Source organism: Allobosea psychrotolerans, assembly GCF_002917105.1.
GTDB lineage: Bacteria > Pseudomonadota > Alphaproteobacteria > Rhizobiales > Beijerinckiaceae > Allobosea > Allobosea psychrotolerans.
This window is the reverse complement of the sequence record NZ_PQFZ01000004.1, coordinates 1-54,583: the sequence shown is the minus strand read 5'-3', so window position 1 is coordinate 54,583 and position 54,583 is coordinate 1. Positions and strand designations below refer to the sequence as shown.

General features: G+C 66.5%; 56 protein-coding genes and 1 pseudogene (1 of these 57 cut by a window edge). 39 read left to right on the top strand and 18 right to left on the bottom strand.

Going from position 1 to position 54,583, the window contains the following annotated elements; translation table 11 throughout:
* Positions 1–276, top strand: partial view of a TIGR00645 family protein gene (locus tag CYD53_RS08330; RefSeq protein ID WP_103717619.1) — the end only. 291 nt of this gene lie to the left of the window's left edge; 276 of the gene's 567 nt are visible here — the last part of the coding sequence; its start codon lies beyond the left edge, outside the window; the stop codon is at positions 274–276.
* 82 nt (positions 277–358) lie between these two features.
* Here the strand turns inward: CYD53_RS08330 and CYD53_RS08325 are convergent, their stop codons facing one another.
* On the bottom strand, positions 359–868 hold the full coding sequence (locus CYD53_RS08325; protein ID WP_103717618.1) for a GNAT family N-acetyltransferase: 510 nt from the start codon (positions 866–868) through the stop codon (positions 359–361).
* A gap of 311 nt (positions 869–1,179) precedes the next feature.
* On the opposite strand from CYD53_RS08325, the gene CYD53_RS08320 reads away from it, so the two are divergent.
* From CYD53_RS08320 to olsB, 3 genes are all read left to right on the top strand, one after another.
* On the top strand, positions 1,180–2,718 hold the full coding sequence (locus tag CYD53_RS08320; protein WP_103717617.1) for a YifB family Mg chelatase-like AAA ATPase: 1,539 nt from the start codon (positions 1,180–1,182) through the stop codon (positions 2,716–2,718).
* Between the two features lie 188 nt (positions 2,719–2,906).
* Positions 2,907–4,997, top strand: a complete 2,091-nt coding sequence (locus tag CYD53_RS08315) for an ATP-binding protein (RefSeq protein ID WP_103717616.1) — start codon at positions 2,907–2,909, stop codon at positions 4,995–4,997.
* A 102-nt stretch (positions 4,998–5,099) separates the two neighbouring features.
* Entirely contained in the window at positions 5,100–6,026 is a 927-nt protein-coding gene (gene olsB, locus CYD53_RS08310; RefSeq protein WP_103717615.1) for a l-ornithine N(alpha)-acyltransferase, read from the top strand.
* 80 nt (positions 6,027–6,106) lie between these two features.
* On the opposite strand, the gene CYD53_RS08305 is transcribed toward olsB, so the two are convergent.
* Genes CYD53_RS08305 through CYD53_RS08295 form a run of 3 tightly spaced genes read right to left on the bottom strand, consistent with a single transcriptional unit; the run spans position 6,107 to position 8,798 of the window.
* A complete protein-coding gene (locus CYD53_RS08305; protein ID WP_103717930.1) occupies positions 6,107–6,973 on the bottom strand; it encodes an SDR family oxidoreductase in 867 nt (288 codons plus the stop codon).
* Positions 6,970–8,208 carry a tRNA epoxyqueuosine(34) reductase QueG gene (gene queG / locus CYD53_RS08300; RefSeq protein ID WP_103717614.1) on the bottom strand — a complete coding sequence of 413 codons (1,239 nt, stop codon included), beginning with the start codon at positions 8,206–8,208 and terminating at the stop codon, positions 6,970–6,972. Before queG ends, CYD53_RS08305 begins: the two co-directional genes overlap by 4 nt.
* Positions 8,106–8,798: a glutathione S-transferase family protein gene (locus CYD53_RS08295; protein ID WP_103717613.1), complete on the bottom strand. Its 693-nt coding sequence runs from the start codon at positions 8,796–8,798 to the stop codon at positions 8,106–8,108. Before CYD53_RS08295 ends, queG begins: the two co-directional genes overlap by 103 nt.
* A gap of 243 nt (positions 8,799–9,041) precedes the next feature.
* Between CYD53_RS08295 and CYD53_RS08290 the strand changes: the two genes are divergently transcribed.
* Positions 9,042–9,839 (top strand): undecaprenyl-diphosphate phosphatase, encoded by a 798-nt coding sequence (locus CYD53_RS08290; RefSeq protein ID WP_103717612.1) that lies wholly within the window; start codon positions 9,042–9,044, stop codon positions 9,837–9,839.
* A gap of 70 nt (positions 9,840–9,909) precedes the next feature.
* Here the strand turns inward: CYD53_RS08290 and CYD53_RS08285 are convergent, their stop codons facing one another.
* Positions 9,910–11,547, bottom strand: coding sequence for an MFS transporter (locus CYD53_RS08285; protein ID WP_103717929.1), 1,638 nt, complete (start codon positions 11,545–11,547; stop codon positions 9,910–9,912).
* Between the two features lie 144 nt (positions 11,548–11,691).
* Positions 11,692–12,582, bottom strand: a complete 891-nt coding sequence (locus CYD53_RS08280) for a protein-methionine-sulfoxide reductase heme-binding subunit MsrQ (protein WP_245928144.1) — start codon at positions 12,580–12,582, stop codon at positions 11,692–11,694.
* Between the two features lie 147 nt (positions 12,583–12,729).
* Here CYD53_RS08280 and CYD53_RS08275 point away from each other — a divergent pair.
* The 5 genes and pseudogenes from CYD53_RS08275 to CYD53_RS08255 form a co-directional block, all read left to right on the top strand.
* Positions 12,730–12,978 (top strand): annotated as a pseudogene (locus tag CYD53_RS08275) (BrnT family toxin); the annotation flags it as partial.
* Positions 12,962–13,228, top strand: a complete 267-nt coding sequence (locus CYD53_RS08270) for a BrnA antitoxin family protein (protein ID WP_103717610.1) — start codon at positions 12,962–12,964, stop codon at positions 13,226–13,228. The pseudogene CYD53_RS08275 and the gene CYD53_RS08270, both read left to right, overlap by 17 nt.
* Entirely contained in the window at positions 13,228–13,845 is a 618-nt protein-coding gene (locus CYD53_RS08265) for an HAD family hydrolase (RefSeq protein WP_103717928.1), read from the top strand. The genes CYD53_RS08270 and CYD53_RS08265 overlap by 1 nt, the downstream gene beginning before the upstream one ends.
* A 157-nt stretch (positions 13,846–14,002) precedes the next feature.
* Entirely contained in the window at positions 14,003–14,380 is a 378-nt protein-coding gene (locus CYD53_RS08260) for a hypothetical protein (protein WP_103717609.1), read from the top strand.
* A 40-nt stretch (positions 14,381–14,420) separates the two neighbouring features.
* Entirely contained in the window at positions 14,421–15,308 is an 888-nt protein-coding gene (locus CYD53_RS08255) for a hypothetical protein (RefSeq protein ID WP_103717608.1), read from the top strand.
* 42 nt (positions 15,309–15,350) lie between these two features.
* Here the strand turns inward: CYD53_RS08255 and lepA are convergent, their stop codons facing one another.
* Together lepA and CYD53_RS08245 are read right to left on the bottom strand one after the other, a co-directional pair.
* Positions 15,351–17,156: a translation elongation factor 4 gene (gene lepA / locus CYD53_RS08250; protein WP_092170789.1), complete on the bottom strand. Its 1,806-nt coding sequence runs from the start codon at positions 17,154–17,156 to the stop codon at positions 15,351–15,353.
* Between the two features lie 87 nt (positions 17,157–17,243).
* The gene (locus tag CYD53_RS08245) at positions 17,244–18,011 is read right to left on the bottom strand and encodes a YiiX/YebB-like N1pC/P60 family cysteine hydrolase (RefSeq protein ID WP_103717607.1); all 768 of its coding nucleotides are present in this window, start codon (positions 18,009–18,011) and stop codon (positions 17,244–17,246) included.
* A 235-nt stretch (positions 18,012–18,246) separates the two neighbouring features.
* Between CYD53_RS08245 and CYD53_RS08240 the strand changes: the two genes are divergently transcribed.
* Positions 18,247–18,813, top strand: coding sequence for a helix-turn-helix domain-containing protein (locus tag CYD53_RS08240; RefSeq protein ID WP_181011764.1), 567 nt, complete (start codon positions 18,247–18,249; stop codon positions 18,811–18,813).
* A gap of 23 nt (positions 18,814–18,836) precedes the next feature.
* Entirely contained in the window at positions 18,837–19,367 is a 531-nt protein-coding gene (locus CYD53_RS08235) for a GNAT family N-acetyltransferase (protein ID WP_103717926.1), read from the top strand.
* A 5-nt stretch (positions 19,368–19,372) separates the two neighbouring features.
* Here the strand turns inward: CYD53_RS08235 and CYD53_RS08230 are convergent, their stop codons facing one another.
* The 3 genes from CYD53_RS08230 to hrcA all read right to left on the bottom strand — a co-directional run bounded on the left by CYD53_RS08230 (position 19,373) and on the right by hrcA (position 21,441).
* Positions 19,373–19,624: a DUF3297 family protein gene (locus CYD53_RS08230; RefSeq protein ID WP_103717606.1), complete on the bottom strand. Its 252-nt coding sequence runs from the start codon at positions 19,622–19,624 to the stop codon at positions 19,373–19,375.
* Positions 19,625–19,717: 93 nt separating this feature from the next.
* Positions 19,718–20,326 carry an ankyrin repeat domain-containing protein gene (locus CYD53_RS08225; RefSeq protein WP_245928143.1) on the bottom strand — a complete coding sequence of 203 codons (609 nt, stop codon included), beginning with the start codon at positions 20,324–20,326 and terminating at the stop codon, positions 19,718–19,720.
* Positions 20,327–20,370: 44 nt separating this feature from the next.
* A complete protein-coding gene (gene hrcA, locus CYD53_RS08220) occupies positions 20,371–21,441 on the bottom strand; it encodes a heat-inducible transcriptional repressor HrcA (RefSeq protein WP_245928142.1) in 1,071 nt (356 codons plus the stop codon).
* A gap of 199 nt (positions 21,442–21,640) precedes the next feature.
* Between hrcA and rph the strand changes: the two genes are divergently transcribed.
* From rph to hemW, 3 genes are all read left to right on the top strand, one after another.
* Positions 21,641–22,357 carry a ribonuclease PH gene (gene rph, locus CYD53_RS08215; RefSeq protein ID WP_103717604.1) on the top strand — a complete coding sequence of 239 codons (717 nt, stop codon included), beginning with the start codon at positions 21,641–21,643 and terminating at the stop codon, positions 22,355–22,357.
* Positions 22,358–22,574: 217 nt separating this feature from the next.
* Positions 22,575–23,222, top strand: coding sequence for a non-canonical purine NTP pyrophosphatase (locus tag CYD53_RS08210; protein ID WP_103717603.1), 648 nt, complete (start codon positions 22,575–22,577; stop codon positions 23,220–23,222).
* Positions 23,219–24,421, top strand: a complete 1,203-nt coding sequence (gene hemW, locus CYD53_RS08205; RefSeq protein ID WP_103717602.1) for a radical SAM family heme chaperone HemW — start codon at positions 23,219–23,221, stop codon at positions 24,419–24,421. Before CYD53_RS08210 ends, hemW begins: the two co-directional genes overlap by 4 nt.
* 143 nt (positions 24,422–24,564) lie before the next feature.
* Here hemW and CYD53_RS08200 read toward each other — a convergent pair whose 3' ends face one another.
* The gene (locus tag CYD53_RS08200) at positions 24,565–25,797 is read right to left on the bottom strand and encodes a penicillin-binding protein activator (protein WP_103717601.1); all 1,233 of its coding nucleotides are present in this window, start codon (positions 25,795–25,797) and stop codon (positions 24,565–24,567) included.
* 199 nt (positions 25,798–25,996) lie between these two features.
* On the opposite strand from CYD53_RS08200, the gene rsmI reads away from it, so the two are divergent.
* From rsmI to gshB, 3 genes are all read left to right on the top strand, one after another.
* Positions 25,997–26,908 (top strand): 16S rRNA (cytidine(1402)-2'-O)-methyltransferase, encoded by a 912-nt coding sequence (gene rsmI / locus CYD53_RS08195; protein WP_103717600.1) that lies wholly within the window; start codon positions 25,997–25,999, stop codon positions 26,906–26,908.
* Positions 26,905–27,297: a YraN family protein gene (locus CYD53_RS08190; protein ID WP_425428273.1), complete on the top strand. Its 393-nt coding sequence runs from the start codon at positions 26,905–26,907 to the stop codon at positions 27,295–27,297. Before rsmI ends, CYD53_RS08190 begins: the two co-directional genes overlap by 4 nt.
* A 74-nt stretch (positions 27,298–27,371) precedes the next feature.
* A complete protein-coding gene (gshB, locus tag CYD53_RS08185) occupies positions 27,372–28,310 on the top strand; it encodes a glutathione synthase (RefSeq protein WP_103717599.1) in 939 nt (312 codons plus the stop codon).
* 52 nt (positions 28,311–28,362) lie between these two features.
* On the opposite strand, the gene CYD53_RS08180 is transcribed toward gshB, so the two are convergent.
* Positions 28,363–29,148 (bottom strand): HesA/MoeB/ThiF family protein, encoded by a 786-nt coding sequence (locus CYD53_RS08180; RefSeq protein WP_103717598.1) that lies wholly within the window; start codon positions 29,146–29,148, stop codon positions 28,363–28,365.
* 219 nt (positions 29,149–29,367) lie between these two features.
* Here CYD53_RS08180 and CYD53_RS08175 point away from each other — a divergent pair, with 219 nt between their 5' ends.
* The 12 genes from CYD53_RS08175 (at position 29,368) to CYD53_RS08120 (ending at position 41,158) form a co-directional block, all read left to right on the top strand.
* Entirely contained in the window at positions 29,368–30,309 is a 942-nt protein-coding gene (locus tag CYD53_RS08175; RefSeq protein ID WP_245928167.1) for a BMP family lipoprotein, read from the top strand.
* 82 nt (positions 30,310–30,391) lie between these two features.
* Positions 30,392–31,129 (top strand): MBL fold metallo-hydrolase, encoded by a 738-nt coding sequence (locus tag CYD53_RS08170; RefSeq protein ID WP_103717596.1) that lies wholly within the window; start codon positions 30,392–30,394, stop codon positions 31,127–31,129.
* Between the two features lie 20 nt (positions 31,130–31,149).
* Positions 31,150–32,676 (top strand): ABC transporter ATP-binding protein, encoded by a 1,527-nt coding sequence (locus CYD53_RS08165; RefSeq protein WP_103717595.1) that lies wholly within the window; start codon positions 31,150–31,152, stop codon positions 32,674–32,676.
* Positions 32,673–33,773 carry an ABC transporter permease gene (locus CYD53_RS08160; protein WP_103717594.1) on the top strand — a complete coding sequence of 367 codons (1,101 nt, stop codon included), beginning with the start codon at positions 32,673–32,675 and terminating at the stop codon, positions 33,771–33,773. Before CYD53_RS08165 ends, CYD53_RS08160 begins: the two co-directional genes overlap by 4 nt.
* 2 nt (positions 33,774–33,775) lie before the next feature.
* A complete protein-coding gene (locus CYD53_RS08155; RefSeq protein WP_103717593.1) occupies positions 33,776–34,750 on the top strand; it encodes an ABC transporter permease in 975 nt (324 codons plus the stop codon).
* Between the two features lie 6 nt (positions 34,751–34,756).
* Complete coding sequence (locus CYD53_RS08150) at positions 34,757–35,167, top strand: cytidine deaminase (RefSeq protein WP_103717592.1); 411 nt, start codon at positions 34,757–34,759, stop codon at positions 35,165–35,167.
* A gap of 60 nt (positions 35,168–35,227) precedes the next feature.
* On the top strand, positions 35,228–36,040 hold the full coding sequence (locus CYD53_RS08145) for a purine-nucleoside phosphorylase (RefSeq protein WP_103717591.1): 813 nt from the start codon (positions 35,228–35,230) through the stop codon (positions 36,038–36,040).
* Between the two features lie 4 nt (positions 36,041–36,044).
* Positions 36,045–36,803, top strand: a complete 759-nt coding sequence (gene deoC, locus CYD53_RS08140; RefSeq protein WP_103717590.1) for a deoxyribose-phosphate aldolase — start codon at positions 36,045–36,047, stop codon at positions 36,801–36,803.
* 1 nt (position 36,804) lies between these two features.
* The gene (deoA, locus tag CYD53_RS08135) at positions 36,805–38,133 is read left to right on the top strand and encodes a thymidine phosphorylase (protein WP_103717589.1); all 1,329 of its coding nucleotides are present in this window, start codon (positions 36,805–36,807) and stop codon (positions 38,131–38,133) included.
* Positions 38,130–39,074 (top strand): 2-hydroxyacid dehydrogenase, encoded by a 945-nt coding sequence (locus tag CYD53_RS08130; RefSeq protein ID WP_103717588.1) that lies wholly within the window; start codon positions 38,130–38,132, stop codon positions 39,072–39,074. Before deoA ends, CYD53_RS08130 begins: the two co-directional genes overlap by 4 nt.
* A gap of 152 nt (positions 39,075–39,226) precedes the next feature.
* Positions 39,227–40,585 carry an esterase-like activity of phytase family protein gene (locus CYD53_RS08125; protein WP_103717587.1) on the top strand — a complete coding sequence of 453 codons (1,359 nt, stop codon included), beginning with the start codon at positions 39,227–39,229 and terminating at the stop codon, positions 40,583–40,585.
* A gap of 210 nt (positions 40,586–40,795) precedes the next feature.
* Positions 40,796–41,158, top strand: coding sequence for an SPW repeat protein (locus CYD53_RS08120; RefSeq protein ID WP_103717923.1), 363 nt, complete (start codon positions 40,796–40,798; stop codon positions 41,156–41,158).
* 66 nt (positions 41,159–41,224) lie between these two features.
* Here CYD53_RS08120 and nth read toward each other — a convergent pair whose 3' ends face one another.
* Positions 41,225–41,926 (bottom strand): endonuclease III, encoded by a 702-nt coding sequence (gene nth, locus CYD53_RS08115; RefSeq protein ID WP_103717586.1) that lies wholly within the window; start codon positions 41,924–41,926, stop codon positions 41,225–41,227.
* 20 nt (positions 41,927–41,946) lie between these two features.
* On the opposite strand from nth, the gene CYD53_RS08110 reads away from it, so the two are divergent.
* Together CYD53_RS08110 and CYD53_RS08105 are read left to right on the top strand one after the other, a co-directional pair.
* Positions 41,947–42,486 carry a DUF2244 domain-containing protein gene (locus CYD53_RS08110; protein ID WP_181011763.1) on the top strand — a complete coding sequence of 180 codons (540 nt, stop codon included), beginning with the start codon at positions 41,947–41,949 and terminating at the stop codon, positions 42,484–42,486.
* A gap of 47 nt (positions 42,487–42,533) precedes the next feature.
* Complete coding sequence (locus tag CYD53_RS08105; RefSeq protein WP_103717585.1) at positions 42,534–43,070, top strand: hypothetical protein; 537 nt, start codon at positions 42,534–42,536, stop codon at positions 43,068–43,070.
* Positions 43,071–43,143: 73 nt separating this feature from the next.
* Here the strand turns inward: CYD53_RS08105 and CYD53_RS08100 are convergent, their stop codons facing one another.
* Complete coding sequence (locus CYD53_RS08100) at positions 43,144–44,076, bottom strand: alpha/beta fold hydrolase (protein WP_103717584.1); 933 nt, start codon at positions 44,074–44,076, stop codon at positions 43,144–43,146.
* A gap of 494 nt (positions 44,077–44,570) precedes the next feature.
* Here CYD53_RS08100 and CYD53_RS08095 point away from each other — a divergent pair, with 494 nt between their 5' ends.
* A complete protein-coding gene (locus CYD53_RS08095) occupies positions 44,571–45,473 on the top strand; it encodes a methylated-DNA--[protein]-cysteine S-methyltransferase (protein WP_245928166.1) in 903 nt (300 codons plus the stop codon).
* A gap of 95 nt (positions 45,474–45,568) precedes the next feature.
* Here the strand turns inward: CYD53_RS08095 and CYD53_RS08090 are convergent, their stop codons facing one another.
* The 3 genes from CYD53_RS08090 to CYD53_RS08080 form a co-directional block, all read right to left on the bottom strand.
* On the bottom strand, positions 45,569–46,579 hold the full coding sequence (locus tag CYD53_RS08090) for a proline racemase family protein (protein ID WP_103717583.1): 1,011 nt from the start codon (positions 46,577–46,579) through the stop codon (positions 45,569–45,571).
* A gap of 103 nt (positions 46,580–46,682) precedes the next feature.
* The gene (locus tag CYD53_RS08085) at positions 46,683–47,618 is read right to left on the bottom strand and encodes a carbohydrate kinase family protein (protein ID WP_181011762.1); all 936 of its coding nucleotides are present in this window, start codon (positions 47,616–47,618) and stop codon (positions 46,683–46,685) included.
* Positions 47,615–48,790: a fumarylacetoacetate hydrolase family protein gene (locus CYD53_RS08080; protein WP_103717582.1), complete on the bottom strand. Its 1,176-nt coding sequence runs from the start codon at positions 48,788–48,790 to the stop codon at positions 47,615–47,617. Before CYD53_RS08080 ends, CYD53_RS08085 begins: the two co-directional genes overlap by 4 nt.
* Before the next feature lie 269 nt (positions 48,791–49,059).
* Between CYD53_RS08080 and ugpB the strand changes: the two genes are divergently transcribed.
* The 6 genes from ugpB to CYD53_RS08050 form a co-directional block, all read left to right on the top strand.
* On the top strand, positions 49,060–50,382 hold the full coding sequence (ugpB, locus tag CYD53_RS08075) for a sn-glycerol-3-phosphate ABC transporter substrate-binding protein UgpB (protein ID WP_103717581.1): 1,323 nt from the start codon (positions 49,060–49,062) through the stop codon (positions 50,380–50,382).
* A 169-nt stretch (positions 50,383–50,551) separates the two neighbouring features.
* Positions 50,552–51,433 carry a sn-glycerol-3-phosphate ABC transporter permease UgpA gene (gene ugpA / locus CYD53_RS08070; protein WP_103717580.1) on the top strand — a complete coding sequence of 294 codons (882 nt, stop codon included), beginning with the start codon at positions 50,552–50,554 and terminating at the stop codon, positions 51,431–51,433.
* Positions 51,434–51,546: 113 nt separating this feature from the next.
* Positions 51,547–51,990 (top strand): hypothetical protein, encoded by a 444-nt coding sequence (locus tag CYD53_RS08065; RefSeq protein WP_146055855.1) that lies wholly within the window; start codon positions 51,547–51,549, stop codon positions 51,988–51,990.
* A gap of 96 nt (positions 51,991–52,086) precedes the next feature.
* Positions 52,087–52,935, top strand: coding sequence for a sn-glycerol-3-phosphate ABC transporter permease UgpE (gene ugpE, locus CYD53_RS08060; RefSeq protein WP_103717919.1), 849 nt, complete (start codon positions 52,087–52,089; stop codon positions 52,933–52,935).
* Between the two features lie 95 nt (positions 52,936–53,030).
* Complete coding sequence (locus CYD53_RS08055; protein WP_103717578.1) at positions 53,031–54,110, top strand: sn-glycerol-3-phosphate import ATP-binding protein UgpC; 1,080 nt, start codon at positions 53,031–53,033, stop codon at positions 54,108–54,110.
* Between the two features lie 205 nt (positions 54,111–54,315).
* A partial coding sequence (locus CYD53_RS08050) for a helix-turn-helix domain-containing protein (protein WP_181011761.1) occupies positions 54,316–54,583 on the top strand: 268 nt, incomplete at its 3' end.

Here is a 54,583-nt window from a genome sequence, read left to right as displayed (position 1 = left end):
AACTTCGTCTCGAAGATCGATCCGAAGGCGCATCGCGACTGGCCGGAATGGATGTCGCAGATCGACTTCTCCGGCCTCAAGCTGAAGCTGATCTCCTCGATCGTCGCGATCTCGGCGATCCAGGTGCTGAAGGCCTTCATGAATGTGAAGGCTTCCTCCGACCGCGACCTGATGTGGCTCGTCGCGATCCATGTCGTCTTCGTGGTCTCGGGGCTGGTCATGGCCTGGACCGACAAGATCTCCGGCGAGGGACATGGCGGCTCGGGCGGGCATTAAAGCCGGATCAATCCGAAAAACCGGCCCCCACTTTTTCGCATCCGGCTCCGACGCGACAGGCAAACCCCCGTCGCCTGTACGCTCAGGGCCGGATGCGCTCGAACATGGTGACATCAGCGCTTTTGTAGGACGCCTGCCCGAACGGCACGTAGCCCAGCTTTCCGGCCAGCCGGACCGAGGCCGTATTGTCGGGATTGATGATGCAGACGGTGCGGGTCTGCGGCCGATTGGCGTCGAACCAGGCATGGGCCGCGCCCACGGCCTCCGCCGCGATGCCACGGCCATGCGCGACTGTCGCCGTGATCCAGGCGGCTTCCGGATAGGGATCGAACGTCTCGCCGAGGCCGCGATGAAAATCGGCGAGCCCGGTCTGGCCGAGGAGGCGGCCGCTCTCCTTCTCGATGATGACGAAAAGCCCGTATCCAAGGAGCGACCAGTGCCCGGCATAGCGCAGCAGACGGTGCCAACTCTCCTCCCGCGACATCGGCCCGCCGATGAAGCTCATGACCGCAGGGTCGGAGAGCAGCGCGTAGCTCGCCTCGAAATCATCCAGGACAGGCGGGCGGAGCAGCAGGCGTTCGGTCTCGATCATGATGCTCTTGAACCATTTTCAGCGGGTGTCGCCTATGGCGGCGATGCGCGCTCCCGGTTGCGCGCCGGGCACATCGCCAGCGAAGATCCCGCGCCGCATAAGTGTGAAGCAGCCGCCATAAGTTCCCGATATGTTCTTGCGTGCAACCTGAAGCTCGATTAGCCTCACGCAAGGGCAGGATGCAAAAAGGTGGGAACCGGTTTTTCGCATCGATCCTGCCTAACTCTCAGTTGAGAGCCGGATGATGTCAGATGGGATCACTGTGTGAGCCCATCTGACATCATCCGGTTCTCGGGCAAGAGGTGGCGCTGATGGTGACGCGGGTCGCGACGGTGGCGTTCGAAGGAATCGAGGCGCGCGCCGTCGATGTGCAGGTGCAGGTGACGCCGGGCGGCGTCGCCTTCATCCTGGTCGGCCTGCCCGACAAGGCCGTGGCCGAAAGCCGCGAGCGGGTGCGCGCCGCGCTGATCGCCTCGGGACTGGCGCTGCCGGCCAAGCGCATCACCGTCAATCTCGCGCCGGCCGACCTTCCCAAGGAGGGCAGCCATTACGACCTGCCGATCGCGCTCGGCGTGATGGCGGCGATCGGGGCGATCCCGGCGGATGCACTGGCGGGCTACACGGTCCTGGGCGAGCTCGCGCTCGACGGCTCGATCACGGCGGTGGCCGGCGTGCTGCCGGCCGCGATCGCCGCCTATGGCCGAGGCCAGGGACTGATCTGCCCGGCGGCGTCCGGCCCCGAAGCGGCCTGGGCCGCCGCCGATATCGACATCCTCAGCCCGCGCTCGCTGATCCAGCTCGCCAATCATTTCAAGGGCACGCAGGTGATGGCACGGCCGGAGCCCGCCGTGGCCCGGCAATCGGGCGCGCTGCCCGACCTCGCCGACATCAAGGGCCAGGAGAGCGCCAAGCGCGTCCTCGAAATCGCTGCGGCCGGCGGCCATAACCTCCTGATGAACGGACCGCCCGGCGCCGGCAAATCGATGCTGGCGAGCCGGCTGCCCTCGATCCTGCCGCCGCTGAACCCGCGCGAATTGCTGGAGGTCTCGATGGTGCTCTCGGTCGCAGGCCATCTCGCCGACGGCGCCCTGACCGACCGGCGGCCTTTCCGCGCGCCGCATCACTCGGCCTCGATGGCAGCCCTCGTCGGCGGCGGCTTGCAGGCCAAGCCCGGCGAGGTCTCGCTCGCCCATCACGGCGTGCTCTTCCTCGACGAGTTGCCGGAGTTCCAGGCGCAGGCGCTCGACGCATTGCGCCAGCCGATGGAGACCGGCGACGTGCTGATCTCGCGGGCCAATCACCGCGCCGTCTACCCGGCCCGCTTCCAGCTCGTCGCGGCGATGAATCCATGCCGCTGCGGCAAGGCGACGGAGCCGGGCTTCGCCTGCCGCCGCCAGCAGAACGAGCGCTGCATGGCGCAGTATCAGAGCCGCATCTCGGGGCCGATGCTCGACCGCATCGACATCACCATCGACGTGCCGGCGGTCACCGCGTCCGACCTGATCCTGCCCAGCCCGAGCGAGGGCTCGGCCGAGGTCGCCGCCCGCGTCGCCGCGGCAAGGCGGCTCCAGACGGCACGGTTCGAAGCGCTCGGTCTCGGCGGCATCTCGACCAACGCTGCCTGCCCGGCGACGGTGCTGGACGAGATCGCGCGACCCGACAATGCCGGCATCAAGCTGCTCAAGGATGCCGCCGACGCGATGCGCCTGACGGCGCGGGCCTATCACCGTGTCCTGAAGGTGGCCCGGACGCTGGCCGATCTCGACGGCGAGCCAAAGGTCGGGCGCATCCATCTGGCCGAGGCCCTGTCCTATCGCTCGCGCATCGACCAGGTCGCGCAGGCGGCGTGAGGCTTTGTCTTCCAGAAAGCCTTGGCCTCCTCGAAAACCTTGGCCTTCCACGGACAGCGCCCAGTTGCGAGGCTGCGGGTTGTGCGGTCACCGGCACGCCCGCAAGGTTAACGCTTCATGCCGTTCGATCGCTAAACTTCGACGGTCCAACCAACTCTTTCTCAACAGGGCGATGATAAGCAGGGGACATGGCTTTCCCTTCGTCATCGCTGGCATTCTGGATTGCGGTCGCAACGGCGATCCTTGCAATCCTGTTCGCACTCAAGCTGGCGCGGCAGCGCGACCGCATCGTGCGCCAGGCCACCGAACTCGCCCATGACATCGAGACGCTGAACGACCGGCTCTGGGCGCTGGCCGACAGCGAAGAGCGCTATCGCAGCCTGATCGAGGCGCAGGGCGACCTGATCGTACGCCGCGACGGCGAGCGAATCGTCTACGCCAATGCCGGTTACGCCTCCCTGCTCGGCTTGAGCGAGGCCGAGGTCATCGGCAGCCAGGCGCAACCGAGGCGCATCGCCTGCCGGCCGGCGCTCGCGCTGGGCGACGGCGCCCGCGTCTTCGACGAAAGCCTGGCGACGCCCGAGGGCGACCGCTGGATCTCCTGGGTCGAGACCGTCGTGCCGGTCGCGCTCGGCAAGACCGTGCTGCAGCGCGTCGGCCGCGACATCACCGCCCGCATCGCCGGCGAGCAGGAACTGGTCGAGGCCCGCGCCCGGGCCGAGAGCGCCAGCGAGGCGAAATCACGCTTCCTTGCCACGGTCAGCCACGAATTCCGCACGCCGCTCAACGGCATCCTCGGCATGGCCGATCTGCTCGGCGACACGCGCCTCGACCCGGAGCAGACCACCTATGTCGGCGCGCTGCGGACCTCGGGCGAGGCACTGCTCTCGCTCGTCGACGACATCCTCGATGTCGCCAAGGTCGAGGCCGGCAAGCTCGAACTGTCAGTGGCGCCCTTCGATCTCGGCCCGCTGGTCGAGACCGTCGGCGAATTGATGGCGCCGCGCGCCCAGGCGAAAGGCCTGGACATCGCGACCTATCTCGCCCCCGATCTGCCCAGCCGCCTGGTCGGCGACCGCGATCGGCTGCGCCAGATCCTGCTCAACCTCGTCGGCAACGCCATCAAGTTCACCGAGCGCGGCGGCGTCGGCATCCGCCTCGTTCGCGCCGGGGAGATGATCGAGATCACCGTCTCCGACACCGGACCGGGTATCCCGGAAGACCGGCTGCAGGCGATTTTCGACGAGTTCGAGCAGGCCGACAACACCGCCACGCGCAGCCATGAAGGCACAGGCCTCGGCCTTGCTATCGTGCGTCGTCTGGTCGCTTTGATGGGCGGCGAGGTCGGCGTCGAGAGCCGGCCCGGCGAAGGCGCGCTCTTCCGCGTCCGCCTGCCGCTCGCGGCGGCCGAGGCCGGCACCATCCTGACCCCGCCGGACTGGCACGGGCGGCGCGTGCTGGTCGTCTCTGCCGCCCCCTTCGCCGGGCGCTTCCTGGCGGACACGATCGCGACCACGGGCGCTACGGCCATGCTGGCAACCGGATCCGACGGAGCGCTCGCCCTGCTGCGGCAGGATGCGGCCCCCGACGCCATCCTGATCGACCAGTCGATCGGCCCGGACGCGGCGCGCGCACTGGCGGAAGCGGCGCGCGAGGCCGGGCCGGGCGAACGGTTGATCATGCTCTCCCCGACCGAGCGCCGGCAATTCGGCGTGCCGCGCGAGCAGGGCTTCACCGGTTTCCTGGTGAAGCCGGTGCGGGCGCGCTCGCTCTATGAGCGCCTCTCGCCGCAGCCGGACCCCGCCCTGCTCCTGCCCGATTCGCGTCAGGACGCGCCCGCTCCCACACTCCCCGTCGCGCCACGGCTCACCGTGCTCGTCGCCGAGGACAACGAGATCAATGCCTTGCTGGCGACACGGACGCTGGAGCGGCTCGGCTGCGCCGCGATCTGGGCCCGCAACGGGCGCGAGGCCATCAGCCATATCGCGGCCAGCCTGAAGGGCGAGGCGGCGGCGCTTGACCTTGTCCTGTTGGATATCCGCATGCCGGAGCTCGACGGGCTTTCGGCCGCGCGCATCATCCGCACCCTGGAGGGCGAGGCGGAGACCGGCGCAAAGCTGCCGCTGATCGCCGTCTCCGCCAACGTCTCCGCCGCAGATCGCAGCGCCGCGCGGGCCGCCGGCATGGATGATTGCCTGGCTAAGCCTCTCGACCGCGCCGCGCTGAAACGCTGGCTCGACCATGTCCAAGGCCGCCTGATGTTGACTTTGAGCGCTTGAGACGACGTCATAGCGCTGACGCAGTTCTGTCGCGATCCTGTTAAATCGCCAGCGCTAGCGTTCCCATCGCCAGCATCGGCGGCGCAGGGGGCAAGACGAGCCATGGCATTTGAGGTCTTTCGCGGCCACGATCAGCCGGCAAATCAATTACCGGCCGGACATCCGTTCCTGGCGCGGCTGCGCAAGCTCAGCGGCCGCCCGGGCGAGTTCGACCCCCTTTCAGGCACGCTCGGCCGTTCCGGCTCGCTCGAGGTCAGGCTGGCGCGGGGCCCGCGCGAGATCTGGCGGGCACAACGGCTGCGCTACCGCGTCTTCTATCAGGAAATGTCGGCCAAGCCCGATGTCGTGTCACGGATGTTCCGCCGCGACGCCGACCGCTTCGATGGGGCTTGCGATCATCTCCTGGTCATCGACCATGCCGCGCGCGGGCGCTTCGGCGGCATCAGGCCCAAGGTCGTCGGCACCTATCGCCTGATGCGGCAAGGCACGGCGACGCGCTTCGGCGGCTTCTACACGCAAGGGGAGTTCGACCTGCAGCCGCTGCTCGCGCGCCACCCATCCGCGCGCTTCCTCGAGCTCGGCCGCTCCTGCGTGCTCAAGCCCTACCGCACCAAGAAGACGGTCGAACTGCTCTGGCACGGCATCTGGGCCTATGTCCGCCACCATCGGATCGATGCGATGTTCGGCTGCGCCAGCTTCGACAGCACCGATCCCGAGGCATTGGCGCTGCCGCTGAGCTTCCTGCACCACCATGCCCGCTCCGAAGGCGAATGGGGCGCCGCTGCCCGGTCCGACCGCAGCGTGGCGATGGACCGACTGCCAGCGGAGATGCTCGACGCCAAGCAGGCGCTGAAACAGATGCCGCCATTGATCAAGGCCTATCTTCGGCTGGGCGCCCGTTTCGGCACGGGCGCGGTGGTCGACCGGCAATTCGGCACCACCGACGTGCTGGTGATCCTGCCCGTGGCCGCGATCGACCGGCGCTATCTCGATTATTACGGTGACGAGGGCCAGCGCTACGCGGCGTGAGGGCCTTCTGGATCGCGCACGAAGCGCTGCCCCGTTTGGGGGCGAGCCATCCCCCGGCATGACGGCGAAGGTATTCAGGCCTATTCCCCGGCCTCCGCCAGCGCCCGCAGGGCCTCGCGATAGGTGGGATAGCGGAGCGCGTAACCGAGTTCCCGCTTCATCAGCGCGTTCGAGACGCGCTTGTTCTCGCCATAGAAACTCGCCGCCATCGGCGTCAGCTGCGCCGGATCGAACGGGATCTCGGGCGGCGGCTCGATGCCGATCAGCCCGGCGGCGAAGCTCACCACATCCTGCGGCGGGGCGGGCTCGTCATCGGTAACGTTGTAGACGGCCCCGTTGCGCGGCTTTTCGAGCGAGGCCAGCAGCACGCCGGCGATATCCTGCGCATGGATGCGGTTGAAGACCTGGCCTGGCTTGACCAGGCGCCGCGCCGTGCCCGCGCGCAGATTGACGATGCCGTTGCGGCCGGGGCCGTAAATGCCGGCGAGGCGGAAAATCTGCACAGGCTTGCCGGTCTTCTCCCCAAAGGCGAGCCAGGCCTTGTCGATCGCGAGCCGCAACGTCGAGCGCGCATTGGACGGCCAGCATTCGGCCGTCTCGTCGATCCAGGCGCCGTCATGATTGCCGTAGACGCCGATGGTCGAGAGATAGCCGATCCACCGTAGATCGGGCGCCGCCGCAAGCTGACTGGAGAGGCAGGCGAGCGCCGGATCGCCGTCCTCGCCGGGCTGTGCCGAGACCAGCACGGCATCGGCCTCGATGACGGCCTTGGCCAACCGCGACGACACCGCGAAACCGTCGAAGACCAGCGTCGGAATGCCGGCGCGGCTGAGCGCTCCCGCCTTGTCGGCCGAGCGCACCGTGCCGGTGACCTCGAAGCCCTTGGCCAAAGCGGCACGCGCGAAGAAGCCGGCGGTATAGCCGAGGCCGATGATGACGAGCTTCATGCGATGCATTCCGGCTGGGATGGAAGGGCGAGCCATTCCTTGCGGACATCCGCATCGGCTTCGCCGGCGAGGGCATGAGCGGCGAGGTGCCCGGCTCGCTCCGGCGCGAGCCTGATCAGCGCCCAGGCGGCCATGGCACGCACCAAAGGCGACGCATCCACGACCAGGGCCTCGGCGCTGGCGGCGAGCTCGGGCCGGTTGCTGTTGCCGATCGCGATCAGGACGTTGCGGATGAAGCGGTCGCGCCCCGTGCGCTTCACCGGCGTGCCGGCGAAAAGCGTGCGGAAGGCAGCGTCGTCCAGCGCCGCGAGATCGGCCAAGGATGGCGCCTCGAGACTGTCCTTGAGTGCGAGCCGGGTTTCCTGCGCGGCAGCGGCGAATTTGTTCCAGGGGCAGACGGCGAGGCAATCATCGCAGCCGAAGACGCGGTTGCCGATGCCGGGGCGCAGCGCCGCATCGATATGGCCCTGATGCTCGATGGTGAGATAGGCGATGCAGCGGCGCGCATCGAGCTGATAGGGCGCGGGGAAGGCGTCGGTCGGGCAAATGTCGAGGCAGCGCCGGCAGGAACCGCAATGGTCGCTCTCGGGCGCATCCTCCGGCAATTCGGCCGTGGTGTAGATCGCCCCGAGGAAGAGCCAGGAACCGTGCTCGCGCGAGACCAATACGGTGTGCTTGCCCTGCCAGCCGAGGCCGGCGGCCTCGGCGAGCGGCTTTTCCATCACCGGGGCGGTGTCGACGAAGACCTTGACGTCCGCCCCACCCTTCGCAGCGAGCAGCCCGGCGACGCTTTTCAGCTTGCCCTTGATGACGTCGTGATAGTCGCGCCGCCGCGCATAGAGCGAGATCGCGGCCTTGTCGGGTTGACCGAGCATGGCGAGCGGGTCGCTATCGGGCGCGTAGCTCATGCCGAGCATCACGACGCGACGCGCTTGGCTCCAGAGCTTTCGCGGTGCGGCGCGCTCAGTGGCGCGCTCCGCCATCCAGCCCATCTCGCCATGATGGCCGGCCTCGAGCCAGGCCTGGAGGCGTTCGGGGACCTGCGGGATGGCCTCCGTCGAGGCGATGCGGATGACGGCGAAGCCCTCGGCCCGGGCGCGTTCGACGACCGCCCGCTTCAGGCGCTCGCCTTTCAAAAATCCAGGTTGTCGTAATGCGCGCTCGGAGCCATGCCCGGAATCCGGTCGGCCAGCAGCGGCCGGAAGCTCGGGCGGGACTTGATCCTCGCATACCATGCGCGCGCGGCCTCATCCTCTTCCCAGGGCACGTCGCCGAGATAGTCGACGCAGGAGAGATGCGCCGCCGCGGCGAGATCGGCATAGCTCAGTTCGGCCCCGGCAAGCCAGTTCCGCTTGGCGGTGAGCCAGGCGATGTAGCGCAGATGATAGCGCACATTGGCGCGCGCCGCGCGGATCGCGCTCATCTCTGGCGGCCCGCCGCCCTCGTCGCGGCTCATGAAGCGCTTCATCACCTTTTCCAGCACGAGCGGAGCGGTGATTTCGGCATCGAACTTCAGATTGAACCAGTCGAGCAGCCGGCGCACCTCGACACGCTCGCCCGGCCCTTCCGGCAGGAGGCGGCGTTCGGCGAGCGCCAGGCCACGCGTCTCGTCCAGATATTCGGCAATAACGCCGGCGCCGGGAACGGCAAGCCCGTTCTCCTCGCGGAAGACCGGCGTGGTGCCGGCGGTGTTCAGTTCAAGGAATTCACGCCGCCGCTCCCAGACGCGCTCCTCGACCAGGTCGGCCTCCATGCCGAACTCGCCGAGAACCAGCCGGATGAAGCGCGAATGCGGACATAGCGGATAATGAAAAAGGGTCGCCATGGCACTCATGAAACAGTGAGATGCGGCCGAAGCAGGGCCAGCGGAAAGGCGGGACGCAGCCATGCGCCAGGCGCTTGCTATAGTCCCAGGCCACGAAGGTCACAACCCGGGGGGTGTGCAGTGCCTCGATTTGCGGCGGTCGCATTGGCGAATTGGTAACCGAATTGCAAAGAGCTTGGCCCATGGAAGGGTGCGGTTTACCAAGCGCCGCGGCGCGCGATTCGCTTCAAAGGACAGCCTCTCATGCAAAACCTGATCGAAGCAGTCGTGCTCGGCATCGTCGAGGGGCTGACCGAGTTCCTGCCGGTCTCGTCGACCGGCCATCTCCTGCTGCTCGGGCATTTCCTCGGCTTCGAATCCAACGGCAAGACCTTCGAGGTGCTGGTCCAGCTCGGCGCGATCCTGGCGATCATGCTGGTCTATTTCCGGCGCCTGCTCGATATCGCGCTGCGCCTGGGCAGCGACCCCGCCGCCCGGCGCTTCGTCATCGGCGTGCTTGTTGCCTTCCTGCCGGCAGCCCTGATCGGCGCGGTGCTGCACGGCTTCATCAAGAGCGTGCTGTTCAACCCGTTCCTGGTCTGCTGCGCGCTCATCGCAGGCGGGCTCGTACTGCTGGTCGTCGACGAGCTCGAACTCGAGGTGAAGCACACCGACGCCACCACCTTCCCCCTGCCGATGTACCTCAAGATCGGCTTCATCCAGTGCCTGGCGATGATCCCCGGCGTCTCGCGCTCGGGCTCGACCATCGTCGGCGCGATGCTGCTGGGCGCCAGCAAGCGCGCGGCGGCCGAGTTCTCCTTTTTCCTCGCCATGCCGACCATGGCGGGCGCCTTCGCCTACGACCTGCTCAAGAGCTACAAGACGCTGACCTTCGACGATTCCCTGCTGATCGTGGTCGGCTTCGTGGCAGCCTTCTTTTCGGCCCTGATCGTGGTGCGCAGCTTCCTCGACTACGTCTCCAGGCGCGGGTTCGCGATCTTCGCCTGGTGGCGGATCATCGTGGGGCTGTTCGGCCTGGCGGGCCTGTGGATCGTCGGCTGATCTCGATCGCTTGCTAGAGCGTTTCCGCGTTTCTTCACGCGAACCGGTGTCCACTACGCTCGAAAACGCGCTAGGAGCGCGGATCGCTTAGCGCCTCCGTGATCATCTGAGCCTGCACAGCCGCCGCGCGCGGCAGCGAACCGGTCTGGCGCTCGATCATGCGGTGGACGACAGGCGGGTTCTCGCCCTTGTGCAAGGCCCGGACGCGATCGCCGATCTCGGCGTCGGCCTGGGTGACGCGCTGGTTCTGGCGGATGTACTCGACCCAGGTCGGGCTGTCGTAGCGCTCGACCCAGAGTTCCGCATTGGTCAAATCGCGCAGCAAAGTCCAGTGGCGCGCGCCGTCGCGGCGGCGAATGCGGCGGCGTTCGGCCATGACGTTGAGGAAGACGACGACGTCCTCCTCGCGGATCAGGTATTCGATCGTGACGATGACCGGCCCGCTGCGCGGCTCGATATCGACTGCGACCTTGGGCTCGCGCCAGCGGCTCAGCGGATCGAGGTTGAGCGCCTCCAGCGGCGGCAGCGCGTAGCGCAGGCCGAGCGCCGCGCCGACCAGGAGGATGACGGCCGCCATCAGCAGCGCCTGCTCGGTGCCGAAATGCAGGACCGCCCGGCCCCAGGCCCAGCTGCCGATCGCCATGCCGCCGAAAGCGCCCATCTGATAGAGTGCCAAGGCGCGGCCAACGACCCAGCGCGGTGCCGAGAGCTGCACCGTGGCGTTGAAGGTCGAGAGCGTCAAAACCCAGCAGGCGCCGCCGATGCAGAGCGCCGGCATGGTCAGCCACAGGCTCGTGCTGACGGCGATCAGCGCAACGGAGACGGCGAAGGCGACGAAAGTCGCCCGCACCAACGCCTCGGTGGTGAGCAACCGGCGCAGCCTTGCGCTCATGAAGGCGCCGCCGACCGCGCCGACCCCGAAGGCTCCAAGCAGCACGCCGAAGATCAGCGGACCGCCCTGGATGAGGTCGCGCGCGATCAGCGGCAGCAAGGCGAGAGTGACGATGCCGCCGAAGCCGAAGGCGAAGGCGCGCAGGATGACGCTGCGGATGTTGGGCGACATCGCGACATAGCGCAGCCCCGCGCCCATTGCGATCCAGAGCGTTTCGCGCGGCAACAGGCGCTCGACCCTGGGCGGCTGCCAGCGCGCCAGCACCGTGATCAGTGCGATATAGCTCAGCGCATTGATGGCGAAGGCGGCGAAGGCTCCGGCCGCCGCGACGATTGCGCCGCCGATCGCTGGCCCGACGCTGCGGGCGATGTTGAAGGCGACGCTGTTCAGCGTCACCGCGGCGGGCACGTCCCGGCGCGGCACCATATCGCCGACGGAAGACTGCCAGGCCGGGTTGTTCAAGGCCGTGCCGCAGCCGATCAGGAAGGTGAAGGTCAGCAGCCACCAGGGCGTGATCAGCCCGGACCAGGAAAACGCCGCGAGCGCGATCGAGACCACGAACATGAAGCCCTGCGCGGTCAACATGATCTTGCGGCGGTCGTAATTGTCCGAGATCGCCCCCGCGGCCAGCGAGAACAGCATGACCGGCAGCGTCGTCGAGGCCTGTACCAGCGCGACCATGTCGGGCGAGGCCGCGATCGAGGTCATCATCCAGGAGGCGCCGACAGCCTGGATCAACCCGCCGAAATTCGAGGCGAGGCTGGCGAACCAGACTTTGCGGAATATCGGCTGCTGCAGCGGCACGAAGGGCGACATACGCTCCGAGGACGGCTCGATGCCCTCCGAGGCAAGATCGGCGGCGGCGACATCTTCGACAGGCTCAGCGTGAGGATCGACAGGCATGCCACAGGGTTAGAGCCTGCGACGCGGGCTGCCAACCATGAAAGATCGGCTCCGCCTTCAAGCGCCCGTCCGTGCCGGAACGCCATCGCTGCGGCGCGCCCGGCGCGGCTTGGCCGCTGGAGCCCGCCAGGCATGAACGGCCGCGACGCCGAGCCCGACCAGCGCCACCCAATGCCCCGGCCGCAGGAAGCCGAGATCCTGATAGACCAGCACATCGGCGTTGGCCTGGAAGACGTCCCAGGCCGAGACACCGCTGGTCAAGGCATACCAGGCCGTTTCGCAGAGCGCCGTGGCGAGCCCGGTCAGAAGCGCCGCTGCAATCAGCACCGGGGTGGTCATCGCGATCTTCCATCGGTTCAGCCCGCGATAGAGCAAGAGCAGCGCGAAGAGCCCGTTCAGCAGCGCCGGCTGGGTGACGTCGATCTTCGACTGCAGGGCGAAATGCAGCAGGCCCAGCCCGGTGATCAGGTAGACGAGATTGTGCAGCCGCTGCCAGCTCTTCGCGCCCATCCGGCGAATCATGCCGTCGGTCGAGGTGACGCCGAGCGCGGTCAGGCCGACGAGCGCGGTGAAGCCGATCGTCAGATAGAAGCGCTTGACGATCTCGGAGATGATCAGGCCCCAGTCGAAGGCGAGGTCGATGCAATAGAGCGTCAGATGCCCCGCTGCATAGGCCAGCACGGAGAGGCCGAGCATCCGGCGGATGCCCAGCAGCTTGCCCCAGTCGAGAATGCGCCGGAGCGGCGAGACCGCGAGCGTGACCAGGAGCAATCGGATCGCCCAGGTGCCGGTGTCATGCACCGCTCGCGTCCAGGGTTTCGAGCCGAGCTGGCCGGCCCAGGCCTCATAGGCCAGGATCAAGGCCGGCACGAGCACCAGCGCGAAAGCAAGCGCACGCAAGGCCGAGAACCGCCCCTGCCGATCCAGCCATGGCAGCCATCCGTCCACGCCATTCTCCCGTTTGCCGTTCACCCCATGGAGATACGCGACAGCTCTTGCCTCTGTCTTGCACGTCTGCACACAAGGGCGTGAGGATGAAACTGGAACGTAACTACAAATCGTAGTAGCACGCCTGAATTCGAATGGGATTCCGAGAAGGACGCTGCCAATGTCGCCAAGCATGGCCTCGCCTTCGAATTCGCGAAACGCATTTTCGAGGGACCGGCGCTGAGCTGGGTCGATGATCGCGTCGATTATGGCGAGGTTCGCGAGATCAGCATCGGCGTCATCGACGGGTTTGTCGTGCTCGTCGTCGTGCATACCGACCGTGATGGTCGCATCTGCATCATCTCGGCCCGACCGGCCTCTCAAAAGGAAAGGCAGCGCTATGAAACCTCCCTATGACAAACCGCTGTCGCCCGAGGCTCTCGCCGCGCTCAAGGACGACGAAATCGATTTCAGCGGCATCCCCGAGCTGGACGAGTCCTTCTGGAAAAACGCGAAGCTGGTCGAGCCCGACCGTACGCAACTGGTGACTCTGCGCGTCAAGAAATCGGTCCTGGAAGCCTATAAAGCCCAGGGCCGCGGCTATCAGACCCGCATGAACGCCGTTCTCGAAACCTATGCCCGTTCCCAACTCAAGCGGACTTCATGATGCCGACCCAAACCTCCCCCACCGTCGTCTTCGATGTCGGCAACGTCCTGCTCCGCTGGGATCCGCGCCTGCTCTATCGCGAATTGATTCCCGATCCCGCGAAGCTCGACTGGTTCATGCAGAATGTCTGCACCGCCGCCTGGAACATCGAGCAGGATCGCGGCCGCTCCTGGGAGGAGGCCGTGGCGCTCCTGGTCGCGTCCCACCCCGAATGGGAACGTGAGATCAAGGCCTTCGACGAACGCTGGCACGAGACGGTGCCCGGCGTGATCGAGGACAATGTCGCGCTGCTCGCCGAACTCAAGGCGAAGGGCGAGAAAGTCTATGCCATCACCAATTTCTCGCGCGAGAAATGGGCGGAATGCCTGATCCGCTTTCCCTTCCTGCAAAGCTTCGACGGCGCGATCGTCTCGGCGCATGAAGGCCTGATCAAGCCGGATATCGAAATCTACCGCACGCTGCTGGAACGCTATGCCCTGAACGCACCTGACTGCATCTTCATCGACGACAGCCGCAAGAATGTCGAAGCGGCGCGTGCGATCGGCATGCAGGCCGTGCACTTCGTCGAGCCGATCGATCTGCGGGCGGAGCTGCGGGGGTTGGGCGCGATGGTCTAAAGGCTCTTTGCTTCAACGCGTCTTCTTTACGCGAACGCGCCCGCTTCGCTCGAAAGCTTCAGCAGCGAAGTCGGTGAAGCCGAACTCGTCGCTTGACCGCGTGCGAGCTGCTCGTGATGGTAGATTTCCGTAACGGAAACGCCGCAGTGAGGCCGTCATGCTGAGAAGCCGACTGTTCTCCGGCAATGCGCGACTGAATGCGTGCTCGACGAGCAACTCAAGCCATGTCACGGCAGGCCAGAAGGGCGAATTCGTCGCCCTGCTCCAATACGCGCTGCTCGTTCTGGAAAACGCAGCGATCGCACAGTCCGAGATCGATGCCGAGACCTACGGCAAGACAACCGCCGCGGCCGTTTTGAACTACAAGACGAAACGGCAGATCATCAATCGCAGCTACCAGACCAAACCCGATGACATCGTCGGGATCATGACCATAACGGTGCTCGACGCCGAGATCTTCGCCTTGGAACGGGCCAATGCCATTGTGCCGTTCAGCCGCGCCAGCGCGGGCCGGCTGAAGCACTGGGCAGTTTGATGGTCTCCTCTCTCGCCACACCCGCTCGGAAGATCCAGCCATGGTTGCCAGCAGTGTCGATCTTTCCTCGCTGAAGCACAGCTTCGTCACTAACCTTGCGAAACCGGCGCTGGACTTCACGCCGAACTTCGCGGTGCTGCATCTCACGCAAGGCTGCAAACGGCCTGAACTCGCCGGGTTGGAGGCCGGGAGGAAAATCGAGGACATCATCACGGGCGCCGCCTGGAGCGGGGCAAGCGGCTTCAAGCTCAAGGCCGGCACCAAGGCCGACGATTTCGAATACGGCTACTCGCAAACCGCGCTCTTCGGGACCTTTTTTGCGACCTATGCCGGTGAGAAGCCGGCGCTGGGTTCGATCAGCGTGGAACTCGGCCTTGACGCCACCACCTTGCCCGACGGCAGCACGACCCATCGCCCCTGGAGCGCGCCCGATGCCTTGGCCCGGGAAAAACGCGCTGCGGACGGCACGATCACCTGCCCGCAGCAGGACCATCCCAACCTCGTCTTCCCATTGACGATGATCAACAAGAACCCCGACTTCAAGGGCAGCAACGCGATCAAGAACCACCTGCACTCGGTTAAATACGTGCTCTCGTTCCACGCGCTGCTTTGCGAGAGGAAGAAGACGGGGCACGACCTCGAACCGATCGCCGGCTTCCGCTGGGCGACGACCTGGAACTTCGAGCTCAAATACCGTCGGGGAAAACCACTGATCGTTCAGAATGCCTCGAGCCTGTCCTTCGATACGATCGTGTCGGGACCAAGCCCCAATGCGGACGAGGTGCTGGCGCTACCGAAGATTTCAGGCCCGCTCTTCAACCCGGAGGTCAATGCCCGCCTCAAACAGGCGTTCCGCGACGACACATCGACGCTCAAGCGTTATGACAGCACTTGGTTCCTCAGCATCCCCAAGGACTTCTTCACCTGAGGGCAGATCGTCCCACATGCCGCACGCGGTTGCCCTGGCGCCTCAGCTGTCCATCTTCAGCGCAGCGATGAAGGCTTCCTGCGGGATTTCGACCTTGCCGAACTGCCGCATCTTCTTCTTGCCTTCCTTCTGCTTCTCCAGAAGCTTGCGCTTGCGGGTGGCGTCGCCGCCATAGCATTTGGCGGTCACGTCCTTGCGCAGCGCCCGGATGGTCTCGCGGGCGATGATCTTGCCGCCGATCGCCGCCTGGACCGGGATCTGGAACATATGCGGCGGGATCAGGTCCTTGAGCTTCTCGCACATGGCGCGGCCGCGTGCGTCGGCGCGCGAGCGGTGCACCAGCATCGAGAGCGCATCGACCGGCTCGGCATTGACCAGGATCGACATGCGCACGAGGTCGCCCTCGCGATAATCGGTGATGGCGTAGTCGAAGGACGCGTAGCCCTTCGAGATCGACTTCAGCCGGTCGTAGAAATCGAACACGACCTCGTTCAGCGGCAGGTCGTAGACGACCTTGGCGCGGGAGCCGACATAGCTGAGATCGGTCTGGACGCCGCGACGGTCCTGGCAGAGCTTCAAGACCGAGCCGAGATATTCGTCCGGCGTGAAGATCGTCGCCTTGATCCAGGGTTCCTCGATCGTCTCGATCTTCATCACATCGGGCATATCGGCCGGATTATGCAGTTCGAGCACCGAGCCATCGCGCAGCTTGAGATGGTAGACCACCGACGGCGCGGTCGAGATCAGGTTGAGGTTGAACTCGCGCTCCAACCGCTCCTGGATGATCTCCAGATGCAGCAGCCCAAGGAAGCCGCAGCGGAAGCCGAAGCCGAGCGCGGCCGAGGTCTCCATCTCATAGGAGAAGCTGGCGTCGTTCAGGCGAAGCCGCGACATCGCGCTGCGAAGCACCTCGAAATCGGCGGCGTCGACCGGGAAGATGCCGCAGAACACCACGGGCTGCACCGGCTTGAAGCCCGGCAGCGCGTTTGCCGTCTGGCGCTTGTCGTCGGTGATGGTATCGCCGACCGCGGTATCCGCGACCTCCTTGATCGAGGCGGTGAAGAAACCGACCTCGCCGGGGCCGAGTTCCTTGACCTCGAGCATCTTGGGCTTGAACACGCCGACGCGGTCGACGCCATAGGCGGCGTTGGCGCGCATCATGCGGATCGTCATGTTCTTCTTCAGCACGCCGTCGATGACGCGCACCAGCACGACGACGCCGAGATAGGCATCATACCAGGAATCGACCAGCAGGCATTTCAGCGGCGCTTCGAGATCGCCCTTGGGCGCCGGCAGCCTGGTGACGATCGCCTCGAGCACGCCCTCGATGTTGATGCCGGTCTTGGCCGAGATCGGCACCGCCTCGGAGGCGTCGAGCCCGATCACGTCCTCGATCTGCTGCTTGATGCGCTCGGGCTCGGCCGCAGGCAGGTCGATCTTGTTCAGGACCGTGACGATCTCATGGCCCGCATCGAGCGCCTGGTAGACATTGGCGAGCGTCTGCGCCTCGACGCCCTGCGAGGCGTCGACGACCAGGAGAGACCCTTCGCAGGCCGCCAGCGAGCGCGAGACCTCATAGGCGAAGTCGACATGGCCGGGCGTGTCCATCAGGTTCAGGATGTAATCCTTGCCATCCTGGGCGCGGTAGTCGAGCCGCACCGTCTGGGCCTTGATGGTGATGCCGCGCTCTTTCTCGATATCCATCGAGTCGAGCATCTGCTCGCTCATGTCACGCGCCGCCACCGTACCGGTGGTCTGAATCAGCCGGTCGGCCAGCGTCGATTTGCCGTGGTCGATATGCGCCACGATCGAGAAATTGCGGATGTTGTCGAAACTGCGAGTGCTCATGGGCGCGGGAATAGCAGCGATGCCGCATTGCGCCAAGGGTTTGCCGCCAAGGGTTTGCGGCGTTTGCGGCTATTCCGCCGCGGCAAGCTACTGCTGGGCCAGACAGGGCTCCGGCGCCCAGGTCAGGGCGCGATAGTCGAAGCCGCTCTCCAGCGTCGGCTTCACGACTGCGAAATAGGGCGAGATGTCGAAATCGCGCGGCATGTAGAGCGAATGGTGCCGGATATGCAGGATCTCCTCGAAATCCTCCTCGTCCATGGCCTGCGCGTATTCGACGGTCGGCAGCACGGGATATCGCGCCGCCTCAAAAGCCTGCGCGATCAGGGTGGAACAGATCGCCCGCGTCGGATCGCCCGAGCCGAGCGCGATCATGCGCCGGCGCCATGATGGCGGAGCCCAGGGGATCGGGATCAGCCAGCGCATCAGATCGAAGATGTTCTTGAGGTCGTACTGGGTGCCGAGCCGCTCCAGCACATAATCGACGACGATGGCGCGGCCCTCGCGGTCTAGCGCCTGGGGACGGCAGATGCGGGTGCCGAAGGCGCCGTATTTCGACAGCGGCGAGAGCACGCAGCCGATATCCATCTCGACCTCGGCCAGCACCAGCGGCTCGCCCTGCTCGCTGAACTGTCCGGTCTCCCCGACGTAAAGCGCCGCATGCGACCAGGTCGATTGCGTCAGATACTTGATCGCGGCCGAGACCTTCATGCTGCCTTCGACCAGCAGGACATCGCCCGGCCGCAACGCCGATTGCAACCGGGCCAGCGCCTTGGCGTCGACCCGGCGGGCTTCCGGCTTGCCGCGGGTGATGAACCCGACGACGGAACGCCCGAGAAGTTCAAGACCGCGATTCATGGCCGCTTCCCCCGTGTCGCTTCTTTCGCGACCCGCGCCCTTCAAGAGCGTCGTTTGAGGCTCATCAAAGCGCCGATTCCTGAATCTTTCCGGAAACGCGACCTGCCGCGGCGCCCAGACTTGGAAATGTGGTGAAAGCCGAGTTCACGCTGCGTCAGAAGCAGACGAGGACGAAGGCCCGTGTTTGGGCTTGACGTTCTCATATAGTAGAATAATTCTCCGTATGATGGAAATGATGGATGACCTCGAACTCGATCAGCGGCTCGGCGCGCGCATCAAGGCGCTGCGCCAGAGCCGCAGCCTGACGCTCGACATGCTGGCCGAACGCTCGGGCGTCAGCCGCGCGATGATCTCGCGGGTGGAGCGGGGCGAATCGAGTCCGACGGCGGCGCTGCTGGACCGGGTCTGCGCCGGCCTCGGAATTGTTCTCTCGGTCCTGTTTCGCGACGAAGGCCATGCCGGCCCGCTCGCGCGGCGCGCCGATCAGTCGGTCTGGACCGATCCGGCCAGCGGCTATGTCCGGCGCAACGTCTCTCCCGCAGGAACCGGCTCGGGGATCGAGATCGTCGATGTCGAGATGCCGGCGGGCGGGCGCGTCCTGCTCGACGCACCGCGCAGCGCCCATCGGCTCGACCAGCAGGTCTGGGTTCTGGCCGGCGAGATGGTGGTCACGCTTGCTGGCATCGAGCACCGGCTGGCGGCAGGAGATTGCCTGCAGATGCTGCTCGACGGGCCGATCGCCTACCACAACCCCGGCAGCGTGCCCGCCCGCTATGCCGTCGTGCTGACCACCTCCGGCTGAACGCCGCTCAAAGGATGAAGCTGATGCCGGTTGATGCCATCGTGATCGAAACGCTCTCCCCGGAGGCCGCCAGCAACGCCATCCCGGCGCTGGTCGAGATCCTGCGCGACAGCGTCGCGAACGGGGCCTCTGTCGGTTTCATGGCGTGGAATACGCCGGAGGATTACCGCGGCTTCTGGACAGGGGTCATCGACGAGGTCGGCGCTGGCCGCACGGTGCTGCTGATCGCAAGATTGGCCGGAGAGATCGTCGGCACGGCGCAGCTTCAGCTGATCGGCAAGCCCAACCAGCCGCACCGCGCCGAGATCGCCAAGGTGCTGGTGCATTCCTGCGCGCGGCGGCAAGGCCTCGGCGAGAAGCTGATGCGCGCGGCCGAAGATGCGGCGCGGCAGGCGGGACGCACGCTTCTGGTGCTCGACACCGACGAGGCCGGCGCGGCCCGGCGGCTCTATGGCCGCCTTGGCTGGACCGAGGTCGGCACGATCCCCCGCTTCGCCCTGATGCCGGACGGCCGCGATTGCGGCTCGACCTTCTTCTACAAGGCGATAGGCTGAGCCTCTCAGGCTTCGGAGGCGGCCTGGCGGAAATAGGGCTCGACCTCGCCCTTGAGCTTCACCGTCATCGGATTGCCGAAGCGGTCCTTGGCATTGCCGGCGGTGAGGCGCACCCAGCCCTCGCTGACGCAATACTCCTCGACATTGGTCTTATCGACGCCCTTGAAGCGCACGCCGATGTCGCGGGCGAGCAGCTCCTCATTGTAATGCGGGCTGTTGGGGTTCGAGGAGAGACGATCGGGGAGCGTGTCGGTCATCTGATAAGCCTTGACGTGCAGATTTCGGGCGGCAGGAAGGCCGCGTTGGCGGCAGAGGTAGCGCGAACCGGCGGCGATGCCAAATCGAGCGGGTCAGCCGCCACCCGCCTGCTCGATCAGCGCCGCCACCGCGCGCTGGCCCCTCTGGCGAGCATGGGCGAGCGGCGACACGCCATCCCTGTCGGCGAGACTGGGATTGGCGCCGGCATCGAGGACGAGCTTCGCCACCTGCTGATGGCGTGGGCCGCCATCGCCGAGGATCACGATTTCCAGCAGGCAGGTCCAGCCGAGATCATTGACGTGATCGAGATCGATGCCGCTGGTCAGCAGCAGCTTCACGGCCTCGACATGGCCGCGCTCGCAGGCGGGAATCAGGGCGTTGCCGCCATAGCGGTTGCGGATCGTCAGATCGGGCTTGCGCGGCAGCATCGCCGCAATGATTTCGGCACGTCCCAACGCCCCGGCCAGGAGCCAGGGCGTGTCGCGATTGGCGGCCTGGGTATTCGGGCTCGCACCGGCATCGAGCAAGGCCTTGGCGGTCGCGACATGGTTTCCGGCGACGGCCAGCAGAAGGGCCGAACGACCCTGCGAATCCTGTGCTTCGAGCGGGGCACCGGCGGCGGCGAGCCGAATCACCTCGTCGGCGCGTCCTGCGGCAGCGGCATCGATCAATGCAGGCTCTGCAGCGGCAGGGGTCGTCATCAGCATGAAACCCAAAAGCGCTGCACACAGGCAGCCGGCACGCATTACCGCCCGCCGTCGAGCAGGCGCCCGACCACTTTGGCGGTGTAATCCACCATCGGCACGATGCGGGCATAGTTCAGCCGCGTCGGGCCGATGATGCCGACGACGCCGACGATGCGTTGCTCGGCGTCGCGGAAGGGCGCGGCCACCATCGAGGAGCCCGACATCGAGAACAGCTTGTTCTCGGAGCCGATGAAGATACGCACGCCGTCGCCGGCCTCGGCGCGGGAGAGCAGATCGATGACATCGGTCTGCGTCTCGAGATCGCCGAAGAGCAGGCGGATGCGCTCGAGATCCTCCTGCGCCTTCAGATCCTCCAGCAGATTGGCCTGGCCGCGCACGATCAGATGGCGGTCGTTCGAGGGGCCAGACGAGGTCGCGATACCGCTCTCGACGAGCTTGGCGGTCAGCGCATCGAGCTCGCTTTCCATCTCGGCACGATGCTCGGCGATCTCGCGACGCAGATCGCCCAGCGTCTTGCCCATGATGCGGGCGTTGAGGAAATTCGCAGCCTCCGTCAGCGCCGAGGCCGGCAGGCCCGGCGGCAAGGCGAGGAGGCGGTTTTCAACCGTGCCGTCATCGGCCACCAGCACGACGAGTGCACGCGCAGGATCGAGCCGGACGAATTCGATATGTTTGAGGCGGGCATTGGCCTTGGTGGTGACGACGACGCCGGCGCCGCGCGAGAGTCCCGAGAGCAGGGCCGAGGCCTCTGTCAGCGTCGCATCCAGCGTGCGGTTGGTGGCGGCGGCCTTCATCTGCGCCTCGATGCGGGTGCGCTCGTCTGAGGTGAGATTGCCGACCTCCATCATCGCATCGACGAAGAAGCGCAGGCCTCGTTCCGTGGGCAAGCGCCCCGCCGAGGTGTGCGGCGCGTAGATCAACCCGGCCAGTTCGAGATCGGTCATGACGTTGCGCACGGTCGCGGGCGACAGCGTCATCGGCAGCAGACGCGCGATGTTGCGCGAGCCGACTGGCTCCCCGGTGGTGAGGTAGCCGTCGATGATCTGACGGAAGATCTCGCGCGAGCGCTGATCGGTCTCGATCAGGCCGCCGGGGGATTCGGGGCGCATCGGCGTGTGGGCGCTCATTTCGGCTGAAAACGCGGGTTCGACATCAGGTTATTGTCGGCTTGGACCTGAGAAGGATCAAGCGGAAACGGCGCATGAAGGCTGCGGGAGAAGGAAGAAGCGTCACGTATCCAGCCCCAACCTTGCCGCCCCCGGCTCAACCGCTTACAAGCCGCCAACTTCGAACAATCAGGATACTCCCATGCGACCCTCCAAACGCGCGGCCGACGAAATGCGCAAGGTCACGCTCGAACGCGGCGTGGTGCGCTATGCCGAGGGCTCCTGCATGGTCAGCTTCGGCGAGACCCGGGTGCTCTGCGCCGCGACGGTGGAAGAAAAGGGTCCGCCCTGGCTGCGCGGCACCGGCAAGGGCTGGGTCACTGCCGAATATGCGATGCTGCCGCGCGCGACGCATGAGCGCAATCGCCGTGAGGTCACCGCCGGCAAGCCGTCGGGCCGCACACAGGAAATCCAGCGCCTGGTCGGGCGCTCGCTCCGCGCCGTGGTCGACCTGACCGCGATCGGCGAGCGCCAGATCGTGGTCGATTGCGACGTGCTCCAGGCCGATGGCGGCACCCGCACGGCCTCGATCACCGGGGCGTGGGTCGCGCTGCATGATGCGCTGAAATGGATGGAGGGCCGCGCCATGCTGAAGGGCTCCAATCCGCTCAGGGACCATGTCGCGGCGATCTCCTGCGGCATCGTCGCCGGCAATCCGGTGCTCGATCTCGACTATATCGAGGATTCCGGCGCGCAGACCGACGCGAATTTCGTCATCACCGGCGGCGGCGGCCTTGTCGAAGTGCAGGGAACGGCCGAAGGCGCGCCCTTCTCGGAGGAGGAGCTCCTGGCCCTGCTCAAGCTCGCCAAGGGCGGCGTCAGCAGGCTCGTCGCGCTGCAGAAGGCAGCGGTGGCTTAAGGGCAGGAAGCGCCGATGGATTGGCTGTCGACGCTTGCAGCAGTTGTGGTCGGCCTCGTCATCGTCGGAGCGACCATCGTTCTCGCATTCAGGGCCGAGATCAAACCGCGCCGAAAGCCGTCTCGAATCGCTTCCCCGTCCGGCAATGCAGATCACGCCGCGAGTGCCGGAACCCCACCGGACAGCGGAAATCCCTAGAGATGAAGAGGCAAAGACCGTGACCAACCACCGCCTCCTCACCGGCAAGGTCGTGATCGCAACCCATAACCAGGGCAAGCTGCGCGAGATGCGCGAATTGCTCGGGCCCTATGGTATCGAACTGGTCTCGGCCGGCGAGCTCGGCCTGCCCGAGCCGGTCGAGGACGGCTACATGTTCGCCGAGAACGCCGTGATCAAGGCGGTCGCCGCGACCAAGGCCTCCGGCCTGCCGGCACTCTCCGACGATTCCGGCATCTGCATCGACGCGCTCGACGGCGCGCCTGGCCTGTTCTCGGCCAATTGGGCCGGCCCGGGCAAGGACTTCGCCCCGGCTCTCGCTCGCGTGCAGGCCGAGCTGTCCAAGCGCGGTGCGACCACGCCCGACAAGCGCCGCGCGCATTTCGTCTCGGCGCTGGTGATCGCCTGGCCCGACGGGCATCAGGAATTGTTCGAAGGCCGCGTTTTCGGCGAGATCGTCGATGCACCGCGCGGGCTCGGCGGCTTCGGCTATGACCCGATCTTCCGGCCCGACGGCCACGCCAAGACCTTCGGCGAGATGACTGCGAGTGAGAAGCACGGCATTCCCGAGGATGGTTCGGCGGGGCTCTCGCATCGCGCGCGCGCCTTCCACGCGCTCGCGGCCGCCTGCCTGAGGAAGCCCTCATGACCAACCCGGCCGCCCTGACCGAGCGGCCAGGCGCGATCCTGCATCCCACGGCGGATGCCGGTTTCGCGGTCTATGTGCATTGGCCGTTCTGCCTGGCCAAATGCCCCTATTGCGACTTCAACTCCCATGTCCGGCATGCGCCGCCCGACCAGGCGCGCTATGTCGCGGCCTTCCGGCGCGAGATCGCCCATCGTGCAGAGCTCACGCCCGGCCGCACGGTCTCCTCGATCTTCTTCGGCGGCGGCACGCCCTCGCTGATGGAGGGCCGTACGGTCGGTGCGATCCTCGATGCGATCGGCGAGCATTGGGCCATCGACCCCGCTTGCGAGGTCTCGCTGGAGGCCAACCCGACCAGCGTCGAGGCCGGGCGCTTCCAGGATTTCCGCGCGGCCGGCGTCAACCGCGTTTCGCTCGGCGTGCAGGCGCTGAACGATGCCGACCTCAAGGCGCTGGGCCGGATGCATTCGACGCAGGAGGCCTTGGATGCGGTCGCGATCGCGCGCAAATATTTCGAGCGCTACTCGTTCGACCTGATCTACGCCCGCTCGGTCGGGCAGACACCGGCCTTGTGGCGCGCCGAGCTCGAACTCGCGATCAGCCATGCAGCCGAACATCTCTCGCTCTACCAGCTCACCATCGAGCCCGACACGGCCTTCGAGCGGTTGTTCAAGGCCGGCAAGCTCGCGATCCCCGATCACGAGGCGGGAGCAGCGCTCTACGAAGTCACGCAGGAGATCACGGCCAAGCATGGCATGCCGGTCTACGAGATCTCGAACCACGCCAAGCCCGGCGCCGAATGCCGGCACAACCTGGTCTATTGGCGCTATGGCGAATATGCCGGCATCGGGCCTGGCGCGCATGGCCGATTGGTGACGACGCAGGGCCGCATGGCGCATTCGACCGAAAAGAGCCCGGAAGCCTGGCTGACCCGCGTCGAGGCGGAAGGGCATGCGCTGGTCGAGGACGAGCTGCTGAACGCCGAGGCCCAGGGCGACGAGTACCTGCTGATGGGCCTGAGGCTGGTCGAGGGCATCGACCCGGCCGTATTCAAGGCCCTGTCCGGGCGGAGTTTGCGCGAACCCCGCGTCACGAGCCTGATCCTGGATGGGCTGCTGACCCGAAAGCCCGGCGGCAAGCTCGCGGCGACGCCCGATGGTGCGCTGCTGCTCAATGCGCTGGTAGCTGACCTGGCGGCGTGAACGCCGTGCGTCATGCTCGGGCCTGCCCCGAGCATCTCATAAACCAGAGACATGTCTGCGAGAGATTCTCGCCTGCAAGGGATTCTCGCCTGCAAGAGATTCTCGGGTCTCCGTTGCACTCCGCCCGCGCATGACGCGAAGGCTTACTGCGTCCTCGGCCCGAGATCGCGCGGGGCGGCGTTGACCGTGACGATCTGGCCGTTGCGCAGCTCCAGCACCGCCAGCCCGCGCTCGTTCTGGCCATCGGGGCGGAAGCGGAAGACGCCGTCGGCGCCCGCGAAGCCCGAGGCGTTGGTCAGAACGGCTTCCGAGAAGCGCTGCGAACCTTGCGTGCGGGCAAGCGCGGCGGCCAATGAGACCGCATCATAGGCCAGGGTCGCGGTGCGGGTCGGGGCGCTGTTGAAGCGCTGCTGATAACGCCCGGCAAAGGCGTTGAAGCCGGCCGTATCCGGCGAGGCGAACCAGCCGCCCTGGATCGCCGGAACGCGCGCAACGGCGCCGTCGTTCCAGACGCCGGTGCCAAGCGGCTTGACCTTGCTCGGGTCGAACCCGCCCTGCTGCAAGGCGAGGCCGAGCGCCGGCATGGTGTCGGCTGCCGCCGGCACGAACAGCGCGTCGGCCTGCGGCAGCGACGGCGCGAGCCTGCCGACCGCCGCGCGCATGCTGTTGGCGTCGCCGCTGAAGCGCTCGATCGCCACAGTGCGCGCGCCACGGTCGGCGACGGCCTGCTGGAAGGCGGCCTCGACGACCTTGCCGTAAGCGGTGTCGGGCACTAGCGCGGCGAAGGATTTCTTCCCCTGCGCCGAGGCGTAGCCGATGACGCGGTTGACGTCGTTCTCGGGCGGGAAGGAGAGCAGGTAGACGCCGCGCGTCGCGACATTGCTGTCGCTGGAGAAGGCCATGACCGGGCGGTTGGCGGAGCGCGCAACCTGCGCCGCAGCCTGGACGGAGGGCGCAAAGAGCGGGCCGATGATCAGCTCGGCGCCCTCGCGCAGAGCCTCCTGGGTTCCCGCCTGCGCACCCTCCGGCGTGCCGCGATCATCCTTGACCAGCAAGGTCAGGTCGGCGCCGGGGAATTCGGCGAGCGCCATCTCGGCCGCATTGCGCAGCGAATTGCCGACCACGGCGCCCTGCCCTTCCGCCGTCAGCGGCAGAATGAGGCCGACCTTGACCTTGCCATTGCCGATCGTCTGGCCGGAGCTCGCCGGCTGGCCCTGGCCCGCCCCCGGAGAGCCCGTATCGAAGCCCGGCATGCCCGAGGGGCCGCCGCTGCAGGCGGCGAGCGCGAGCGAGGCGAAGACCGCCAGCGCCGGGGTGCGCAGAGACAGGATCGGAGCGAGGTGCCAGGGGCGCAACACGGGGCGATCTCCAGTCATGAGCCGAACTCTGGACCTAAAACTTATGAACCGACGCGGCGAGAAGCCGCCCGGCGGTGCAGTCCCCCGACCGTGGGGCTTTCCTGCCAGTCCGCCATGGTATTTTCAAGTTGTTAACTCTGAGTTGCGCTGCCCCGATCGGCCCTTCCGCGAACTGCGGCCGTGGCGAAAGCCGAGCGCTTGTGGCAGCGTGCGACCCATGTCGACGCAATCCTCCACACCCCGCTCTCCCAGCTACACGGCCTTCGGGCTCAAGGCCGAGGCCGAGCCCCTCGCGCCCGGGTTGCACATCGTCGCAACGCCGATCGGCAATCTGCGCGACATCTCCTTCCGCGCCCTGGCGACGCTGGCGGCAGCCGATGCGGTGCTCGCCGAGGACACCCGAACCTCGAAGACGCTTCTGGCGCATTACGGCATCTCGACCCCGTTGTTGCCCTATCACGAGCACAACGCCGCGCAGATGCGCCCAAAGGTGCTGGCGAAGCTGCGCGAAGGCGGCCGGCTCGCCTTGATCTCGGATGCAGGCACGCCGCTGGTCTCCGACCCCGGCTACAAGCTCGTCGCCGATGTCGTGGCGGAAGGTCTGCCGGTGACCGGCATCCCCGGCCCCTCCGCCGTCCTGGCTGCGCTGGTGCTGGCGGGGTTGCCGACCGACCGCTTCTTCTTCGAGGGTTTCCTGCCGCCCAAGGCCGCGGCGCGACGCGGGCGCCTGACCGAGCTCGCCGCGATTCCCGGCACGCTGGTCTTCTTCGAATCGCCGCGCCGTCTCGCCGAAATGCTGGGCGACGCCGCCGCCGTGCTCGGCGCGAGACCCGCCGCCGTGGCGCGCGAACTGACCAAATATTACGAGAATGTCCGGCGCGGCCCGCTCGCCGAACTCGCCAGCCACTATGACGGCGAGGAGGAGGCGCGCGGCGAGATCGTCGTCATCATCGGCCCGCCCGGGGCCGAGGCGCTCGCGCCGGCGGGCGACGTCATCGACGAAAGGCTGCGCGCCGCGCTGGCCGATGTCTCGCTGAAGGAGGCGGTGGCGCAGGTCGCAGCGCAGACCGGCCAGCCACGCCGCAAGATCTACGCCCGCGCGCTCGAGCTGACCCGCGAGGAGCCTTGAGGGACGCTGTCGGCAGCACTCGCCGCAGCGCTCGCGCAAAGCGCTCGGGCGCGACCGGCAGACGCTCGGAATGGCTGGCGGTCCTCTGGCTCTCCATGAAGGGCTATCGGCTGCTGGCACGGCGCTTCGGCGGCAAGGGCGGCGAGATCGACCTCATCGTCAAGCGCGGCCGCACCATCGCCTTCGTCGAGGTCAAGGCGCGCGGCGCGCTGGAGGATGCGCTCGGTGCCATCACGCCGCAGAAGCGCCGGCTCGTCGAGGCGCGAATCCGGCAATGGCTCGCTCAAAATCCCTGGGCGATGGGGCATCATTTGCGGGCCGACGCAGTCTTTCTCGCGCCCCGGCATTGGCCGCGCCATGTACTGGGCGTGTTCGAGCTTGTCTTGTGATGCAAGGCATCCCACTTGCCGATGCGGTGCGCGCCGGTCGATAAGGGCGCGCTACACAATCGGAGCGCTCTTCCATGACCCTGAACGTCGCCATCCAGATGGACCCGATCGAGCGCGTCCGAATCGCCGGCGATACCGGCTTCGCGCTGATGCTGGAGGCGCAGGCGCGCGGGCATACGCTCCACACCTACACGCCCGATAAGCTCTCGCTGCGCGACGGAACGGTCACCGCCCGGATCAGCCCGGTCACGGTGCGCGATGTCGAGGGCGACCATTTCACGGTGGGCACTGAGGAGCGCATCGATCTCTCGACGCTCGACGTCGTGCTGCTGCGGCAGGACCCGCCCTTCGACATGGCCTATGTCACGACGACCCATCTGCTCGAGCGCATCCACCCCAAGACGCTGGTGGTCAACAACCCGACCGAGGTGCGCAACGCACCCGAAAAGATCCTGGTCACGCATTTCCCGGAGCTGATGCCGCAGACGCTGATCACCCGCGACAAGGCCGAGATCGAGGCCTTCCGCGACGAATTCGGCGAGATCGTGATGAAGCCGCTTTACGGCCATGGCGGCGCGACAGTGTTCAAGACCAGCAAGGAGGATCCGAATTTCGGTTCGCTCTTCGATCTCTTCTCTGGAATCTTCCGCGAGCCCTGGGTCGTGCAGCGCTTCATGAAGGAGGTCTCGGAAGGCGACAAGCGCATCATCCTGATCGACGGCAAGGCGGCGGGCGCGGTCAACCGGGTGCCGGCCGTGGGGGATCTGCGCGCCAATATGGTGCGCGGCGGCGCGGCACGGCCGACCGATCTGTCGAAGCGCGAACTCGAGATCTGCGAGGCCATCGGCCCGACGCTGCGCGAGCGCGGCCTGCTGCTCGTCGGCATCGACGTGATCGGCGGCAACCTGACCGAGATCAACGTGACGGCGCCGACCGGCGTGCGCGCGATCAAGAAGCTCGGCGGGCCGGATCTGGCGGCACAGCTATGGGATGTGATCGAGGCGAAGCGGTAGGCGAGTAGCGAATAGCGAATAGCGAGTGGAGCAAGCATCCATTCGCCACTCACTATTCGCCACTCGCCACTCGCCCGCTCAGCGGATTCCCCACATCCCAGCCATAGCGCATCGTCTCGAAGCGCATCGTCAGGGCGTCGACGAGCAGGAGCTTGCCGACCAGCGATTCGCCGAAACCGGTGACGGCGCGCACCACCTCCAGCGCCATCAGCGAGCCCATCACGCCAGCGAGCGCCCCCAGCACACCGGCCTCGGCGCAGGGCGCGACCGTGCCGGGCGGCGGCTCCTGCGGGAAGAGGCAGCGATAGGTCGGGTTGGGCCGGCCGTCGGGGCCGGCCTCATGTGCCCGGATCGTCGTCAGCGAGCCGTCGAAACGGCCGAGCGCGGCGGTGACCAGTGGTCGCCGCTCATGGAAGCAGGCATCCGAGACGGCATAGCGCGTGGCGAAATTGTCCGAGCCTTCGGCGACGATGTCGTAGAAGGCGATCAGCGCGCGGGCATTATGCGGATCGATGCGGGTGACGTGCTCCTCGACCACGACGTTGGGATTGAGCCCGCGGATAAATTCGGCCGCGACGACGGCCTTGTGCTCGCCGATGTCGGCGGTGCTGAAAATGGTCTGGCGTTGCAGATTGGAGAGCGAGACGATGTCGTCGTCGACGATGCCGATCTTGCCGATGCCCGCCGCCGCCAGATATTGCAGCAGCGGCGCACCCAGCCCGCCCGCGCCGATGACCAGAACCCGGGCATTCTTCAGCCGATTCTGGCCCGGCCCGCCGATCTCCGGCAGCACCAGATGGCGGGCATAACGCTCGATCTCAGCATCGTTCAGGCTCATCCCCTAGGGTTAAGCCGATCCCGGCGCTCCTGCAATCGCCGTGAAGGATGGTCGCAGGATCGCAGCGCGGTCCCGGCTTGGCCGCGTCGCCAAGCCATGCCATCGTGAGCCAAGACAGGGCGGGAAAACCGCCCAAAAGATCGAACAGGGGAATGATCCATGCGGTTGAAATCTCTCGCGCTCGCGCTTGCCGGCGTCGCCCTTTCGGCCGTGGCCGCGATGGCTCAGCAAGCGATCAAGCCGGCGGTCGTCTATGACAAGGGCGGCAAGTTCGACAAATCCTTCAACGAGGCCGCCTATATCGGCGCGGAGAAGTTCAAGGCCGAGACCGGCGTCGAGTTCCGCGATTTCGAGCCGACCAACGAGGCCCAGATCGAGCAGGCGCTGCGCCGCTTCGCCCGCGACGGCAATTCGCCGATCGTCGCCGTCGGCTTCTCGCAGGCGACGGCGCTGCAGAAGGTCGCGGCCGAGTTCCCGGACCTGAAATTCACCATCATCGACATGGTCGTCGAATTGCCGAACGTCCAGTCGATCGTGTTCAAGGAGCATGAGGGCTCCTATCTCGTCGGGCTTCTCGCCGGCATGGCCTCGAAGACCAACAAGGTCGGCTTCGTCGGCGGCATGGATATTCCGCTGATCCGCAAATTCGCCTGCGGCTATGTCCAGGGCGTCAAGGCGGCCAAGAAGGACGCCGAGATCTTCCAGAACATGACCGGCTCGACGCCCTCGGCCTGGAACGACCCGGTCAAGGGCGGCGAACTCGCCAAGTCGCAGATCGACCGCGGCGCCGACGTGATCTACCACGCGGCCGGCGGCACCGGCATCGGCGTGCTGCGCGCCGCGGCAGATGCCGGCAAGCTCGGCATCGGCGTCGATTCCAACCAGAACGGCCTGCAGCCCGGCAAGGTGCTGACCTCGATGCTGAAGCGCGTCGATGTGGCGGCCTATGCCTCCTTCAAGGCAGCGCGAGACGGCACCTGGAAGCCCGGCATCTCGGTGCTGGGGCTGAAGGAGGGCGGCGTCGGCTGGGCGCTCGACGACGCCAACAAGGCGCTGATCACGCCCGAGATGAAGGCCGCGGCCGACAAGGCCAGGGCCGACATCATCAGCGGGGCCGTGAAGGTGCACGACTACATGTCCGATTCGAAGTGCACGATGTGATCTTCGCGACAGCGAAGGTCATCCCGGACGCGGCGCGGGAACCGCGGCGCGATCCGGGATCGCGTGCGGAAGTGCACATCCAATGAACATCACCATCCTCGGTTCAGGCGACGCCTTCGGCTCCGGCGGGCGCTTCAACAGCTGCCTGCATGTCGAGGCGGGCGGGGAGCGCATGCTGCTCGATTGCGGCGCCTCGAGCCTGGTCGCGCTGAACAAGGCCGGCATCGAACGCAACGGTATTTCGACACTGCTGTTCACGCATTTCCATGGCGACCATTTCGGCGGCCTGCCGGCCTTCCTGCTCGACGCGCAATTCGTCTCGCGCCGCAAGGAGCCGCTGGTGATCGCGGGGCCGCTCGGCGTCGAACACCGGGCATTGCATGCGCTCGACGCCGATTTCCCGGGCGCGGCGACCAATGCCTGGCGCTTTCCGATCCGCTATGTCGAGATCACGCCCGAGAGCCCCGCTTCTCTCGCCGGGATCGACGTCACCGCCTACCCGATGGTGCATGACGAGCGCGCCGGCCCCTGCCAGGGCTACCGGCTGGACCATGGCGGCAAGGTCTTCGCCTTTTCCGGCGACACGGCCTGGACCGAGGCGCTGGTCCGGCTCGCTGACGGGGCCGATGTGCTGCTGGTCGAGTGCTACACATGGGACACCAGGCTCGCCAACCATCTCGACTACCAAACACTCGCCTCGCACCGGGCAGCGCTCAAGACGGCACGAATCGTGCTGACGCATATGGGCGTCTCGATGCTCGCGCATCGCGAGCCTTTGCCCGAGGAGCGGGCGCATGACGGCATGGTGATCGCGCTGTGACGGAGCCCCCACGTTCTGCCGTGAAACCGGCCCCCGCCATCGAACTGATCGGCATCTCGAAGCGCTTCGGCCCGGTCCAGGCCAATAAGGACGTAGCGCTCAAGGTCGCCGCCGGCTCGATCCACGGCATCGTCGGCGAGAACGGCGCCGGCAAATCGACCCTGATGTCGATCCTCTACGGCTTCTACGAGGCCGATTCCGGCGAGATCAGGGTTTCGGGCACAGCCCGCAAAATCCGCGCCCCCGGCGAGGCCATTGCGGCTGGCATCGGCATGGTCCACCAGCATTTCATGCTGGTCGAGACGCTCTCCGTCGTCGAGAACGTCGTGCTCGGAGCCGAGGGCGGTGCCTGGCTGAAAGGCGGGCTCGCCAGGGCGCGGGCCGAGCTCGCGCGGCTCTCGCAGGAATACGGCCTCGTCATCGACCCGGACGCCATCGTCGGCGATCTCTCCGTCGGCCTGCAGCAACGCGTCGAGATCCTGAAGGCGCTCTATCGCGGCGCCGATATCCTGATCCTCGACGAACCCACCGCCGTGCTGACGCCGCCGGAAGCCAACCAGCTCTTTTGCCTGCTCAGGGCGCTGAAGGCCCAGGGCAAGACGGTGATCCTGATCACGCACAAGCTGCGCGAGATCATGAACGTGACCGACAGGGTTTCGGTGATGCGGCGCGGCGAGATGGTCGCGCATGTCAAGACCGCCGAGACTTCGCCGGCCACCCTGGCCGAGGCGATGGTCGGCCGGCGCGTGCTGCTGCGGGTCGAGAAAGCGCCGCGCCAGCCTGGACCGGCCGTACTGGAGATCGCCGGGCTGTCCTATGTCGACGGGCGCGACTGCGAGACGCTCAAGGACGTGAGCCTGACGCTGCATGCCGGCGAGATCGTCGGCATCGCCGGTGTCGCCGGCAACGGCCAGAGCGAATTGCTCGAGGCGCTGGCCGGGCTGATCCAGCCCTCGCGCGGCGTGATCCGGTTCAACGGGCAGATCCTCAACGCGGCCGAGCGCAACCCCGCCCGCCTGCGCAAGCTCGGGCTGATGCATATCCCCGAGGACCGGCAGAAGGCCGGACTCGTCACCGCCTTCTCGGCCGCTGAGAACGCGATCCTCGGCTATCACGACGACCCCGCCTTCGGGCCCGGCCCCTTCCTGTCGCACGCAGCGATCGAAGCCCATGCGCGCGCAGCCTTCGCGGCCTATGACGTGCGCCCGCCCGACCCCGCGTTGAAGACGGCGAAGTTCTCCGGCGGCAACCAGCAGAAGATCGTGCTTGCCCGCGAGATCGAGCGTGCGCCAAAGGTGCTGCTCGTCGGCCAGCCGACGCGCGGCGTCGATATCGGCGCGATCGAGTTCATCCATCGCCGATTGATCGCGCTGCGCGATGCCGGGGTCGCGATCCTGCTGGTCTCGGTGGAGCTGGAGGAGGTGATGGCGCTGTCCGACCGGATCCTCGCCATGTGCGGCGGGCGGATCACGGGCGAACGCGCGGCGGAGACGGCCGACGAACGCGATCTAGGCCTGCTGATGGCCGGCGTGAGCGAGGCAGCATGAGCGCCGCGCCCATCGACCTCCCGCGCTGGGCCAACGCAGGCCTCGTCCCCCTCGTGTCCGTGGCGGCGGCCCTCCTCGTCGCCGGCCTCGTCGTCATCGGCATCGGCGAGAGCCCGCTGGAAGCGACGACATTGCTGCTGCGCGGCGCGCTGGGCAGCGCCGAGGGCGTCAGCTTCACGCTCTACTACACGACGAACTTCATCTTCACCGGGCTTGCCGTCGCCGTCGCCTTCCATGCCGGGCTGTTCAATATCGGCGGCGAGGGACAGGCGACAATCGCCGGGATCTTCGTCGCGCTCGCCTGCCTCTGGCTTGCGCCCCTGCCCGGCATCCTGCTCGTGCCGCTGGCGATCCTCGCGGCGGCGGCAGGCGGCGCGCTCTACGGCTTCATTCCCGGCTGGCTCCAGGCGACGCGCGGCAGCCATGTCGTCATCACTACGATCATGTTCAATTTCATCGCCGCCACGCTCAGCGTCTACCTGCTGGTCGAGGTCATCGGAAAGCCCGGCTCAATGCAGGCCGAGACACCGGAATTCGCCCGCCACGCGATCCTGACGCCGATGCATGAATTGCTCGCGCCGCTTGGCCTCAAGCTGCCGGCGACGCCGCTGAACAGCGCCTTCCTGCTGGCGCTGGCCGCGCTCGTCGCGGTCTGGGCGCTGATCTATCGCTCGCGGCTGGGCTACGCGATCCGCACGGTCGGGGCCAATCCGCGCGCGGCCGCCTATGCCGGCATCTCGCCGGCGCGGATCATCATGGTCGCGATGGCGATCTCGGGCGCGCTCGCCGGCGGCCTTGCCGTCAACGAGGTCATGGGCGTGCAGCACCGGCTGCTGCTCGATTTCACCGCCGGCTATGGCTTCGTCGGCATTGCGGTCGCGCTGATGGGGCGCGGCCATCCGGTCGGCGTCGGGCTCGCGGCGCTGCTGTTCGGCGTGCTCTACCAGGGCGGAGCGGAGCTTTCCTTCGACAAGCCAAGCATCACCCGCGACATGGTGGTGGTCATCGGCGGCGTCATCATCCTGTTCGCCGGAGCGCTGGACGGGCTGTTCCGGCGCGTCGTCGCGAGCGGGCTCAGATTCGGAAGCGCGCGCTGACCATGGAATGGGTCCAGACCATCGCCGTCGTGCTCGACTCGGCCGTCAGGCTGTCGGTCCCGCTGCTCTGCGCCGCATTGGCGGGGCTGTGGTCGGAGCGGGCCGGCATCGTCGATATCGGTCTCGAGGGCAAGATGCTGATCGCCGCCTTCGCCTCGGCTGTCGCCGCCTTCGCGACAGGCTCGGCCTGGGCGGGGCTTGGCGCGGGCATCCTCGCCTCCGTCATGCTCGCGCTGGTGCATGGTTTCGCCGCGATCACCTGGCGCGGCAACCAGATCGTTTCCGGCGTCGCCATCAACATGCTGGCGGCGGGATTGACCGTGATCCTCGGCAATGCCTGGTACGGCCAGGGCGGGCGCACCCCCGCGCTGGAAGGGCCGGCGCGCTTCCCCGACCTGACGCTGCCTTTGGGCACCTGGGCGCGCGAACATGTGCCGGTCGTGGGGACGTTCTATGACGAGGTCGTTTCCGGCCATGCCGCGCCGGTCTATCTCGCCTTTGGCTGCCTGCTTCTGACTGCCCTTGTGCTGAAGCGGACGCGGTTCGGCTTGCGGCTGCGGGCCGTCGGCGAAAATCCGGCGGCGGTCGACACGGCCGGCATCTCGGTGGCGGGGCTGCGCTATGGCGCGGTCATCATCTGCGGAGCTCTGTGCGGCCTGGGCGGAACCTATCTCGCCGTCTCGCAATCGGCGGGCTTCCTGCCGCATATGACCGCCGGCAAGGGTTTCATCGCGCTCGCTGCCGTGATCTTCGCCAATTGGCGCCCCTGGCCGGCGCTGGGCGCCTGCCTGCTCTTCGGCCTGCTCGATGCGGTTGCGATCAGGCTGCAAGGCGTCATTATGCCCGGCCTCGGCCAGGTGCCGGTGCAGGCGATCCAGGCCCTGCCCTATCTGATGACGGTGATCCTGCTCGCCGGCTTCATCGGCAAATCGACGCCGCCAAAGGCCTCGGGCCTGCCCTATGTCAAGGAACGCTGAGCCGAGATGACCGACGAGCCCGATTTCGACGCCCTTTTCGCGGTAGCCCAACCCGTCCAGGCCCGGGCCTATGCCCCCTATTCGCATTTCAAGGTCGGCGCGGCGCTTCTGGCCGATGACGGTGCGGTCTATTCCGGCTGCAATGTCGAGAATGCATCCTATCCGGTCGGCGTGTGTGCCGAGGCCGGCGCGATCTCGGCCATGATCGCCGGCGGCGGGCGCGCCATTCGCGCTTTGCTCGTGCTCGGCGACGGAGATGCGTTGGTCACGCCCTGCGGCGGCTGCCGCCAGCGCATCCGCGAATTCGCCGCGCCCGAGACCCCGATCGCGATCGCCGGGCCAAACGGCATTCGTGCTCGCTTTTCGCTGGCCGAGCTGTTGCCAGCCTCCTTCGGACCAGACAATTTGCGCCGGTGATTTGCGCAATCGACGCGTGTTCGTCCGCATGGGTGAATCCGAGGGCCGGGGGGCGGACGAATGGCTGCTGAAGCAATCTTCGACGAGGCGGCGGGAACGCTGATCGACCGCGGGGTCGATGGCTCCATCGACTGCGCCCTCGTGCTCGGAACCGGGCTCGGCCGCATCGCCGACGACATGACCGACATGGTCACGATTCCGTTCTCGGAGATCCCAGGCTTCCCCCTGGGCGAGGTCTCGGGGCACGCCCGGCAGCTCTGCTACGGCACGCTGTTCGGCAAAAAGGTGCTGATCTTCCAGGGCCGGGCGCATTTCTACGAAACCGGAGACCCGGCAGTGATGCGCGTGCCGCTCGGCATGCTGACCGCCTTCGGCTCGCCGCCCCTGATCCTGACCAATGCGGCAGGCTCGTTGAAGCCCGATCTCCGGCCCGGCGGACTCGCGCTGATCACCGACCACATCAACCTCAACGGCCCCAATCCGCTGGTCGGCGATGTCGGCGACGGCCGCTTCGTGCCGATGGTCGATGCCTATGATCCGCATCTGCGCATGCGGCTGAAGAAGGCCGCCGCGAGCTCCGGCGCCAATCTCGGCGAGGGCGTCTATATGTGGTTTACCGGTCCCAGCTTCGAGACACCGGCCGAGATCAGGATGGCGAAGACGCTCGGCGCCGACCTCGTCGGCATGTCGACCGTGCCGGAGGTGATCCTCGCCCGGCGCTTCGGCATCCGCGTCGCCGCCATCTCGGTCATCACCAATATGGGGGCGGGCCTGCTCGGCGGCGCGCCGCAACATAGCGAGACGCGCGACATCGCGACGGCCGCCTCGACCGGGTTGCGGCGCCTCTTCCGCAGCTTCCTGTCGGAGCTCTGACCCGATGTCCGACGCATCCGTCGCGGCGCGCGCGCTCGCCCTGCTCGATCTGACGGACCTTGCCGAGGATGCGAGCGAGGCCGGCCTTGGCAGCCTGTGCGCACGCGCCGTCGCCGCGCCCGGCCCGGTCGCGGCCATATGCATCTGGCCGCGCTTCATCCGCCAGGCGCGCGCCTTGCTGGGCGACGGGCCCGTGCGCATCGCCACTGTGGTGAATTTTCCCCAGGGCGGGACGGCCATCGCTCCGGTCCTGCGCGAGACCGAACAAGCGCTCGCTGAGGGCGCCGACGAGATCGACCTCGTCCTGCCCTGGCGGGCCTTCCTCGCCGGCTTTCTCGACAGCCCGCGCGCCATGGTCGGCCTGGCGAAATCGCGCTGCGGCGACAAGCGGCTCAAGGTCATCCTGGAGACCGGCGAATATCCCGATCTCACCCAGGTCCGGGCCGCCGCCGAGCTCGCCATCGCGGCAGGGGCCGACTTCATCAAGACCTCGACCGGCAAGACGGCGCATTCGGCCAGCATTCCCGCCGCGCGGACGATGCTGCAGGTCATCGGGGCGACCAGGCGCCCCGTCGGGTTGAAACCCTCCGGCGGCATCAGGAGTTTGTCCGACGCGGCGAGCTATCTCGCGCTCGCCGACGCGATCATGGGGCCGGACTGGGCGACGCCGGAAACCTTTCGCTTCGGCGCGAGCGGGTTGCATCAGGTGCTCGTTGACGTGATCGCGGGCGGCGCGGCGGGGCAAGCGAACGGACCTTATTGAGATGAAGCTGACCCAGGAGATCATCGCCGCGAAGCGTGACGGCGCCGAACTGCCGGATGCCGACATCCGACAATTCGTCGCGGGCATCACAGACGGCTCGGTCAGCGAGGGCCAGGCCGCCGCCTTGGCGATGGCGATCTTCTTCCGCGACATGACGGCGAAGGAGCGCGTCGCGCTGACGCTCGCCATGCGTGATTCCGGCACGGTGCTGAACTGGGACGACCTGCCCGGCCCCGCCCTCGACAAGCATTCGACCGGCGGCGTCGGCGACACCGTAAGCCTGCCATTGGCGGCGGCGGTCGCGGCCTGCGGCGGCTTCGTGCCGATGATCTCGGGGCGCGGACTCGGCCATACCGGCGGCACGCTCGACAAGCTCGACGCCGTGCCGGGCTATGTCACGCAGCCCGATATCGCGCTGTTCCGCAAGGTGGTGCGCGAGCAGGGCTGCGCCATCATCGGCCAGACCGCCGATCTCGCCCCCGCCGACAAGCGGCTCTACGCCATCCGTGACGTGACGGCGACGGTCGAGACCATTCCGCTTCTGACCTCCTCGATCCTGTCGAAGAAACTCGCGGCCGGGCTGTACGGCCTCGCCATGGATGTGAAGTTCGGCTCGGGCGCCTTCCTGACCGATTACGGTCAGGCGCGGGCGCTCGCCAACGCGCTGGTCGGCGTCGCCAATGGCGCGGGCCTGCCGACGACGGCCTTGATGACCGACATGAACGAGCCCTTGGCGAGCGCGGCCGGCAACGCGCTCGAAGTCGCCTATGCCCTCGACCATCTGACGGGCAGGCGACGCGAGCCGCGCTTCCATGAGGCGACGGTGGCGCTGGCGGCCGAGATGCTGCTGCTGGGCCGGCTCGCGGACGATCTCGCCGAGGCCCGAGCCAAGATCGAGGCCGCTTTCGCCTCGGGCGCGGCGGCAGAGCGCTTCGCGCGCATGGTCGCGGCGCTGGGCGGGCCGACGGACCTGCTGGAACGGCCGGAGAAGCATCTCGCGCCGGCGCCGGTCGTGAAGCCCGTCTTTCCGGTTGCACCGGGCACGGTCCAGAGCATCGACACGCGCGGCGTCGGCTTCGCCATCGTCGCCCTCGGCGGTGGGCGCAGCCGCGCCGAAGACCGGATCGACCACAGCGTCGGCATCGTCGATCTCGCGGGCATCGGCGACAATGCGGGGCCGGAACGTCCTCTCGGCATCGTTCATGCACGGGGCGAAGCCGGCTTCGCTGCCGCCGAGACCCGCTTGCGGCAGGCCTATCGCATCGGCGAAGCTGCGGCCGGCCATGGCCCGCTCGTCACGGAACGCATCACGGAGAGTTCGCACGCATGAGTCTGCTTTTGGCCATGACCGGTTGGCATGTCGAGGATTGGCGCGCCCGCTTCCAGGCGCTGCTGCCCGACATCCCCGTGGTGATCCTCGGCGAGCCCTTCGATCGGCGCGCGGTGCATTACGTAGCAAGCTGGAAGCACCCTGAGGGGAGCCTTGCCGGACTGCCGAACCTCGCCGCGATCTTCTCGCTCGGCGCCGGCGTCGATTTCCTCTTCGCCGACCAGCGCCTGCCCGAGGCGCCGATCGCGCGTGTCGTCGACCCCGACCTGACGACGCGGATGAGCGAATACATCGTGCTGCACTGCCTGATGATCCTGCGTCAGCAGCGCCGCTATGACCGCCAGCAGCCCCTCAAGAGTTGGGAGGACGACCGCCACCAGCCGGCAGCGCGCTCGGTGCGCGTCGGCATCATGGGGCTCGGCGAGCTCGGGCTCGATGCGGCGCGCAAGCTCCAGGTCATGGGCTTCGACGTGGCAGGCTGGAGCCGCAGCCTCAAGAGCGTCGAGGGCCTCACCACTTTCGCCGGCGAGGACGGCATGGCCGCCTTCCTGGCGCGCACCGACATCCTCGTCAGCCTGCTGCCATTGACGCCGGAGACGAAGGGCACGATCAACGCGGCACTGCTCGCCGGCCTCGCGAGGGATGGCCGGCTCGGTGGGCCGTTCCTGATCAATGCCGGGCGCGGCGGCTTGCAGGTCGAGGCCGATATCCTGGCCGCGTTGGAGGCCGGCACGCTCAAGGGCGCGACGCTCGACGTGTTCGAGACCGAGCCGCTGCCGGCGGACTCCCCGCTCTGGAGCCATCCGGCGGTGACGGTGACGCCGCACAACGCCGCGATGTCCGAGCCCGAGGCGGTGGCAAATCTGATCGCGGCGCAGATCCGGCGCCTGGAAGCAGGCCAGCCGCTGGAGCATGTCGTCGATCCCAAGCGGGGATATTGATTTTTGGCGAATAGCGAGTGGCGAATAGAGAGCGGTACCCATTCGCCATTCGCCATTCGCCCTTCCGTCATCGCCCCGTCATCCCACCGTCGCGGCGCTGAAACGCGATCCCGCCAAGTCCTCTGGGTCATTCCCCCAACCCGGAGCGTTCCATGCGCCTGTCCCTCGTCGCGGCCTTGCTGCTGTCATCGACCATCCTCGCCGGCGCCCAGGATGCGCATAAGGAATTCCCCGCCAAGCTCGCCGGCCATGCCCTGCTGCCGGCCAACACGATCATCGCCGCCCCGGCCGATGCGCCGGCCGACCTCAAGGTCTCCGGCAAATTCGTCACGCCCGGCAAGCGCGTCGAGGCGGTCGGCACGGTGATGGGCACCTCGGGCGGGCGTCCGACCGGCCTGTCGACGCCGTTTGCCGGCCAGCCGGTGCAGGGCTTCTCCGGCATCCGCTCGCTGGGCAATGGCGAGTTCCTGGTGCTGACCGATAACGGCTTCGGCGCCAAGGCGAACTCGCCGGACGCCATGCTGTTCTTCCACCGCCTCAAGGCCGATTTCGCCAGCGGCAAGATCGAGCGGACCGCGACCACCTTCCTGCACGACCCCGACAAGAAGATCCCCTTCCGCATCGTCCATGAAGGTACGGAGAAGCGCTATCTGACCGGGGCGGATTTCGATCCGGAATCGATCCAGCCGATCGGCGGCAAATTCTGGATCGGCGAGGAATTCGGCCCCTATCTCATCCGCGTCGATGCCGACGGCAAGGTCGAGGCCGTGTTCGAGACGCTCGTCGACGGCAAGCCCGCCCGCTCGCCCGACCACTATGCCGTGGCCACGCCCAGCGCGCCCAACCTCCCGGTCGAGTTCAATGTCCGCCGCTCCAAGGGTTTCGAGGGCATGGCGCAATCGCCCGACGGCCGCTTCCTCTACCCGCTGCTGGAAGGCCCGCTCTGGAACGCCGAGACCAAGGGCAATCAGGAGGTCGACGGCAAGGAGGTGCTGCGCATCCTCGAATTCGACGTGGCTGCCGAGAAATGGACCGGCCGTTCCTGGCTCTTCCCGCTGGAAGCCAAGGGCAACGCCATCGGCGACTTCAACATGATCGACGCCACGACAGCGCTCATCATCGAACGCGACAATGGCGAAGGCACCGCCGACAAGGCCTGCCCCGCCGGCCAGAAGGGCCCCGACTGCTTCCACGACCTGGCCAGGTTCAAGCGCATCGTGAAGATCGAAATGACCGACGCCAATGTCGGCAAGCCGGTGCGCAAGATCGGCTTCATCGACCTCATGAAGATCGCCGACCCGGACAAGAAGGCCAGGCAGGGCGCCATCGACGGCGTGCTGCCCTTCCCCTTCTTCACCATCGAGAACGTCGATGTGGTCGACCGCGCCAACGGCATCATCGTCGTCGGCAACGACAACAACCTGCCCTTCTCCTCCTCGCGCGATCCGAAGAAGGCCGACGACAACGAACTCGTGCTGCTCTCGGTGAAGGAACTGCTCGACGCGAAGTGAGCCGGGCCGCGCACCTGCTCCTCCAAGTCGCGGACAGGTAAGTCCACAACTTGGAAGCCTCCATTCAAGTCATGGCCGGCCCCTTTCCGGCCATTTTCGTTGGGGAAACTCGCCCTTGAATGGCTGTTTTCGCAGGATTATATTGACAGGCACCAAGCACTCCAAGTGCGAGGGCGGTGGTTTGGATGATCGACACTCATGGAGGTGATCATGTTGACCGCGAATACGGACGGCAGACGGCCGCAGGACTTGTGCAACCTCATCCTCGCCGCGTGCCTGTTCATCTCTCCCTGGATCTTCGGCTTCGTGGGCGAAGCTATGCCCACCCGAAACGCCTGGATCGTCGCCGTGGCGCTCGCCCTGGTGGCCTTCGCGGCGCTTTCGGTCTTCGCCGAATGGGAGGAATGGATGAACCTGGCGCTCGGCGTCTGGCTGATGGCGGCCCCCTGGATGCTAGGCTTCACCGGCAACTTCAACGCGTTCTGGACCCATATGATCCTGGGCGCCTTGACGGCGGCGGTCTCGGCCTGGGCTGTCTGGGACTATCGGCACGAGCCACATGCCACGGCCTGACCGGGCCGTGACATGACGCTATGGCCCGCCGCCGCGAGGCGACGGGCTCTTTCGCATCCGCGACGGTCAGGCCACGCGCTTATCCGCGGAATCGCAGAGATCGACGAGCAGGCAGCGGCCGCATTCGGGCCTGAGCGCCTTGCAGGTGTAGCGGCCATGCAGGATCAGCCAGTGATGCGCATGCCGGCCGAACTCCCGCGGCACCGCCTTCTCCAGCCCCAATTCGACCTGCAGCACGTTCTGGCCCGGAGCGATGCGCAAACGATTGGCGACGCGGAAGACATGGGTGTCGACTGCGTGGGTGATCTCGCCGAAGGCCATGTTGAGCACGACATTGGCGGTCTTGCGGCCGACACCCGGCAGTGTCTCCAGCGCCTCGCGATTGGCCGGCACCTGGCTGCCGAACTCGGCGATGAGCTTTTCGCAGAGCGCGATCACGTTCTTCGCCTTGGTGCGGAACAGGCCGATGGTCTTGATGAGCTCCCGCACCCGCTCCTCCCCCAGCGCCAGCATCTTTTCCGGGGTATCGGCGAGCTCGAAGAGCTTGCGCGTCGCCTTGTTGACGCCTGCATCGGTCGCCTGCGCCGAGAGCACCACGGCGACCAGAAGAGTGAAGGCGTTGACGTGTTCGAGCTCACCCTTGGGCTCAGGCTCTACGGCACGGAAGCGCTCGAAAATCTCGCGGATTTCGGCGGCGCTGCGCGCGCGCGGCTTCGTGATCCCGAGGGTGTCGGGCGCGCGGCGTTTGGGCCTGTTCTCTTGTATCATCGAGGCGTTATAGTTGGCCCATGAAGCCCGGCAAGTCCGATTCAGCCGCGTCCGGCGACGCCTCGGCCATGGCGGCCGATCGGCCCGTCTTCGACGCGACGATCACGCCGCATCGCTCGCTGGGGCAGAGCGGCTTCCGCATCGTGATGACGCTGGTCTGCCTTTCCAGCGTGGTTTCCTCGATTCCCTTCGTCGTGCTCGGCGCCTGGCCGGTGGCGGGCTTCTTCGGGCTCGACGTCGCGGCTCTGTTCATCGCCTTCCACGTCAATTTCCGCCACGCGCGGGCCTTCGAACGGATCATCGTGACCCCGCTCGAAGTGCTGCTGCGCAAGGTCTCGCATCATGGTCGCGAGGCGGTCTGGCGCTTCAACCCGGCCTGGACCAAGCTCGAGCGCCAGGAGGACGAGGATTACGGCCTGCTGCGGCTCAGCCTGGTCTCGCGCGGGCAGAGCGTCGCGGTCGCTGCCGCACTCTCGCCGCATGAGCGCGAAGGCTTTGCCGACGCGCTCGGCGCGGCACTGGCAAACGCGAAGCGCGGCCCGGATTACGGAGCGGCCTGACAGGCTCGCGTCAGGCCAGTCGAATGTCGGCTTTTCAGGTGTGAAGCTTGGCCACCATCATCGTTCCGCTGATTTCGGCTGCGATCATCGTCGGGCTGATCACAGCTTTGCTCGTCAGGAGACCGGGAGCGCGGATGCCGAACGCCGAGGAGGATGCGCCTGGGCAGAGCGGCGAGGAGCGGGTGCGCGCCTACGGGCTCGTGCTGCGCGACCGGCTCGACCGGACGCCGTTCGGGCCGGAACTGCCGCGCATGGTCTGGCGCAAGCTCATGACATGCCCGCCCGGAGAGGGGTTGGTGCGCGAGTTCCACCGCGATTTCTGCGGGCAGGGCCTGATCCGCACCCAAGACGGCGTCAAGCTCTGCGATATCTTCGACGGCGGCCTTCATACCGGCGATGCGATCACGTCCTGGCCAAGCGAGGAGGCGTTCGTTGGCTTCTTCGCCGCGCAATCGGACTACAGCTGCAGCGGTTGGGACGAGACCTCGGCCGTCTTCGCGACACAGGATGAATGGTATCGCAACAACCAGCGCCTGACGCGGGAGGGGTTGCAGGTTTTCATCGCCGAGCTAAAGCCGCGCTGAACGGCTCGCGCCAGTTTTTCGCAAATGCAATGCTCTCGACTCCTGGAATCGATGGGGCTGTGAACCCGCTCCGTCAGGGCTTGGCGTCGAGGAACCTGGCGTCGAGAAACGTCCGGACCAGTTTGGTGGTCGCAGCCGGGTTCTCCTCCATGATCCAGTGCCCGGAATCGGGGACGATCGCGCCTTGAACATTGCTGGCGGCGAACTTCATCACCTCGGCCATGGTCAGGCCGAAGGACTTCTCGCCGCCCAGCGCCAAGACAGGCATGGTCAGCTTGCCTGCGGCCAGGAAAGCCTTGTTGTCGATGGCATCCTGGTCGAAGGCGGCGAACTGCGCGAAACCCGCATGCATCGCGCCCGGCTTGGCGTAGAGCGCGGCGTAGTGCCGGCGCGAGGCTTCGGTGAAGCGGCTCGGCGTGGCGGAGAACTCGTTCCAGAAGCGGTCGAGATAGATGCGCTCGCGGCCGGCGACGAGCCGCTCCATATCGGGCCCACCGAAGCGGAAATGCCAAAGCAGCGGGTTCTTGAGGATCTCGTCCCAGGGACCGACACCCGGCAAGGGCGCGTCGATCAAGACGAACTTCGTCACGCGGTCACGGTGCAGGGCGGCGAAGGCGTAGCCGACCATATTGCCGATGTCGTGGGTGACCAGATCCGTCCTCTCGATCTTGAGCGCGTCGAGGACGCCGGCAATGTCGCCTCCCTGTGTCTTCTTGTCGAAGCCAGCCTTGGGCTTCGACGAGAGGCCCATGCCGCGCAGGTCTGGAACGATGACGGTATGGTCACGGACGAGATCGATCGCCAAGGGCGCCCACATATCGCCCGTCTCGCCATAGCCGTGCAACAGGACCACCGCCGGGCCCTTGCCGCCGATGCGGACATGAATGGTCGTGCCATTGGTCGCGATCTCCCGGATGCGGAAAGCCGCGGGGAAAGGAGCGACCTGCGCCGATGCGGGCATTGCCAGCAGAACGATGCCGAGCATGGCGGCCAGAATGCGAAACATGTCGGTTCCCTCCGATGGCTGCGCCCCGAGCACACGCCCGAGACAGCTCACCGGGACAATGAACCTACCGCATCGTCAGGTACAGACGCCGAATAAGCGAAGCTGGCTTTCGCAATGGGCGCACAATGATGAGACCGCGCATTGCCGTTGCCGTTCATGGTGCAAATGAGAAGCCTTGCCCCCTCCTCGGACGCCGGTTCCCGCTGACCGCTGAGACGGCACGGCACATGCTGGGCTTTGCTCCACGTCTTGCAGCGATGACCGTCATCAATTGGGCCGTGAGCTTGCTCGACGAGCCGCCGGTCTCGGCAGCCTGATGCGGACGGCCCACCCCACCTTGCCAGCTTTCGGGTGGAGTCCCTCTCCTTGCATCCCTAGTTTCGCATCATGACATTCGATGCGAGGTTGATCTCATGACCGCTCATATCCAGAAGCTCGGTGCGATGACCCCGACACGCTTCACCAACGCCGTGCTTGCGCGCGCCACCGAGGCCATGCCGGCCGAGGCCGATTTTCCCTCGACCGCGCCCGGTTCCGATTACGACACGGTGCGCCGGATCCTGGCCTTCATCACCGAGACATGGCGCGAGCAGCCGACGATCGAGGCGATCGCCGAGGCCGCCGGCGCGACGCCGACCGATGTCCACCATCTCTTCCGGCGCTGGTGCGGGCTCACCCCCAAGGCCTTCCTGCAGGCGATCACGCTCGACCATGCCAAGGGCCTGCTCGGCGCCTCCGCCAGCATCCTCGACACGGCCTACGAGGTCGGGCTGTCGGGACCGGGGCGGCTGCATGATCTCTTCGTCACCCATGAGGCGATGTCGCCGGGCGAATGGAAGGCCGGCGGCGGAGGCTTGCGATTGTCCTATGGCTTCCATGCCTCGCCCTTCGGCGAAGCGCTGATCGTCGTAACCGATCGCGGCCTGGCGGGGCTCGGCTGGGTCTCGACTTCAGTCGATGGCGGCAAGGTCGTCGGCGGCCGCGCCGAGGCGCTGGCCGACATGATGCGGCGCTGGCCCCATGCCGACTACCACTACGATCCCTTGGCGACGAAACCCTATGCCGGGCGCATTTTCGACCCTGCCGCATGGTCGGCCGAGACGCCGCTGCGCGTCGTGCTGATCGGCACCGATTTCGAGGTCCGCGTCTGGGAGACCCTGCTCAGGATCCCGGTCGGCTGCGCCACCACCTATGGCGACGTCGCAAGCCATATCGGAAAGCCGAGCGCCGCGCGCGCCGTCGGCATGGCGGTCGGCAAGAACCCGATCTCCTTCGTCGTGCCCTGCCATCGCGTGATCGGGAAGTCGGGTGCGCTGACGGGCTATCACTGGGGCCTGACGCGCAAGCGCGCCATCCTGGGCTGGGAAGCCGGACAGACGGCAGGCGCTGCGGGCTGAACCGCTACGGCTTCATATCCATGCCCCGGCAGGGCGCGAGCGCCACAGGCTTGCGCCCTGCCATGCGCCCCGGCATCGCTTCGTTCGCAAACGCTTCAAATCTCCGCGAAACGCGCCGGGAGTTCGAAGCCCCAGCCGAGCGGATCGTCGGCCTCGATGGTGAAGGCCCCCTCGCCGGCGAAATGGCCGGTGCCGCCGACCGCGACCGTCACGGCGCCTGGCACCGGATAATCGGCCTGGCCGAGGACGCTCCCTGAGAAGGTGCCGCCGGTGATGCTGCGGAACAGCCGGGTCCGGCCAGAGCCAATCAGGCCCTTGGCATGATCCAGCGCCATCCTGGCGGTGACGCCCGAACCCGTCGGCGAGCGGTCGATCTGGCGCTCGGCGAAGACGCAGAGATTGAAGCTCGTCGCGTCCGGCCCGGCCTCGTCGGTGACGATCGTGCCGTAGAGAAAGCCGAGATCGGGCTCGGTCGGGTGCGTGATCGCCGGCCCGGCACGGACGGCGTCGGTGAGCGCGCCGGCCGCCTCGACGATCCGCGCGACCGGCGTCTCGAACAGGTCGAGCCCGAAGCGGGACGCCGGCAGGATGCAGTAGAAGGCGCCGCCATAGGCAATGTCGGTGGTGATCGGCCCCAGGCCCGGCACATCGACAACCCGATCCCGAACCTGGACGAAGGCCGGCACGCTCTCGAAGGTCACGGTGCCGACCTTCCCGCTCTTGACCTCGCAGGCAAGCCTGACCAGCCCGCAAGGCGCCTCGATGGCGAAGCGCGTCAGCGGCTCGACCGCCGGCACCAGCCCGTGCTCGATCGCATAGCGGCCGAGCGCGATGGTCGCGTGGCCGCACATGGTCGAATAGCCCTCATTATGTGTGAACAGCACGCCGAAGGCGGCATCGGGATGCGACGCCTTGACCGGGATGACGCCATACATGCCGGCATGGCCGCGCGGCTCCAGCATCATGGCGCGCCGCAGATGGTCATGGTGCTCGCGGGCTTGCCTGCGCTTGTCGAGAATGGTGGTGCCCGTCAGCTCGGGATAGCCGCCAATGACGATGCGAACCGGCTCACCGCAGGTGTGGTAGTCGAGATAGCTCAGGCGCATCGCGTTTCTCCAACGTCATTGCGAGCGTAGCGAAGCAACCCTGGGGACGTAGCGCGAGCCCTCCTGGATTGCTTCGCTGCGCTCGCAATGACGGCACATTCAATCATGCCTCGACGGCACTCCGGCGAGGCGGATCGCAACCGGGTCTCGTGCAGCTGTCGGCCGCGACATCGCAGGCGAAAGCCAGAGCGGCTTGCCAATCGCCACGTGTCGCCAATGCAAGGTTTGGCCCGAGCAGACCGCGCCTTGCCAATACGGCCAGGGCGCCGCCGATGAAGCTGTCACCGGCTCCGACCGTATCGGCCACGGCCACGGGCGGCGCAGCGCTCTCGATCAGGCCATCGGCACTGTGGCAGGACGCGCCCTGCCCGCCGCGCGTCACCAGCACGCATGCCGCGCCAAGTCCACGCCAATGCGCCACGACTTCGTCGGCCGACCAGTCCGGATGCAGCCAGGCGAGGTCGTCCAGACTGACCTTGACGATGTCTGCCAGCGCGATGCGCTGCTCGATCAACGCCGTCGCGGGCGCCCTCTCGGGCAGCACAGAGGCGCGAACATTGACGTCGTAGCTGATGCTCGCGCCCTGCGCCTTCGCACTCTCGATCAGCGCCAGCGTCGCCTCGCCAGACGGGCCGACGGTCGCACCGAAGGAGGTGGCATGGAGGTGGATGGTGCCGGGAGGACAGGAGCGCGGCGTCCCCTCCGGCTCGGCATGAGCCGTACCGTCGAGATAAAGCCCAAATTCAGGAACGCCTCCGGGCCCGAGCGGCGCGACGATCGCGATGGCGCTGGGACGAGCGCTGTCATGAACCAGGCTGGCATCGATGCCCTCGCTGGCAAGGGCCGTGCGAAAGCGTCGGCCAAGTGCATCGGTCGAGAGCGCGCCCGCATAGGCGACGCGCGCGCCGAAGCGGGCGAGCGCCAGCGCGGCGTTGAAGCCGGAGCCGCCGAGTACCGCCTCGTAGTGCCGGCCCTCGCCGTCACGCGGGATGAAGTCGCCGATCACCTCGCCGGTGACGAGGATCACCCCTTGCGTCACAGCAGCCCGCGCTTGGCCAGGCTGCGCATCAGATGCGAGGCACCGAAGATCCAGGGTTCGCACTCATCGGTACGGCGCATACGGTTGACCAGCGCGCCAAGCTCGGGCGCGGCGATCGTGACGATGTCGCCGTATTTATGGGTAAAGCCACCGCCGACCGTGTCGCGATCCTTGATCGGCGCGAACATGGTTCCGAGATAGAGCGCAGCGCCATCCGGGTACTGGTGGTGCGCACCGAGCATCTGCTTGGCGAGATCGGCGGGATCGCGGCTGATTTTCGCGATCGAGGACGAGCCCTCCAGCGTGAAGCCGTCCTCGCCCTTGACCGTCAGCGAGACGGTGGTCTTGCGGACATGATCGAGCGAGAAACCGGCGTCGAAGAGGCGGATGAAAGGGCCCACCGCCGCTGCCGCGTTGTTGTCCTTGGCCTTGCCGAGCAGCAGCGCCGAGCGGCCCTCGACATCGCGCAGATTGACGTCGTTGCCGAGTGTCGCGCCGACGATCGCGCCGGTCGAGGCGACGATCAGCACGATCTCCGGCTCGGGGTTGTTCCAGGTCGAGGCGGGGTGGAGGCCGGCGTCGAAGCCGGTGCCGACCGAGGACATCGGCGGCGCCTTGGTGAAGATCTCGGCGTCAGGCCCGATGCCGACCTCGAGATACTGGCTCCAGGCGCCCTGCTTGATCAGCACCTCCTTGAGATGCATCGCTTCGGGCGAGCCGGGCTTGAGCTTGGAGAGATCGTCGCCGATGAGCTTGCCGATCTCCTCGCGGATGGTCACCGCGGCAGCCGGGTTGCCGCGCGCCTTCTCCTCGATCACGCGCTCCAGCATCGAGACCGCGAAGGTGACACCGGCCGCCTTCACGGCCTGAAGGTCGAGGGGCGAGAGCAGCCAGGGCTTCGACGGATCGCGCCCGTCGATCGGCGTGTTCGCCAGAATCGCGGCAAGCGAGCCGATCGACTGCCCCTTCGCGGCCTTCAACGCGGCGGCCGGGTCCGGCGCCTCGCAGAGATCGCGCATGGTCGGGAAGGCGCGGGTGACATCGACGAGCTCTCCCTCCCGCAGGACCACGACAGCCGGGCCAGCGACATCCGGTAACCAGGCACGGCCGGCAAGCACAGCGGTTGCGGCGTCCGCCGGCAAAGTGTTTTCGGGCGTCAGGGCGAGTGTCATCGTGATGTTCCATCGGCACGGCGGAGTGGGGTGCGGAGAACAGCCGCTTCCAGCCATTTGCGCAAGCCCCGCCCGGCGCATGGGCCCTCATCCCGAGGATGACCACCACCAGGATTTCGAGCGGTCAAGGCTGGGGAAACCGCCGGGCTGCCCCTTGGCGAGTGTCATCCTTTTGTCGTTGAAACGTCACCTGCGCTTCATGCTAGCTTGCGCACCAACGACAAGAGCCGCCATGCCGTGCGCAAGGGTGGATAAGGGAGACGACATCAATGACAGTGAAATCGACGATCCTGATCTCGGCGGCTGCATTCGTGCTTGCGGGCGCAGCTCCTGCCCTGGCGCAGACCGAGATCCAGTGGTGGCATGCGCTGACCGGCGCCAATAACGACGTGGTGGTGAAGCTCGCCGAGGATTTCAACGCCTCGCAGAAGGACTACAAGGTCGTCCCCGCCTATAAGGGCTCCTATCCCGACACGCTGAATGCCGGCATCGCCGCCTTCCGCGCCGGCACCGCGCCGCATATCCTGCAGGTCTTCGAAGTGGGCACCGGCACGATGATGTCGGCCAAGGGCGCGATCAAGCCCGTCTTCGAATTGATGAAGGAAGCCGGCGAAACATTCGATCCGAAAGCCTATCTGCCCGCGATCACCGGCTATTATTCGACGGCCAAGGGCGACATGCTCTCGATGCCGTTCAACTCCTCCTCGATGGTGATGTGGTACAATAAGGACGCCTTCAAGAAGGCGGGCCTGAACCCCGACGCGCCGCCCAAGACCTGGCCCGAGGTCTTCGAGGCCGGCAAGAAACTGAAGGCGGCCGGCTTCGATAAATGCGGCTTCACCAATGCCTGGGCGACCTGGGCCAACATCGAGCAGTTCGGCGCCTGGCACAACATCCCGATCGCCACCAAGGCCAATGGGCTCGACGGCTTCGACGCCGTGCTGAACTTCAACAGCCCGCTCTTCGTCAAGCACCTGACCAATCTGGTCGAGCTGCAGAAGGACAAGACCTACGATTATTCCGGCCGCACCAATAATGGCGAAGGCCGCTTCACCTCCGGCGAATGCCCGATCATGCTGACCTCCTCGGGCTTCTTCGGCAACGTCAAGGCGAACGCCAAGTTCGACTGGGGCAATGCGCCGATGCCGTATTACCCCGAAGCCACCGGCGCGCCGCAGAACTCGATCATCGGCGGTGCTTCGCTGTGGGTGATGGGCGGCAAGAAGGCCGACGAGTACAAGGGCGTCGCCAAGTTCTTCACCTTCCTGTCGGATGTCGACCGCCAGGTGAAGCTGCACACCGAGTCCGGCTACCTGCCGATCACCAAGGCGGCCTATGCGAAGGTCAAGGCGTCGGGCTTCTACAAGGACAAGCCCTATCTCGAGACGCCGATCCTCGAGCTGACCAACAAGGAGCCGACCGAGAATTCGCGCGGGCTTCGCTTCGGCAGCCTGGTCCAGATCCGCGACATCTGGTCGGAGGAGATCGAAGCGGCGCTGAACGGGCAGAAGACGCCGAAGGCGGCACTGGACGCAGCCGTCGAGCGCGGCAACCAGATGCTGCGCCAGTTCGAGCGCACGGCGGCGCGTTGAGCGATTGACGACCATCACAGCATCGTCCCAGGCGTAGCGAGCGTCATGGTCGGGCTTGTCCCGACCATCTCTGAAACCAGCCAACTGGTCTTGAGATTCTCGGAGCGTGTCCGAGGATGACGCCCTCCGCTCGCTACGTCCCGGGCGACGAACGCATCTGAGAGCCAGAATGCAGAAGAACGCCTATTTCAGCGGCTTGACGATCCCGGTACTGCTGCTCGCGCCGCAGCTGGTGATCACCGTGCTGTTCTTCTACTGGCCGGCGAGCCAGGCGGTCTGGCAGAGCTTCCTGCTGCAGGACGCCTTTGGCACCTCGACCGAGTTCGTCTGGTTCGAGAACTATCGCGATCTCTTCGCCGATCCCGGCTACTACAAGGCGCTGATCAACACCGCGATCTTCTCCTCCTTCGTCTGCGTGCTCTCGCTGTCGATCGCGCTGCTCTTCGCCGTGATGGCCGACCGGCAGATCAGGGGCGCCGAGATCTACAAGACATTATTGATCTGGCCCTACGCGGTCGCACCGGCGGTGGCCGGCGTGCTCTGGATCTTCATGTTCGACCCCTCGCTGGGCATGCTGGCGCGCGGCCTCAACAGCCTCGGCATAGCCTGGAACCCGCGCCTCAACGGCAATGACGCGATGACGCTGGTGATCCTGGCCGCGACCTGGAAGCAGATCAGCTACAATTTCCTGTTCTTCCTCGCCGGCCTGCAATCGATCCCCAAAAGCGTGATCGAGGCGGCTGTGATCGACGGGGCCAAGCCGATGCGCCGCTTCTGGACGATCATCTTCCCGCTGCTCTCGCCGACGACCTTCTTCCTGCTCACCGTCAACATCGTCTACGTCTTCTTCGACACCTTCGGCATCATCGACACGATCTCCGGCGGCGGCCCTTCGGGGGCGACCGAGACGCTGGTCTACAAGGTCTATTCGGACGGCAAGGGCGGCTCGAATCTGGGCGGCTCGGCGGCGCAATCGGTCGTCCTGCTGATCATGGTGATCGGCATGACTGCGATCCAGTTCCGCTTCATCGAGCGCAAGGTGAGCTATTGATGCGCCGGCGCCTCGCATGGCTTGTGTCCGTCGGGCTTATGTCGGCATCGGCAACCCTGATCGCGGCGGCTCATGCGCAGGCCCTTCAAACCGCGCCTGCGGCTCCAATCCGCATGATCGACGCCTGGCCCGGCATCGTCCTGTTCTGCATGCCCTCGCGCGAGGCATGGGGCGCGACAGCATGCGGCGTCGCCTCCCGGGAAGCCGAACGGCAAGCCGCAGCAGCCTCGATCAAGCTCATCGCCGTCAGCGCGGCGGAGGCCGGGCTTTCGCAGGGGCCAAACAGCGCAGCGCCGACCTTCGTCTGGCCGCAGGCGCTGCGGCTCTTCCTGCAGTTCCACCCCGTCGGAGACGGTTCGAAACGATGGCGGCTGTCGACGAAGGCCTATGAGCTCACGCCGCCCGCGCCGGGACAGGCCGGGCAGGCGCCGAAATGGCATTATGTCTACGACCATTTCTCGGTCCTGGACGAGGGCAAGGAGATCGACGCGACGGAGGAGGCCGCTCCGCCGCTGCTCGAACGGTTCTTTGCCACCATGACGAAACCGCGGAGCTGAGCACGTGATCGGCTCCATCGAAAAAGGCGAAGCCATCGTGAACGCCTGCGTCGAAGCCTTGGCGCAATGGCTTCGCAAGACAGAGGTATGGGCCTGATGGTCGAAGACCGCCGCCTGGGCGATGCTATCGCCTATATCATCCTGACGATCGGGGTCCTGATCGTCGCCTTCCCGGTCTGGCTGACCTTCGTCGCCTCGACCTGGGACGCCTCGACCATCATCAACGGCAAGCTGCCGCTCTGGCCCGGGCCGCATTTCCTGGAGAACTACCACCGCATCCTGTTCGTCGGCACCTCGGGCACGACGCGCGAGCCGGTGGCCGGAATGATGCTGAACTCCTTCATCATGGCAATGGCGATCGCGCTGGGGAAGATCTTCATCTCGGTGCTCTCGGCCTATGCCATCGTCTATTACCGCTTCCCGTTCCGGATGGCGGCGTTCTGGATCATCTTCGTCACGCTGATGCTGCCGGTCGAGGTGCGCATCTTCCCGACCTTCAAAGTGGTTTCCGACCTCAACATGCTCGACAGCTATCAGGGCCTCGCCATACCGCTGATCGCCTCGGCCACCGGCACGCTGCTGTTCCGCCAGTTCTTCATGACGATCCCCGACGAATTGCTCGAAGCCTCCCGGATCGACAATGCCGGGCCGTTCCGCTTCTTCAAGGACACGGTGATCCCGCTCTCGATGACGACGATCGCGGCCTTGTTCGTGATCCAGTTCATCTACGGCTGGAACCAGTATCTCTGGCCGCTCCTGGTGACGACGAAGGACTCGATGCAAACCATCGTCATCGGCATCAAGAAAATGATCGTCACCTCCGACGCGCTCACCGAATGGCAGCTCGCCATGGCCACCGCCATGCTGGCGATGCTGCCGCCGGTGCTCGTCGTCATCCTGATGCAGAGGCTCTTCGTGAAGGGCCTGGTGGAGACGGAGAAGTGAGTTTCGGCAGTCGGCAATCGGCAGTAGGCAGTCGATTGACGCAGTTCCGTATCACCCCGACTGCCTATTGCCGACTGCCCATTGCCGAGGACTAGATGGCCCAAGTCACCCTCAACAACGTCAAAAAAGTCTATTTCGGCGGCGTCGAAGCCGTGAAGGGCGTGTCGTTCGACATCCCCGATGGCGGCTTCTGCGTGCTCGTCGGCCCCTCCGGCTGCGGCAAGTCCACATTGCTGCGCATGGTCGCGGGGCTGGAGACGATCTCGTCGGGCGAGGTCACCATCGGCAATCGCATCGTCAACCAGATCGGCCCGGCCGAGCGCGACATCGCCATGGTGTTCCAGAACTACGCGCTCTATCCGCATATGAGCGTCTACGACAACATGGCCTATGGCCTGCGCAATCTCGGTACGCCCAAGGACGAGATCGACGCCCGCGTGAAGGAGGCTGCGCGCATCCTCGCCATCGAGGCGCTGCTCGACCGGCGTCCCAAGCAGCTCTCGGGCGGCCAGCGCCAGCGCGTCGCCATGGGCCGCGCCATCGTGCGCAAGCCGCAGGTCTTCCTGTTCGACGAGCCGCTCTCCAATCTCGACGCCAAATTGCGCGTGCAGATGCGCGTCGAGATCAAGAAGCTGCAGCGAGCGCTCGGCGTCACCGCGATCTACGTCACCCATGACCAGGTCGAGGCGATGACGCTCTCGGACAAGCTCGTGGTGATGAATGGCGGCCAGGTCGAGCAGATCGGCCTGCCGGCCGAGGTCTACAAGAAACCGGCGAGCAAATTCGTCGCGACCTTCATCGGCTCGCCGCCGATGAACATCCTGCCCGGAACGATCGACGGCCCCGGCATCGTCGCGCTCGGCGACGCGATCCTGGAGGCGCGCGACCTGCGCGAGGATCTGGCGGCCGGTTCTCCCGTCGAGGTCGGCCTGCGGCCCGAGGATGTCGAAATCGCGGGGGAAGGCGAAGCCGGCTCATTGCCCTTCGATGTCGAGTTCATCGAGGAATTGGGCGCAACGCAGCTCTTCCACGGCAAGCTCGCCGGCTTGCCCTTCGTGATGCAGGCAGCAACCGATGTGGTTTCGGCCCAGGCCGGCCGGCTCTGGATCACGGTCAATCCGGACCGGGTGCATGTCTTCGACGTGAAGACAGGCGGCAGGCTGGGGCGGGCGTAACCCACTCGCCGTTATTCTCGGGCGAAGCGCAGCGGAAACGTCGACGGGGATTTGGCGTGAATTCTTCCCTTCCCCCCTGGCGGGGGAAGGTGCCTTCCTGTCCTGCCTGGATAGATTGGTGACAGACGAGCCCGGATAGAAGGGTGACAGTTTTTCCCTTGATAGTTGGGAGGGCTGGACCATGCCGTGGCGAGAGAGCTGTGCCATGGACGAACGGGTGCGTTTCATAGCCGACTGGCTTGCGGGCGACGTGTCGATGACAGAGCTTTGCGAGGTTTACGGGATCAGTCGCAAAGCAGGGTACAAGTGGCGGGCGCGCTATGAGGCTGAGGGCGCGGCGGGGCTTGCGAACCGGTCATCGGCGCCGCTTGCGCACGGGCTGGCGACACCTGCGCCGTTGGTGGAGAGGATCCTGGACCTGCGACGGGCGCGGCCGAGCTGGGGTCCGCGCAAGATCGTGGCCAAGCTTGAGC

What these genes read in the sequence shown, in the direction of transcription:
- CYD53_RS08325 (WP_103717618.1), bottom strand. Translation starts at nt 868, where the DNA reads ATGATCGAGACCGAACGCCTGCTGCTCCGCCCGCCTGTCCTGGATGAT.
- CYD53_RS08320 (WP_103717617.1), top strand. Translation starts at nt 1,180, where the DNA reads ATGGTGACGCGGGTCGCGACGGTGGCGTTCGAAGGAATCGAGGCGCGC.
- CYD53_RS08315 (WP_103717616.1), top strand. Translation starts at nt 2,907, where the DNA reads ATGGCTTTCCCTTCGTCATCGCTGGCATTCTGGATTGCGGTCGCAACG.
- olsB (WP_103717615.1), top strand. Translation starts at nt 5,100, where the DNA reads ATGGCATTTGAGGTCTTTCGCGGCCACGATCAGCCGGCAAATCAATTA.
- CYD53_RS08305 (WP_103717930.1), bottom strand. Translation starts at nt 6,973, where the DNA reads ATGAAGCTCGTCATCATCGGCCTCGGCTATACCGCCGGCTTCTTCGCG.
- queG (WP_103717614.1), bottom strand. Translation starts at nt 8,208, where the DNA reads ATGGTATGCGAGGATCAAGTCCCGCCCGAGCTTCCGGCCGCTGCTGGC.
- CYD53_RS08295 (WP_103717613.1), bottom strand. Translation starts at nt 8,798, where the DNA reads ATGGCGACCCTTTTTCATTATCCGCTATGTCCGCATTCGCGCTTCATC.
- CYD53_RS08290 (WP_103717612.1), top strand. Translation starts at nt 9,042, where the DNA reads ATGCAAAACCTGATCGAAGCAGTCGTGCTCGGCATCGTCGAGGGGCTG.
- CYD53_RS08285 (WP_103717929.1), bottom strand. Translation starts at nt 11,547, where the DNA reads ATGTCGCCCTTCGTGCCGCTGCAGCAGCCGATATTCCGCAAAGTCTGG.
- CYD53_RS08270 (WP_103717610.1), top strand. Translation starts at nt 12,962, where the DNA reads ATGAAACCTCCCTATGACAAACCGCTGTCGCCCGAGGCTCTCGCCGCG.
- CYD53_RS08265 (WP_103717928.1), top strand. Translation starts at nt 13,228, where the DNA reads ATGCCGACCCAAACCTCCCCCACCGTCGTCTTCGATGTCGGCAACGTC.
- CYD53_RS08260 (WP_103717609.1), top strand. Translation starts at nt 14,003, where the DNA reads ATGCTGAGAAGCCGACTGTTCTCCGGCAATGCGCGACTGAATGCGTGC.
- CYD53_RS08255 (WP_103717608.1), top strand. Translation starts at nt 14,421, where the DNA reads ATGGTTGCCAGCAGTGTCGATCTTTCCTCGCTGAAGCACAGCTTCGTC.
- lepA (WP_092170789.1), bottom strand. Translation starts at nt 17,156, where the DNA reads ATGAGCACTCGCAGTTTCGACAACATCCGCAATTTCTCGATCGTGGCG.
- CYD53_RS08245 (WP_103717607.1), bottom strand. Translation starts at nt 18,011, where the DNA reads ATGAATCGCGGTCTTGAACTTCTCGGGCGTTCCGTCGTCGGGTTCATC.
- CYD53_RS08240 (WP_181011764.1), top strand. Translation starts at nt 18,247, where the DNA reads ATGGATGACCTCGAACTCGATCAGCGGCTCGGCGCGCGCATCAAGGCG.
- CYD53_RS08235 (WP_103717926.1), top strand. Translation starts at nt 18,837, where the DNA reads ATGCCGGTTGATGCCATCGTGATCGAAACGCTCTCCCCGGAGGCCGCC.
- CYD53_RS08230 (WP_103717606.1), bottom strand. Translation starts at nt 19,624, where the DNA reads ATGACCGACACGCTCCCCGATCGTCTCTCCTCGAACCCCAACAGCCCG.
- CYD53_RS08225 (WP_245928143.1), bottom strand. Translation starts at nt 20,326, where the DNA reads ATGACGACCCCTGCCGCTGCAGAGCCTGCATTGATCGATGCCGCTGCC.
- hrcA (WP_245928142.1), bottom strand. Translation starts at nt 21,441, where the DNA reads ATGCGCCCCGAATCCCCCGGCGGCCTGATCGAGACCGATCAGCGCTCG.
- rph (WP_103717604.1), top strand. Translation starts at nt 21,641, where the DNA reads ATGCGACCCTCCAAACGCGCGGCCGACGAAATGCGCAAGGTCACGCTC.
- hemW (WP_103717602.1), top strand. Translation starts at nt 23,219, where the DNA reads ATGACCAACCCGGCCGCCCTGACCGAGCGGCCAGGCGCGATCCTGCAT.
- CYD53_RS08200 (WP_103717601.1), bottom strand. Translation starts at nt 25,797, where the DNA reads ATGACTGGAGATCGCCCCGTGTTGCGCCCCTGGCACCTCGCTCCGATC.
- rsmI (WP_103717600.1), top strand. Translation starts at nt 25,997, where the DNA reads ATGTCGACGCAATCCTCCACACCCCGCTCTCCCAGCTACACGGCCTTC.
- gshB (WP_103717599.1), top strand. Translation starts at nt 27,372, where the DNA reads ATGACCCTGAACGTCGCCATCCAGATGGACCCGATCGAGCGCGTCCGA.
- CYD53_RS08180 (WP_103717598.1), bottom strand. Translation starts at nt 29,148, where the DNA reads ATGAGCCTGAACGATGCTGAGATCGAGCGTTATGCCCGCCATCTGGTG.
- CYD53_RS08175 (WP_245928167.1), top strand. Translation starts at nt 29,368, where the DNA reads ATGGCTCAGCAAGCGATCAAGCCGGCGGTCGTCTATGACAAGGGCGGC.
- CYD53_RS08170 (WP_103717596.1), top strand. Translation starts at nt 30,392, where the DNA reads ATGAACATCACCATCCTCGGTTCAGGCGACGCCTTCGGCTCCGGCGGG.
- CYD53_RS08160 (WP_103717594.1), top strand. Translation starts at nt 32,673, where the DNA reads ATGAGCGCCGCGCCCATCGACCTCCCGCGCTGGGCCAACGCAGGCCTC.
- CYD53_RS08155 (WP_103717593.1), top strand. Translation starts at nt 33,776, where the DNA reads ATGGAATGGGTCCAGACCATCGCCGTCGTGCTCGACTCGGCCGTCAGG.
- CYD53_RS08150 (WP_103717592.1), top strand. Translation starts at nt 34,757, where the DNA reads ATGACCGACGAGCCCGATTTCGACGCCCTTTTCGCGGTAGCCCAACCC.
- CYD53_RS08145 (WP_103717591.1), top strand. Translation starts at nt 35,228, where the DNA reads ATGGCTGCTGAAGCAATCTTCGACGAGGCGGCGGGAACGCTGATCGAC.
- deoC (WP_103717590.1), top strand. Translation starts at nt 36,045, where the DNA reads ATGTCCGACGCATCCGTCGCGGCGCGCGCGCTCGCCCTGCTCGATCTG.
- deoA (WP_103717589.1), top strand. Translation starts at nt 36,805, where the DNA reads ATGAAGCTGACCCAGGAGATCATCGCCGCGAAGCGTGACGGCGCCGAA.
- CYD53_RS08130 (WP_103717588.1), top strand. Translation starts at nt 38,130, where the DNA reads ATGAGTCTGCTTTTGGCCATGACCGGTTGGCATGTCGAGGATTGGCGC.
- CYD53_RS08125 (WP_103717587.1), top strand. Translation starts at nt 39,227, where the DNA reads ATGCGCCTGTCCCTCGTCGCGGCCTTGCTGCTGTCATCGACCATCCTC.
- CYD53_RS08120 (WP_103717923.1), top strand. Translation starts at nt 40,796, where the DNA reads ATGTTGACCGCGAATACGGACGGCAGACGGCCGCAGGACTTGTGCAAC.
- nth (WP_103717586.1), bottom strand. Translation starts at nt 41,926, where the DNA reads ATGATACAAGAGAACAGGCCCAAACGCCGCGCGCCCGACACCCTCGGG.
- CYD53_RS08110 (WP_181011763.1), top strand. Translation starts at nt 41,947, where the DNA reads ATGAAGCCCGGCAAGTCCGATTCAGCCGCGTCCGGCGACGCCTCGGCC.
- CYD53_RS08100 (WP_103717584.1), bottom strand. Translation starts at nt 44,076, where the DNA reads ATGTTTCGCATTCTGGCCGCCATGCTCGGCATCGTTCTGCTGGCAATG.
- CYD53_RS08095 (WP_245928166.1), top strand. Translation starts at nt 44,571, where the DNA reads ATGCCGGCCGAGGCCGATTTTCCCTCGACCGCGCCCGGTTCCGATTAC.
- CYD53_RS08090 (WP_103717583.1), bottom strand. Translation starts at nt 46,579, where the DNA reads ATGCGCCTGAGCTATCTCGACTACCACACCTGCGGTGAGCCGGTTCGC.
- CYD53_RS08080 (WP_103717582.1), bottom strand. Translation starts at nt 48,790, where the DNA reads ATGACACTCGCCCTGACGCCCGAAAACACTTTGCCGGCGGACGCCGCA.
- ugpB (WP_103717581.1), top strand. Translation starts at nt 49,060, where the DNA reads ATGACAGTGAAATCGACGATCCTGATCTCGGCGGCTGCATTCGTGCTT.
- ugpA (WP_103717580.1), top strand. Translation starts at nt 50,552, where the DNA reads ATGCAGAAGAACGCCTATTTCAGCGGCTTGACGATCCCGGTACTGCTG.
- CYD53_RS08065 (WP_146055855.1), top strand. Translation starts at nt 51,547, where the DNA reads ATGATCGACGCCTGGCCCGGCATCGTCCTGTTCTGCATGCCCTCGCGC.
- ugpE (WP_103717919.1), top strand. Translation starts at nt 52,087, where the DNA reads ATGGTCGAAGACCGCCGCCTGGGCGATGCTATCGCCTATATCATCCTG.
- CYD53_RS08055 (WP_103717578.1), top strand. Translation starts at nt 53,031, where the DNA reads ATGGCCCAAGTCACCCTCAACAACGTCAAAAAAGTCTATTTCGGCGGC.